Genomic DNA, 55,188 nt, shown 5'->3' with positions numbered 1-55,188 from the left:
TCCAACGCCTATGTCTGGAACATGTGCAATTTTGGCGTCCGCGAGCGGATGGGATGGTCACATACAATCGCCACGAAAGATTTTGACGGGTTCCGGTCCGAATTGGGCACCGAACCGGTCGGACTTGGGCTGCGTCATCTTGTGGGGCAGGGCAACACCGGGGTGAGTGAACGCTTCAACGCGGTCAGTGGATACCGGGCGGGGAGCCTGCGGTTCGGCTGCGTCATAGATGTGGCCTTTTCCGTCGTCGAACGCGCCGACTATACCGTTTCGGCCTGTGTGACGGCGGTGGGTGACGCGACGGTTCCCCAAAGGATTGTCTGCGACAATCCCAATGACCGGGTTGTGATCGGTACATCGCTTGCCGGGTTCGCCCCCGACGTCGCGCTGGACGATCTGGATGTCGCGGCTGCCGAGATGCGTCAAAGCGGTATGCCGTCCCGCTGAGCGCGGGCGTGTGCCTGAGCCATGGGGCCGGGTGCTGGCGGCAATCTTTCTATTGTCAATCGGGCCGGGGGGCCCTATAGCACGCCCTCCAACCGCGCGTCCGGCCTCAAGAGGCATGCCGAGTCGCGCTAAAAAACGGAGATCGAAATGCCCAAGATGAAGACGAAATCGAGCGCCAAAAAGCGCTTTAAGGTGACAGCCACCGGCAAGGTGCTGACGGCGCAGGCCGGCAAGCGCCACGGTATGATCAAGCGCACCAAGAAATTCATCCGCGACGCCCGCGGCACCACAACCATGAGCAAGCCTGACGCCAAGATCGTCAAGCAGTTCATGCCCTACGACCGCTGAGAGGAGACTGAGAGATGCCCCGTACCAAAGGCGGAACCGTCACCCACGCGCGTCACAAGAAGGTCATTGACCAGGCGAAAGGCTATTACGGTCGCCGCAAGAACACCTTCAAGGTGGCAGCGCAGGCCGTCGACAAGGCCAACCAGTACAAGACCCGCGACCGCAAGAACCGCAAGCGCAACTTCCGCGCCCTGTGGATCCAGCGGATCAACGCCGCTGTGCGTGCTCATGACGAATCGCTGACATACTCGCGCTTTATCAACGGTCTGACGCTGGCCGGGATCGAAGTGGACCGCAAGGTTCTGGCCGATCTGGCCGTGCACGAACCCGCAGCCTTTGCCGCGATCGTGGATCAGGCGAAAGGTGCTCTGCCGGCATAAGCCGCAGAGACCCGACACACAGTTTGAAGGCCCGGACGTCAGCGTCCGGGCCTTTTTTGTTTCGTGTCGGGCAGAGACCGGCGGACCCGGCAAGCGGATGCCGGATGTCGAACAGGGCGTCGATCTGATTGGTGCTGTCGACGTGGGGCCGGGGGTGTCCGGGTTTGGCCGGTCATCTGGGGGCGCTCTCCCGGCGACGGGGCCGATGCATCGGCCCGCGTGACCGTCCTCGCCCGGCTGGCGGGCTATGATCCCGCCCCCGAACTCATCAAACCTTGCGGGACTGGACAACAAGTTTAGCGCCGGGGGTCCTTTGGGTGTACCCTTGCCCATCTGCCATTTCAGATCCCGCTTCGGCGGACTTTTTCATACATACCTTGCAAGGAGACCACGCCATGACGATCGTCTATCAATCATCAAATGCCTCCAGCCTCGTGACCGTGACCAACGGCGACGACCTTGTTGTACGGTCCCCCTTTGATATCTACGTCTCCGGCACCGCCGTGACCCTGGCCAGCGGCTCTTCCCGTACGGGTCTGATCAACCAGGGCGACATCTTTGGCATTCTTGCGCTGAACGTAAATTCCGACGGGGCGCGGATCGTAAACGAGGGGTCCATTCATGGCGTGACCGAAGACGCCATTGACCTTGGTGGCGGCACCGGGCGGGTCGAGATCACCAATCTTGGCACGATCACCGCAGACGCACATCTGATCGACACGTCCGAAGCCAGCGGGGATATCACGCTTCATTTTGTCAATCACGGCACCGCCAGCGCCGACTACGACATCATCAACACGGGGTTCTTTTCCACCGACCCGGTCAACCTGCGCGTCGCCTATGTCGAGAACACCGGACTGATGCGGGGCGCGGCGCTGGACCTGGACGCGACCTTTAATTCCGTCCTGCGCAACACCGGCACCATCCAGACCCGGCAGATCGATCTCCGGACGACATTTACGTCCAGCATCTACAACTCGGGCGTCATCACCTCGATGGACTCGCCAAATGTCATCCTGCTGGCGGGTGCCAGAAATACCGACATCCGGGGCGGCGATGCCGGCGTGGTCTTTGCGAACTCGGGACAGGTCTTCGGCAGATTCAACGGCGGCTCGGGCGCGGACAGATACGAGGGGATCGGCGCGGGCTTTGTGAACGAGGGGGTCCATGGCAATGTAGGCAACGATACCTTCTCTGGCGGCAGCCTCGCCGATCTTCTGGACGGCGGCGACGATCAGGACATTCTGGTGGGGCGTGGCGGTGACGACACCCTGCTGGGCGGGGCCGGTTTCGACACCCTGATCGGCGGCGACGGCAACGATTCCATCGACGGTGGCAACAACAACGACAAGCTTTTGGGCAACGATGGTGACGACACCATGCTGGGCGGTTTCGGAAACGACGTATTGGTCGGACATGCCGGAGCGGACTCGCTCGACGGGGGCGCGGGCAACGATACCCTGGACGGCGGCGCGGGCAATGACATCCTTGAAGGGGGCGACGACAATGATGTCCTGCGCGGCGGCGACGGCGCTGATGAGCTTTCCGGGGGGCTGGGGCTCGATTTCTATACCGGAGGCGCGGATGACGACATTTTCATTTTCCGCACCACTGCCCATGCCGGGATCGGCGCGACGCGGGATCAGATTCTGGATTTCGAACAGAACGTCGATCTGATCAACGTGGTCGCGATGGTTCCGGGCGTGTTCGAGTTCCGTGGCACCGCCGGCTTTGCGCCGTCGGGCAATCCCGAACTGCGCCTGCTGGAGACCGCGACCGGATCGACCATCGTACAGTTCGATACCAATGGCGACGGGGTGGCGGACGCCGAGATCCGGGTGGCGGGTGTCGTCGGTCTGACGGCGGATGATTTCGCATTGTGACCACAGGCAAGCCGCTTTCCATTTGTGGCCCGACCTGTTCTGATTGGCGGGTCTCACACAGGGAAGCGTGCCTTGACCAACGACGACCCGTTCCGCCATCACCCGAACCTGCGCCCGCTGATCACCCCGCGCGCGCAGTCGTTCTTTGCGGATTTCCACGCCGAAAAGGTGCGCGCCATGCTGCGCGAGCGGGGGCTGGATGCCGACTGGATCAGCCCCGATGCCGAACGTGAGGCGGACCGCGCCCGCGTCATGGCGGGGCGCATGGACCGCGATCTGTGGGTCTTTGGCTACGGCTCCTTGATGTGGGACCCGGCGGTGCGCTTTGCCGAGGTGCGCCGTGCCTGGGCCCCCGATGTCGCCCGGCGGTTCATCCTCTGCGACACCAAGGGTGGGCGCGGAACGGTAGACATGCCGGGCCTGATGGCGGCACTGGACGCGGGGGATGGCTGTCACGGGCTGGTCTTTCGGCTGGCCGCCGAGGATCTGGAGGCGGAGACCTACAGTCTTTGGGCGCGCGAACGTATCGGTCAGGCCTATCACGCGGAATTCCTGCGCGCCGAGACCGCGTTTGGCGAGGTGGAGGCGCTGGCGTTCATGGCCAACCATGCCGCCGACAATATCCAGCCGGATCTGACCCATGAACAGCAGGTGACGATGCTGGCCAAGGGAACTGGCTTTCTGGGCAGCAGTCTGGCCTATGTCGAAAACCTTGCCGAACATCTGGACACGCTGCGGATCGAGGATGCCGAGGTGATGTGCCTGCTGACAGAGGCACGGGCCCGCGCCAACACCTGACACCGCCTGCGCGGCATTCAAACGGTTGCAAAGCGGGCGGGGCAGGGCTAACCCCACGCGGGCAAGCCTGAGGGACGTGACATGGACGATCTGCGCGAAAAATACATCACCCTGATTGCCGAAGCGGGCGACGAAAGCGCGCTGGAGGACCTGCGCGTTACCGCCGTGGGCAAGAAGGGCGAGATCAGCCTCAAGATGCGCGAACTGGGCAAGATGAGCCCGGAAGAACGGCAAGTGGCCGGTCCCGCGCTGAACAAGCTCAAGGATGAGATCAACTCGGCTCTGGCGGCCAAGAAGGCGGCGCTCGCCGATGTGGCGCTGGAAGAGCGGCTGCGCACCGAATGGCTGGACGTGACCCTGCCGGTTCGGGCGCAGCGTCGCGGCACGATCCACCCGGTCAGTCAGGTCATGGATGAAGTCTCTGCCATCTTTGCCGACATGGGCTTTGCCGTCGCCGAAGGGCCGCAGATCGACAGCGACTGGTACAACTTCGACGCGCTGAACATCCCGTCGCATCACCCCGCGCGGGCCGAGATGGACACGTTTTACATGCACCGCGCCGAGGGCGACAATCGCCCGCCGCACGTGCTGCGCACCCATACTTCACCGGTGCAGATCCGGCATATGGAAAAACACGGCGCGCCCTGCCGGATCATCGCGCCGGGCCGCGTCTATCGCGCCGACTATGACCAGACCCATACCCCGATGTTCCATCAGGTCGAGGGACTGGCCATCGACAAACATATCTCGATGGCGAACCTGAAATGGGTTCTGGAAGAGTTCTTTTCCGCGTTCTTTGAGATCGACGGCATCAAGACCCGTTTCCGCGCCTCGCATTTTCCCTTCACCGAACCGTCGGCGGAGGTCGATATTCAGTGCTCGTGGGACAACGGCCAGTTGAAGATCGGCGAAGGCGACGGCTGGCTAGAGGTTCTGGGCTCTGGCATGGTCCACCCCAAGGTGCTGTCGGCGGCGGGTGTGGACCCGAATGAATGGCAGGGCTTTGCCTTTGGCATGGGGATCGACCGGATCGCGATGCTGAAATACGGCATCCCCGATCTGCGCGCGTTCTTTGACTCAGACTTACGCTGGCTGCGGCACTACGGGTTTGCATCGCTGGATGTGCCGACGCTGCATGGTGGGTTGAGCAGGTAAGGAACGGAAAGCGCGGGGAAACTCGCGCTTTGACGGGTCGCAATCCATTTTTGGGTGTCAGACCCGAGCGCGCGCGCGAGGCGGGCCTTGCCCGTGTACAGGTCGTAAATTCCGTTCTGTCCACACATCCCAATCCATGCCACTCTCCGCCTAACATCAACCCACGGAGATCTGCCATGTTCCGCGCCCTGACCCTTGCTGCCCTGCTTGCCACCCCCGCCCTTGCCGATGAGGTCTGGGACAGCGACATCGGGGCCTTTGTCTATGAGGCGGAAACCGACGGCGCGGCGGTGTTCTCCTTCCGCAACTTCGACGGCTATCAGGCCACACTGGTGATTCCCGGCCTTGCGGGGAACTTTGACAATCGCGGCGTGCATGAGGCGTTCTGGATCGGCAAGGGGCCGGGGTATTGCCTTGGCTCCATGTCCTACAATGCGCAGTCCGGCAACCAGTGGGGGCGGGCGCTGTTGCAGTTCGACAAACCCAACTACCCGACCTCTTTCACGCTATTGATGGGCGATTGTTTTGACCCGCTCAGCTATTCGGTCCGCGCCATCATCCGCTGAACCGGACGACAGACAAAGCGAGGTTCCGAACATGCCGCTGTTTTCCCACGAGAACCGCGAGCGCAGCGCAGAGTCGCGCCGCGTCTTCGCGGCTTTCGAGATCGCCTATACCATCGTCGATTTCATCGCCGCCTTCTGCTTTCTGATCGGGTCGGTCCTGTTCTTCTGGCCGGTGTGGGAAACGGTGGCGATTTGGTTCTTTGTCGTCGGGTCGGCCTGTTTCGCGCTCAAGCCCACCCTGCGTCTGGTGCGTGAATTGAAACTCGCAGCCATGGGCGACACCAAGGACCTGGCAGAGCGGTTTCGCGACTGAGCGCGCGCGCCTCTTTTCACCCACGGGCCGATCCGCTAAGCACGCGCCAACAGACGCATAGGCGGGGCACGATCCGATGAAATTCACCTTCTCCTGGCTCAAAGAGCACCTCGACACCACAGCCTCGGTTGATGAGATCGCCGAGGCATTGACCGATCTGGGGCTTGAGGTCGAAGAGGTCGTGGACCCGGCCAAGGCGCTATCCGCTTTTACACTGGCCAAGGTGCAAGAGGCCGAACAACATCCCGACGCCGACCGCCTGCGCGTCTGCAAGGTCGAGACCGATGAGGGCATGAAACAGATCGTCTGCGGCGCGCCCAATGCGCGGGCGGGCATCACCGTGGTTCTGGCCAAACCGGGCGACTATGTCCCCGGTCTGGATGCGACCCTGTCGGTGGGCAACATCCGCGGGGTCGAGAGCCACGGCATGATGGCCTCTATGCGCGAGCTGGAGCTGGGTGAGGATCACGACGGCATCATCGAACTGGCCTCGGGCGAGGTGGGGCAAAAATTCACCGACTGGCTGGCGCAGAACGATCCCTCCAAGGTCGATCCGGTGATCGAGATTGCCATCACGCCCAACCGTCAGGATGCGCTGGGCATCCACGGTATCGCGCGCGATCTGGCGGCGCGGGGGCTGGGCACGCTGAAACCGTTGAAGGTCGAGCAGGTCAAGGGTAGCTTTCCTTGTCCGATTTCTGTCACCATCGACGCCGACACGGCGGGTGAGGGCGGCTGTCACGTCTTCGCCGGGCGGCTGATCAAGGGCGTCAAGAACGGGCCAAGCCCGCAGTGGTTGCAGGACCGACTGCGCGCCATCGGGTTGCGCCCCATTTCGGCGCTGGTGGATGTGACCAACTTCTTCACCTTTGACCGCAACCGCCCCTTGCACGTCTTTGACGCGGACAAGGTCAAGGGCGGCGCGCTGCGCATTCACCGCGCCAAGGGTGGTCAGACGCTGGTCGGGCTGGATGAGAAGGAATACGCCTTCTCCGACGGGCAGGTTGTGATCTCGGACGCGGAGGGCATCGAATCCATCGGGGGCATCATGGGGGGACTGGCGACCGGCTGTACCGAGGAGACGGTCAACGTCTTCCTTGAGGCCGCCGTCTGGGACCGCATCCAGATCGCCCACACGGGCCGCGCGCTCAAGATCAATTCGGACGCGCGCTATCGCAACGAACGCGGCATCGACCCGGCCTACAACATGCAGGCGATGGAAGACGCGGCGCAGATGATCCTCGATCTCTGCGGCGGTGAGGTCTCCGAGGTTGTCGTCGCGGGCGAAGTGCCGGACACGGACCGCGCCTACAAGCTGGACACGGACCGCGTTGTGTCGCTGGTCGGCATGGAGATCCCCGCCGCAATCCAGCGCGCCACGCTGGAGGCGCTGGGCTTTCGCATGGAGGGCGACTTGGCGCATGTGCCGTCGTGGCGTCCCGACGTGATGGGAGAGGCCGATCTGGTCGAAGAGGTGGCGCGCATCGCCTCACTGACCAAGTTGAAGGGCACGCCGCTGCCGCGCCTGTCCGAAGGGGTGGTGCGTCCCGTTCTGTCGCCCTCGCAGGTGCGAGAGCGCAACGCGCGCCGCACCGTGGCGGCGCTGGGCTACAACGAATGCGTCACCTACAGCTTTGTCGATCAGGCCGCAGCGGCGCTGTTCGGGGGGGGCGACGATGCGCACATGCTCGCCAACCCGATCAGCTCGGAGATGAGCCATATGCGGCCCTCGCTGTTGCCGGGATTGTTGCAGGCGGCGGCGCGCAATCAGGCGCGCGGCTTTGCCGATGTGGCGCTGTTCGAGGTCGGCCACGTGTTCGACGGCGGTGAGCCGGGGGAACAGCACGTGCAGGTTGCCGGTGTGCTGGTGGGCCGGACCGGGCCGAAGGACGTACACGGTGCCGCGCGCGCCGTGGATCTGTTCGATGCCAAGGCGGATGCCGAAGCGGTTCTGGCGGCCATCGGCGCGCCCGCCAAGATGCAGATCCTGCGCGGCGGTGAAGGCTGGTGGCATCCGGGACGGCATGGCCGGTTCTGTCTTGGCCCCAAGAAAACGCTGGGCGTCTTTGGCGAATTGCACCCCAAGGTGCTGGACGCACTGGACATCAAGGGGCCGGCCGTGGGCTTTGTGATCTGGCCGGAACAGGTGCCGATGCCGCGTAAATCCGGCGCGACACGGGCGGCGCTGGTGCTGAACGACCTTCAGGCGGTCGAGCGTGACTTTGCCTTTGTGGTGGACGCAGAGGTCGAAGCACTGACGCTGGTCAACGCGGCGGCTGGGGCGGACAAGGCCCTGATCGACGATGTGCGTGTGTTCGATGAGTTCATCGGCGGCAGTCTGGGCGAGGGCAAGAAATCCCTTGCCATCACCGTGCGCCTGCAACCGACCGACAAGACCCTGAAGGAAAAGGACATCGAGGCGATCTCTGCCAAGATTGTCGATAAGGTGAGCAAGGCCACCGGCGGCACTCTGCGCGGGTGATCCTTGCAGGGCGGTGGCCGTCCTGCGCCTTGGTGTCGGGGTGGCGGGGTAAACCCCGCCCTACACCCGAATCAGGCGTTCACGTTGCCCATCCCCACGCCCCAGTCCGGGGCTTTGCGTCTGTTGGTTTGACCGGGTTTGGTCAGGCTGAAGTTGCGTCCAGGGCGGCCCGCGCCTTGGTGCCTGCGACCCGTTTCCCGTAAGATCAAAAAACGGGGCACAAAATGGTCAGGGCCCCGCCGGATGGCGAGGCCCTGTCAGATGCTTGTGCCGGGGCGTCTCAGGCCAGCAGGCGGCGCGCGATGACCTGCGCCTGAATTTCGGCCGCGCCCTCAAAGATGTTCAGGATGCGCGCGTCGCAGAGAATGCGGCTGATGCTGTATTCCAGCGCAAAACCGTTGCCGCCGTGGATCTGCAAGGCGTTGTCCGCATTGGCCCATGCGACGCGGGCCCCCAGCAGCTTGGCCATGCCAGCCTCAAGGTCGCAGCGGCGGCCTTCGTCCTTTTCGCGGGCCGAAAAGTAGGTCAGCTGGCGCGCAATCATGATTTCCACCGCCATCATCGCCAGCTTGCCCGACACGCGGGGAAAGGCGATCAGCGATTTGCCAAACTGCTTGCGGTCGAGGGCGTATTGCATGCCCACGTCCAGCGCCGATTGCGCCACGCCGATGGCGCGGGCGGCGGTCTGGATGCGGGCGCTCTCGAACGTTTCCATCAACTGCTTGAAACCGTTGCCTTCTTCGCCGCCCAGCAGGTTCTCTCCCTTGACCTTGAAGTTGTCGAAGCCGAGTTCGTATTCCTTCATGCCGCGATAACCCAGCACCTCGATCTCACCACCGGTCATGCCTTCGGTCGGGAACGGGTCCGCGTCCGTGCCGGGGGTCTTTTCCGCGATGAACATCGACAGACCCTTGTAGTTGTCGGTCGAGGTGTCGGTGCGCGCCAGCAGCGTCATGATGTGGGTGCGGGCGGCATGGGTGATCCAGGTCTTGTTGCCGGTGACGCGGTAATCGCCGTTCTCGTCCTTGACCGCGCGGGTCCGCAGGCTGCCAAGGTCCGATCCGGTGTTCGGCTCGGTAAAGACGGCCGTCGGCAGGGTTTCACCGCTGGCCAGACGGGGCAGCCATTTTTCCTTTTGCGCCTGCGTGCCGCCCGCGATCACCAGTTCGGCGGCGATTTCGGACCGGGTGCCCAGCGAGCCCACGCCGATATAACCGCGCGACAGTTCCTCGGAGACAACGCACATTGACGCCTTGGACAGGCCCAGACCGCCGAATTCCTCCGGGATGGTCAGGCCGAAGACCCCCATTTCGGACAGTTCCTCGATGATTTCCATCGGGATCAACTCGTCCTTGAGGTGCCATTCGTGGGCAAACGGCTCGACCTTTTCGACCGCGTAGCGGCGGAACTGGTCGCGGATCATCTCCAGCTCTTCGTCCAGACCGGTGCGCCCGACAGTCACCTCGGCGCGACGCTCCTCCATCAACTCGACAAGGCGGGCGCGGGCACCGGGGTTGTTGCCCTCCTGCATGAGATGCTCGACCTCGGCGGTCAGCATGAGCCGTCGTTCGTCCTGATTGAGACCCATGTCGGCAAGGCGCACGATCTCGCCCTGGTTCATCTGGATGCCGCCGTGGATCTGCGACAGGTATTCGCCAAAGGCGATCTGGTGCAGCAGTTGTTCGACCTCGCCGAAGGTGCCTTCGCTGTCCAGCGTCGTGGCCCAATGCTGCATCTGCCGCAGCGATTCGACATACGTGGCCAGCCACGCCAGCCCGTGCGCGGCGAACTGATGCTGTTCGACCAGCGCGCCGGACACGCGGCCGTCGACCACCACCATTTCACGCACATGGCCGCGCGCGGTTTCAAGGATCGCCTCGACCGGGGCCACAGACGCGCCGGTAAGTGTCAGAAGATCGGGCAGAATTACCCCGTCCAAAGTCAGATCTTGGCCATCATGCGCCATGAAATCAGGTCCTCTCGTGTTGCGCTGGCCCTGTCGGGGTGGTCCGGGCATGGCCAACGCGCATCTCTTTTTTCCGTGCGGCATATCCGGGGAGCCCCCCAAGTCCGCTGTCCCGTTGGTCCTAGCTACTTTGCAGGTGCAGCGCAACAAAAATACGTTGAACGCATCAACGGTGATCATTTATTGCGCAACTCAGATTCAGCGTGCAGCCGTTGGGTCACGTGCTATGACGTAAAACATGCCCGGAATCCTTGCTGATCTTACCCCTTTTGTCCTGCTCTGCGCCGTTGGAATTGCGGCACTGTCCGGTGTTATCAAGGGGCTTGTCGGATTTGCCATGCCGATGGTCCTTATCTCGGGGTTGGGCAGCCTGATCGCGCCCGAGCTGGCGCTGGCGGGACTGATCCTGCCGACGCTTGTCTCCAACGGCGTGCAGGCCCTAGCGCAGGGACCGCAGGCAGCGATGCAGTCCGTGCGGCGGTTCCGGCTGTTTCTGAGCGTCGCCTTTGTCATGTTGCTGTTGTCCGCGCAAATGGTGGCGATTGTGCCGACGCAGGTTCTGCTGCTGATGATCGGCGGGCCGATCACCTTTTTCGCGCTGCTGCAACTGGCGGGCTGGCAGCCTCGGGTGGCCGATGGCGGCCATCGGGGGCTGGAGTTCGGGATTGGCGCATTTGCGGGGTTCATCGGCGGTTTTTCCGGTGTCTGGGGGCCGCCGACAGTGGCCTACCTGACCGCACTGGGCACCGAAAAGCGCGAGCAGATGCGGGTGCAGGGGGTGATCTACGGGCTGGGCGCCGTGGCGCTGACACTGGCGCATATCGGGTCGGGCGTGCTGAATGCAAAGACGGTCTGGCTGTCGGTGATGTTGTTGCCGCCGGCACTGCTGGGCATGTGGATCGGACGCAAGGCGCAGGACCGGATCGACCAAAAGGCCTTTCGACGGGCCACGCTGCTGGTGCTGCTGGTTGCAGGCTTGAACCTTGTGCGCCGCGCCTTACTCTGAACCGCATGGCAGATGACGATCTTTCGGCCCATGTCACGCGGCTGGTGGACGGTGAACTGGCGGGCTTTGCGGTGCGTGGCCGTGGCGACCGCCTGTTGCTGGAGGATTTCGCCCGCCTGCGGGTCCGGCGGCCCCGGCCAATCACGGTGACATTCAGCGGCGGCCTGACCCAGACCTGCTACAGCGTGACCCGCTCGGACGGGGACTATTCGGTCCTGTTCATGCCGAAAGCGGGGTATTTCAGCCTTTGCGTGGACAGCGTATTCGGGCCGCTGGACATTGGCGTGCATGGCCCCGCGCTGGGCTGTTTCGCCTCGGTCTGACGGGGGGGCATATCTCAGGTCCGGGCATCGGGCCGCGTCATGTCGGCATGCAGCCAGACCATGCGGTCCAGAAACCAAAGCTTGCCGCCCATCGTCAGCGCCAGACCGGCCAGCACAAGGCCCGGATCATAGCGCCAAAGGCCAAGCGCCAGCGGTATGATACCGATCCCGGCCACGACGTTCAGGATCATGGCCGCGCGGGCGTGATGGGCTGGAATCGGTGTCTGCCCGCGGGCCAGCCAGACACGCTCTCCCAGTACGCCGCGGGACATCCAACTGGTCAGCGTGGCGGGTTCCGGGAACAGGCGCGGGTTGAGCCATGTCCAGAGCACCAGCAGGGCAAGTGCGGCCCAGATCCAGAGGCCAAGCGCACCGCGCAGCCACAGCGCCAGCGCAAGCAGCGGCAGGATGACAACCCGTGACCAGCCGCTGAGGGGATTGGCATGGCGCGCCCAGGTCCGGTCATCCATACCCATCAGGCGTTCCGTCAGGCGGCCGATGTCCATGCTCTAACGGTCCGTCAGCGACAGTTCGATGCGGCGGTTGCGGGCGCGGGCGGTGGCAGAATTCGCAGGGTCAAGCGGCTGGAACTCTCCGAACCCGTTGGCAGAAAGCCGGTGCGCGGGAAATCCGCCCTCGACCAAAGCGCGCAGGACCGACAGGGCGCGTGCCTGACTGAGGTCCCAGTTGTCCGCGAAATCCCCGCCGGAGCGGATCGGGATATTGTCGGTATGGCCGTCCACGCGCAGGATCCAGTCGACGTCCGTCGGGATTCGGTTTGCGACCTCGGCCAGCACCGCCGCAAGCTTTGCAAGCTCCCGTTGCCCAGCCGCAGAGAGATCGGCAGAGCCGGGACGGAACAGCATTTGGTTCGGCAGGACAAAGCGGTCTCCGGCGAACTCTACCCCTTTTTGTCCGGCCAACGCGTCGCGCAGTCGGCCCTTCACCTCCGAGCGGTACAGGCTCAGGGTCTTTGCCTCGGATTCCAGACGCGCGGTCATGGCTTCGGCCTGTTTGCGCCGGGCTTCTTCCGCAAGACGCCGCCGACGCTCTTCCTGCGCGGCGCGGGCGAGGGCGGCGTTGAGTTCGGAACCCAGCTTCTGAAGGCGCACGGCCGCCACGGCATCCCGCGCGTTGGCATCGTCCAGCGCCGCCTGCAAGTCGCGCAGTTGCAGGCGCAATGTGGCGACGTTCTGGTTCAGCGCCTCGACATGCGCATCGGCCTGCGCGGCGCGATCTGCGGTCAAGGCCAGCTTTTCACGGGCGTCGCGCGCCTTGGCCTCGGTTGCCAGTCTTGCGGCCAGCGCCGCCGCCAGTTGATCCTCAAGAGCGCGCAGCTTGTCGGGGGTGTCAGAGCGGCCCGCCTCACTTTCTGCCAGTGCGGCCCGCAGGCTTTCGACCTCTTTCTGAACGCGGGCGGCGCGGTCTTGCGCTTTGTGCAATTCGTCGGTGAGTTGGGCGGCTTTCGCATCTGCGGCCGCCAAGCCTGTCTTTGCCGCCTCCAGTTCGGCAAGCAGCCGCGCAAGGTCTTGCTGCGCTTTCTCCCGCGACTCGCGCTCTTTGCCGAGGCGAAAGCCCATGGATGCAACTTCGTCCAGCAATTTGCTCATGTCACGCGAGGGCGGGGCCACCGGGGCCGTGTTCACGGGCGGCGAGTCTGCGACAACAGGCGCGGCCTTCAGGATGTCGGACCGGGCAAGGATCAGTCCCATGGGCACGGCAAAATTCACCGAATCGCGGTCGGACCCCGCATGATGCAGCGCCACAACCGCCTGCAACGCGGCGTCGATCACCGGAGAGCCGGAATTGCCCGGCAGCGTATCACAGGTGTGCAGCAGCCGGTTGTCCGTCAGGGCCGGGGTGTTGGCGCGGCATTTCTCGCGGCTGATACGCTGCGCCTCGCCCATCGGATGGCCGATGATCCAGAACGGATCGCCGTCGTCGGGCGCATGGGTCGACAGGTCGAGCATGCCAAAGTCCTCTGACGGGTCGCCGATCACCCGCAGCACCGCATAATCCAGATCGCGGTTCCGTTCGATCGGCTCGACGCTGACAAAATAGCGCCGGGTTCCGGTCTCGACCCCTTGCCGGGTGTATCCGGCGACAAACTGGATTGCCTCGATCCGGGTGGCGCCGGTCTTGGGATTGTCGAGGATACCGGGCACGCAATGAAAATTGGTCAACAAGGTGGCCTTGCCGACGATGAACGCCGTGCAGGGAAAGACGCCGCTGTCGGTGAGGATGTCCAGCCGCCCGACCGCGCGTCCCATGCGCGCAAAGACCGATTTCGGCGAATAGGTGGCGATGGGTTCGTTGTTGTAGGCGCCTAGCGCCACCTCTGGCACCGGGCTGCCGAAACTCTGCTTGCGGGTCAGGACGGTGCGCCCGAACTGTGTGGCATCAAAACCCAAGAGATCCTGCGCCCCAAGCGGGGCCGCCGGGATCAGGGAGAGACAGGCAATAAGCAGCGGGCGGATCATGTGGCCCCCGGATGCGGTTGAAACAGGGCAAGGATACCGTCAATTCGCCCGCCTGTGAACGGTGCTTTGCCGGGCGACGCTGCCCGGAGACCCGCCGGAGCTCCTGAACATGTGGGTTTGCGCCCCGCGGACGAGATCCGCGTTCGCGCCGATTTACACGGGGCCGATACCGCTTGGCGTCGGCGCGCAGCGTCCTCTGGTGTGGCTGTGACGCAAAACGGGCCACCGTGTCGGGCCAGCCTCTTTCGCTGTCGCCGAAGCAGGGCCGCGCCGCCGAACCGGCCAGCGCGACCTGCACCGTCGTTCGCATGTCGCAAGTGGATTGCGCCCAACAAAAGGCACCAGTCCGGGCAGCGGTCGCCCTGACCCAATGCCCTGAAATGCAGAGGGCTTCTTCACTTTCAAGGGGGTGGGAGGGAATGGTGGAGCCTAGGGGGATCGAACCCCTGACCTCTACAATGCCATTGTAGCGCTCTCCCAGCTGAGCTAAGGCCCCGTTCCCTGGGCGACGCCACCGGCGTCGTGCCGGGGTGATTACGCAATGCCGCCGACGGGATCAAGCGGAAAATCGCGGCGGGTGAAGAATTTCGCGGCCGCATCTGGCGGATCGGGCCAAGGCCGTCCCCACAACGAAAAACGCCGGGCGGAAAACCGACCGGCGTCTTTGTGCATACCCCGAAAAGGCCTGCGTCAGGAGTCGTCGTCGTCGCTTGCCACGTCGGCGATTTCGTCCAGCGACACATCATCGTCGTCGTCTTCGTCCTCAAGGACATCGTCGTCCTCAAGCTCGACGCCGACATCATCGTCATCGACCAGTTCGGCCTCTTCTTCGTCCTTCTTCGTCTTCGGATTGGCCGCATCGGCGGAGTCCGCCGCGATCATGCTGCGCTTACCGGTTTCGAGGTTGACCACCTCGCCGGTATAGGGGCTGATGATCGGGCTGCGGTTCAGGTCGTAGAACCGTTTCCCGGTGGTGGGGCAGACACGCTTGGTGCCCCATTCTTCCTTGGGCATGGGTGATCCCCTTCAACTCTTGTGTCTGTCGACAATCTATGCCCCCTGCCATATCAGTTGGCGGATGTCAAAAGTTTTGACCTCAGGGAGCGAGGCTAGGGGCATATGGGGCAGATTACCTTGGCTGGCAACCCATTGATCGCGGTTCAGCTGCGCCGGTCGGCGCGCGCCCGCCGTCTGAGCCTGCGGGTCTCGCGGCTGGATGGGCGGGTGACCCTGACCCTGCCCAACGCGGTGCCAGAGGCAGAAGGCGTCGCCTTTCTGCGCGCCAAGGAGGACTGGCTGCGCGGCCAGCTGGCGGATGTGTCCGGCCCGGTGAGGGTGGGGCCGGGCGCGCGGCTGCCGGTCGAGGGCGTGCCGCATGAAATCCGCAGCGGTTCGGGGCGCACGGTGCGGCAAGAGGCGGGAGTGTTGCTGGTGCCCGGCCCGGAACAACAGGCGGCGGCACGGCTGAAAGGCTGGCTGCGGACGCGCGCGCGCGACCGGCTGTCCGAGGCGTCAGACCGCTACGCGGCGCGGCTGGGACGGGGCTATAGCCGCCTCACACTGCGGGACACGCGGTCGCGCTGGGGATCTTGTACCCATGACGGCGGCTTGATGTATTCGTGGCGGCTGATTCTGGGCCACCCCGAGGTTCTGGATTACGTGGCGGCGCATGAGGTCGCGCATCTGGCCCACATGAACCACTCGGCGGCCTTCTGGCGGCAGGTGGAGGCGCTGTATGGCGATTGGCGCGCGCCCCGCAAGTGGCTGAAGGATCATGGCACGGAACTGCACCGCTATCGGTTCGACTAGGCGTCGCGTCTCATGACCGCCTCTGCGGCGTGGTCGCAGATCTTCTGCACTTCCCTGTATTTGCGCCGCGCGTGGTCGACCAGCAGGTTGCCAACCTCCCGCAAGACGGGAACGGGTGTGGCTTGACGGTCCGGGGTGCCGGAGGGGCCAGCGTCGCGGCACGCGCTTGCCCGGCTGGCGGATCTTGCCCGCCGCGCGCGCAGGGCGTCCTCTTGCCGGGCGCGCTCTTCGCGGGCCTCCTGTCGGCGCTTGTCCTCGCGCGCCTTGTGGATGCGCAGCTTTTCCGGGTTGTGCCAGCGCAACGAGTCGTAGGCGTCGTTGATCCGCGACAGCCGCCGGGTCGCGGTTTCGATGTCGCCGCCAAGGGCGTCGGGATGGTTTTCCTTGACCAGCCGCACCCAGGCCTTTCGGATCGTGGCGAAATCGTCCAATGGCGTCACGCCAAGAACGGCGTAGGCCTGCTGCGAAGCGATGCGGGTCATGGCGATACCTCTGGGGCGGTGCTGTGTGACGGGCCTCGCCGGTGCTTTCCGGCAATTCGGACGAAGCCTCTTAAAATGTATATAAATTCGCGGCGAATGATTTTCAGCTTGTTTCTGAACAGAAGGTTAAGACGCGGTCGGGCGACCCGTCCGCATGGCATTGACCCGCGCGTGAAACGTGATCACAAAAGAAACCATGCAGGGAACACTCAGATCAGATGTCGCCGCTTCGGCCCATGACCGCGTTTATCGCGGGTTGCGCACGCGGATCATGCACGGCCAGATCGCGCCCGGTCAGGCGCTGACCCTGCGCGGGCTGGGCCGCGAATTCGGCGTTTCGATGACGCCCGCGCGTGAGGCGGTGAACCGGCTGGTCGCCGAGGGGGCGCTGCAAATGTCGTCCTCGGGGCGGGTCTCGACACCTGAACTGTCGAACGAGCGGATCGAGGAACTGGCAGCCCTGCGGGCGCTGATCGAGGTGGAACTGGCCTCCCGCGCGCTGCCACGGGCGCATATCGCGCTGATAGAGCGGCTTCAGACCATCAACGCCAGCATCGCCGACGTGGTGTCGAACCGCGATTCGGTGGGCTATATCCGCACCAATCTGGAATTTCACCGCACGCTGTACCTGCGCGCCCAGGCCCCGGCGATGCTGGCCATGGCGGAAACCGTCTGGCTGCAACTGGGGCCGACGATGCGCGCGCTCTACGGGCGGCTGCGGCGGTCAGAGCCGCCGCAATATCACCGGTTGATCATTGCGGCGCTCAATGCCGGGGATGAACCCGGACTGCGGCTGGCGGTGCGCTCGGACGTCACGCAGGGGTTGCGGATGCTGGCGGGTTGACCGCACCGGTCGCACCCCCGCCGGGGGCCGCCCCGCCGATCTCGGCGGCGGCGGCGCGCGCCCTCAGGCCATCGCGGCCCCCAGGGCGGTGTCCATCAGCCCCTTGATCGACGCGCGTGAGGTCTGGGCGACGATGCGGCCCAACTCTTGCTCGCCTTTCAGCACCACCAGCGTTGACCGGCGCGGAATGCGCAACGACCTTGCCAGTTCGGATTTGCCGTAGGCGTCCCAATCGACGTCGATAAAGGTAATGTGCTGCTCGTAGGCGGCGTTCTTGTCCTTGAGCGCCTTGATCACCCGGTCCTGCGCGGCGCAGGTCGAACACCAGCTTGCCTTGAAGTCCAGGAACACCGTCTCTCCCATGCCCAGACGGCTTGTCACCAGTCCGGGAGTATAGCCCAGCGGGGCGGCGGCGGCGGCAAGGGGCAGGACAAGGGCGCTGCCTGCGGTGAGGGTCAGAAATTTGCGACGGTCCATGGATCTGTCTCCTTGTGAGGGTCAAAGGGCAACCGAGAGGTCGATCAGCCAGGCGGGCAAGACGCCGACCAGCCACCCCTCGATCGGATGGTGCAGGTTGAAAAACAGCGCGAGTCCGACGGCCACGAACATTGCGCCAAGGATCGGGCGGGCGCGGATCGCCAGCGCGCGCATCTGTGCGGTGTGGCGGCCAATCGCGCCGCGGGTGCCATAGGCCAGCCCAAGGATCAGCGTTGACACCCCCAGCGCAAAGAAGACCATGATCAGCGCCGCCCAGCCCAGGCTCTGTCCCTGACTGGCAAGCGAGATCGCGCCACCCAGCGTCGGGCCGATACAGGGGCTCCAGACCGCGCCCAGCAGCATCCCGCCAAGGAACTGCCCGCGCAGCCCGCTGCGGTCCACATGGTCCATCTGCGCATCGGCGCGGGCCGACAGACCGGCGGTGGCGGTTGCCATCAGCGCCGCCCCCTGCGGCAGCAACAGCGCCAGTCCGAACAGCACCATCAGCACCGCCCCCGCCTTGGCGACCGTGTCGATGTCCAAGCCAAGCAAATGGCCAAAGGCGGTGATCCCCAGCCCCAGCACGACAAACGACAGGCTCAGCCCGGCGGCCATCGCCAGCGGCCCGAGGCGGCTGGCTTGAAATGCGGTGGCGATGACAATCGGCAGCACCGGCACCACGCAGGGGTTGATCAGCGTCAGCAGGCCCGCGCCATATGCGAATATCAATTCCATGGCTGCGATATTGCCAGAGTCCCGCGCCCTGTCACCCTACGATGCCCTGACGGGGCATCACTCTAGCGTGGGGAAATATTACGGCTCAGCGCCGCAACAGCCGCGCAAGCGCGCCGGGCCGGGTGGCGTATTGCGCAAGGCCGGGGGCGGTGTCGGGCAGCCCGCAGCGGCGCATCAGGCTGGCGAAGGCGTCGTTGCGCGTCTCGCCGTCAGTCCAGTCGGCAAACGCGGCGATGGCCTGCAAGGCCTGCCGGTCAAGGTCCGTCAACAGGGACCGGCGGCGGCCCCGGAACAGCCCCTCGATCGGGGCGCCCGCCGCAAGGGTGGCCAGCAAGGCGCGGATCAGCCCGGTGCTTGTGGCGCCCGCCGTCCGCGCCTGCGGCAGGGCGGCCATGATTGCCGTTGCCGTCCGGGTGCGGTGGGCCGCGTCTCCGCGCCAACGCGAGAGGCAGGCCGCGACCCTGTCCACCGTCCAGCCGGGGCGCGGAAACACGTCGCGGTCCGTCCTGTCCGATTGGTATATCTCTCCGGCGCGGTGCAGGGCCTCCAGCAGAACCGCGCCACGGGCGGTTTCCTGTACGGTCATCGACAGACCCGCCTCGGCCCGCAGCGACAACATCGGCCCCGGCGCAAGCCAGCACCGCAGCAGCGGGTCGGCGGGGCCCGCCTCGACCGAGCGGGCAAGGCGGCCCAGCGCCGCCAGGCCCGCGCGTTGCACCGCAGGCACGCCGGTCCGGTCGATGGCGGCGGCGATGCGCGGCGCGCTGTCGGTCCACGCCGCCGGAGCCTCGGCCAACAGCATCAGCAGCGCCGCCACCTGCGCCGGGGTATCACTGGTCAACAGCGGCACAAGGTCGGGCAACGCCTTGGCGACACCCGCGTGGCACTCTGCCTCGATCCGGGGGGAGAGGCCCAGGGCGGCGTTGCGGACCCGCTCGGCCTTTGATTGCGCGGCGTCTGCCTTGACCGCCTCGGCGTAGCGGTCGCCGGTGGTCTGTTCCTGCGTCAGCATCCGCGTACAGGCCGGTTCGGCGATGGCGCGCAGCAGGTGCAGCAGGCCGGGCACATTTGGGCCGGGGCGCTGCGCCAGTTCCGCCAGAAACGGGATCGCCGCGACGGTGCCGGTGTACAGGCGGCCCTGAGGGCACAGCGTGGCGTTCAGCATCGCCAGCGCGCGGGCGGCCTGCGATGCCCCGCCCAGCGCCAGCGCCCGCAGGGCGGCGGGGACATCGGTGGCCGGTCCGTGACCGTGGTTCAGGCGGGTCCAGTCCACCCGGTCCAGCCCGACAAGCATCGGATCAGGCCGCCAGTCCCTTGGAGCCCATGTTCAGGAACTTGTCCCGCCGCGCGCGGATCAGATCCGCTCGGCTCATGCCCTCAAGATCGTTCAGCAGGCCGTTCAGCGCGGTGCGGACCGCATTGATCGCGGTCTCCGGTGCGCGGTGCGCGCCGCCCAGCGGTTCGGGGATGACCCGGTCGCAGACACCCAGTTGGTGCAGGTCCTGCGCGGTCAGGCGCAGCGCCTCGGCGGCCTCGCGCATCTTGTCGGCGTCTTTCCACAGGATCGAGGCGCAGCCCTCGGGCGAGATCACCGAGTAGACCGCGTGTTCCAGCATCGCCACGCGGTTGCCGGTGGCAAAGGCCACCGCCCCGCCAGAGCCGCCTTCGCCGATGATCACCGAGACCAGCGGCACGCCGATTTGCAGGCATTTCTCGGTCGCGCGGGCGATGGCCTCGGATTGGCCGCGCTCTTCGGCCCCCTTGCCGGGATAGGCGCCGGGCGTGTCGATCAAGGTGACCACCGGCAGGCCGAACCGGTCGGCCATGTCCATCAGCCGCAGTGCCTTGCGATAGCCCTCGGGCCGGGCCATGCCAAAGTTGCGGGTGATGCGCGACGTGGTGTCATGGCCTTTTTCGTGACCGATCACCATGACCGCGCGGTCATCCAGCCGCGCCAGACCGCCCATGACCGCGTCGTCCTCGGCAAAGTTGCGGTCGCCGGCCAGCGGCGTGAATTCGGTGAACAGCGCCTCGATGTAATCCTTGCAATGGGGGCGCTCGGGATGGCGCGCGACCTGACATTTGCGCCACGGGGTCAGCTTGCCATACAGGTCCTTGAGCAGCGTCTTGGCCTTGCCGTCCAGCGCCCTGGCCTCTGCCTCGACATCCATGTCCTCACTCTGCCGGGCCATGGCGCGCAGTTCTTCGGCCTTGCCTTCGATGTCGGCCAGCGGTTTTTCGAAGTCGAGGTAATGGGTCATCGGCGTCTCCTTGCACGGCGCTATATGACCTCGCCGCGTTCGGGATGCAATAAAACAAGATAGGTCGACCGGGTCCGCGTCATGCAAAGGGCGGACCGCGACGCAGCGTGGAAGAGGGGTATTTGAACAGAGAAGAAACCGAAGAAGCGGCAGTCCTTTGTGGATCGGCTGCGCCCCGATCCGCTGTCCCCGACGCCCTGACGGGGCGATCCGCATGTGTATGCCCCTGAAATCCCGGACTGCACGGCGCGGCGGATGGCGACCCTGCCGATGGGGCGGCGCCCGACATGCGCAGCCGCGCCGGGGCGGTGGCGGCGGCGGCCAAAGCGGGCCGGTTTCGAGGTGTCGGTCGGTCTGGGGCCGGTCTTGATCGAGACCCCGGCGCGGGTGTCTCAGCCCAGCACCACCGGCACCATCGCGGCCAAAAGCAGCGCCGCCATGGTCCAGTTGAAGACGCGCAGGCGGCGCGGGTCCGCCAGCCAGCGCCGCAATCCGGTGCCAAGGATGGTCCAGGTGGCCGCAGAGACCGTGCCGATCACCGCGTAGGTGGCCGAGACCCATGCCACAGCAACCAGATCGCGGCTGGCAGCATAGAGCGTGATCGCCCCCAGCGCCATCGACCACGCCTTTGGGTTGACCCATTGAAAGGCGGCGGCCTGCACAAAGCTGAGCGGGCGGGCATTTGCGCGGGCCTCTCCGGGGGCGGCCTGATGGGCGATTTTCCACGCCAGCCACAGCAGATAGACGACCGAGACCACCTTGAGACCCATCTGCGCCGCTGGCCAGATCTCGAACACCTGCATCACGCCCAGGCCCACCGGCAGGATCATCAGCGGAAAGCCATAGGCGACCCCCGCCAGATGCGGCAGCGACCGGCGCAGGCCGAAATTCGCCCCCGAGGTCATCAGCATCAGGTTGTTCGGCCCCGGCGAGAACACCGTGGCGGCGGCAAACAGCGCAAGCGCGAAGAGGAGATCAGGTGTCATGGCACAACAGTTGCCCTTTTTCTGCGGCATGAAATTGCGATTTGCAGCGCCATTGGCTTAAACTCACACTTAATGACCGATCTGGATACCATAGACCGCAAGATATTGCGTGCACTTGCTGCCGATGGGCGGTTGAGCAATCTGGCGCTGGCCGAGCGCGTGGGGCTGTCCCCCTCGGCCTGTCTGCGCCGCACGGCGGTGTTGGAAAAGACGGGTGTGATCCGTGGCTATCGCGCGGTCCTGAGCGCCGAGAAAACCGGCATCGGCTTTACCGCCTACATCACCGTGGGGCTGAACCAGCACACCAAACCCGCGCAGGAGGCGTTTGAGCGGGCCATGGCGGCGGCCCCGCAGGTGCGCGAGTGCCACAATGTCACCGGGCCGGTGGAATACCTGCTGCGGGTCGAGGTGGCCGACCTGATCGCCTACAAACATTTTCACACAGAGATCCTCGGGGCGCTGCCGCAGGTGCATATGCTGACATCCTATGTCGTGATGGGCTCTCCGAAGGATGAAAGGGCCTGACGCACATCAAGGCCGCGTTTTGTGGCTGGGGTAGTCTGGCGGGGAACACCAGACGCAACCGTCAAAACCGGAGGTCCCGATGGACGATGTGGAACGCCTGCTTAAAGGCACCGTCGAAGAGCTTGAAAAACTGTTGAATGCCAAGAACGTGCTGGGGGATCCGATCGAGCGTGATGGCGCGACCGTGATCCCCATTGTCAGCTACGGATTCGGATTCGGATTCGGGGCAGGGGGCGGCACGGGCACGGACTCTGGCAAGGGGTCGGGGGCCGGCACCGGCGCGGGCGGCGGCATCAAGCCGCTGGGCGCAATCATCATCGATCAGAACGGCGCGCGGGTCGAGGCGGTCAAGGGTGCGGCCAACAGCCTTGCCGCCGCAGTCACCGAGGTCGCCGGAAAGGTGATTGCCGCAGTCGACCGGGACAGGGGCAATCGGGACAGGGGCGATAAAGACACAGAGGCGTGAGCTGGGTTCCGCCAGTGCTATGGGCCGTTCTGGCTCTGGTCACTGTGCTCTTTCTGCTGGGCGTCCTGCTGCTGGCCCTGCCGGTGCAGGTCCAGTTCCTTGCCGAATACGAGGGGCGCGCGCGGATGCGACTCCGGCTGGTGCTGCTGGACGGCCATGCGCCCGGTATTGCGCTGGTCGATAGCTGGCGACTGCCCGGGCCAAAGCGGAAAGCGGCGCAGAAAAAGCAGGGTACACCATCGGAGTCGCGGCCTCCGGCAGGGGCCATCCTGAAGCTGATCATGGAGGTTCTGGGATGTATCCGCATCCGTCGGTTGCGGGTGCAGGGCATTGTCGGGCTGGCCGATCCGGCGGACACGGGCCACCTGTTCGGGGCGCTGTGCCCGTTGAGGTATGGGCTCCCCGCCGGGGTCGCCGCGATAGACGTGGTGCCAGAGTTCTCGGGTCCGCATCTCGAAGGGCGCGCAGAGGGGGTGCTGAGCGTCACGCCGCTGGCGCTAGTGCCGCCGCTGATGCGCTTTGGCTGGACGATCTGGAGGAAAGCGCCATGAGCCATGCTCTGGAAGGCCCGCGCCGCGTGGGCGACGTCTGGATCTGCGCGGTGGTCGCGAGTGGGGTGCAAATGGTGGCGCGGAACGGCGGCTGTCGTGGTGCCGGTGTCAAAACGCCGGTGGCGGTGGCGGTTTTCGACGGAAAGAGGCTGTTGGCCTTCGAAGGCGACGGCACGCCGATCTCCGAGGCCGCCCTTGAGGGGCTCTGTCCCGGCAGTCCCGCCCGGCTGCGCGCCGCAGCGGGGGGTCGCGTGTGATGTCATTGGGGGCGGGCGCCGCCCCGCAAGGTGTGGCGCCCGCTGGCCAACTCACTGACTGGCGATCATCTCGGACTGGCGCACGATTACCTCGGCCTGCTTGATGCTGGCGATATCGACCAGCCGCCCTTTGTAGACGGTGGCCCCTTCGCCCTTGGCCTTGGCCTCTTCCATCGCGGCAAGGATCTCGCGCGCCTCGTTCACCGCTGCCTCTGACGGGGTGAAGACCTCATTCGCCAGGGCCACCTGTTTCGGGTGGATCGCCCATTTGCCGACCATGCCCAGCGTCGCCGACCGCAACGCCTGCGCGCGGAACCCTTCGTCGTCGGAGAAATCGCCAAACGGCCCGTCGACCGGCAGCACACCATGGGTGCGGCAGGCGGCGACAATCGCGGCCTGCGCCCAGTGCCACGGGTCGGACCAATGTTTCTGGCCGTCGCGATACATGTAATAGTTTTCCTGCGTGCCGCCGATGCCGGTGGTCGCCATCCCCATCGAGGCGGCAAAGTCGGCGGCGCCAAGGCTCATCGCCTCCAGCCGGGGCGAGGCGGCGGCGATTTCCTCGACATGGGCGATGCCCGCGGCGCTTTCGATGATGACCTCGAATTTCAGCGCTTTTTCGCGGCCCTTGGCGCGTTCAATGGCAGTCACCAGCGCGTCGACGGCATAGAGATCCCCGGCGCAGCCGACCTTGGGGATCATGATCCGGTCCAGCCGGTCGCTGCCCTGTTCCAGCAGGTCCACCACGTCGCGATACCAATAGGGCGTGTCCAGCCCGTTGATGCGCACCGACAGGGTCTTTTTGCCCCAGTCGATGTCCGCCAGCGCCTTGATGACATTGGCGCGCGCGCTGTCCTTGTCCGAGGGGGCCACCGAATCCTCAAGGTCTAGGTTGATGACGTCGGCGGCGCTGGCGGCCATCTTTTCAAAGATCGCCGGGCGCGATCCGGGGCCGAACAACTGGCAGCGGTTCGGGCAGGCGGGGGCAGGGGGCTGGATGCGGAAGGACATTGCAGGGCCTCTCGGTCAGAAAATTGCGTATACCTTGGCCTACGAGTTATAAAACTGCGCGGCGGCCCGCAAGGTCTTTTTGCAGGTGCAGAAAGATGCGCCCGTGAGCCAAGCTCACAGGCGGTTGTCCGTCACGGTCAATCCATCACCGACGTGCCCCGCCAGGGCGGGACACATGACCGATCAATAGGCCCGCATGTCAAAGCAGAATGCATTGCCGGACCGGCTGTTGCGCAGGCACTGCATGTGGTCCGAAATGTCGTAGACACCCTCGATATAGGGCACAGTCGCGCTGTTGCCGTTGATCCGGGGGCCGGTACCGTCCATTTCGACCACTGTGCTGGCGCCGCTGGGCCAGGTGAATTCCACCGTGACCTGCATCGTGCCGTCCCCTGTGAACACGGCGGATTCCATCGCATCGCAGGGGTCATCGTCGGTCTTTTGATCGGCGGAATTATACACCAGACAGCGCGTCGTCAGGCTGCGGCGGTCGGTCCAGACCGTGGCGTCGGCGGGCAACGCGCCCGATCCATGCCGGGCGGCCAGCTCGGCGAAACGGGTCCACGGCGGATACAGGGCGGCCTGATCCAACGCCATGGCATCGCCGCGCAAAAAGGAGACGCTCAGCCGCCGTGTATTGCCGCGCATGGGGGTTTCCATCGGCCAGCGTCCGCCAAAACCCACCTCGCAATTCAACCCGTCCTCGGCCGGATCAGGGTCACTGACAAAACTGGCATCGCCGAAATCACCGGACCTGCCCAAAGCGATCTCTGCCTCTCCGCGTCCGTAGTGCCGCGACAGCAGGCTGCCCGAGTAATCCCCAAGCCGCCGCCCCGAGAAAAAATCGCGGCCCGCGCCATCGTGGCGAGTGGCGTAGATCTGATAATAGCCCGTGGAGGGCCGCAAACCGGGCTGCGCGTTCAGGCAGGCATTGACGAAATGGCCACGCGACACCTTGGCCGGATAGGGCAGCCCGGCGATGTCGATCATCCATTGCGACGCTTCGCCCACGGTTTGCAGCACATACATGTCCTGCGGCGGCGTGGCGACCATGCGGTTCATCAGCGTGGCCGGAAAGCGTATCTTGCCCTGACGGTCGCTCAGCTCTCCGATGGACCGCACGGCAATGGCAAAGGCGCGGTCGACCGCCTCGGCAGAGTAATTGCCATCTGCGATCGTCAAGCCGGGCGCGTGAAACCCCAGCAACCCCTGCGCATGCAGGACACGGTTGGGCAGCCGCCCGCCAGAGCTTTCGCTTTGCACGCCGCCGGCCATGAACAGGACCGCACAGGCGGAATAACAGGTGGCGTCGCGCGCGATTGCGGTGCCGATTCCGCTGTAGAGATAGCGGTTGTCTCCACCGGGATCGGCCAGCACATCCGCCATCTTGAGCGCCTCTGCCAAAGAGCCGCCGGGGCTGTCGAGGCAAATGCGCGGCACGGCAAGCCCGCCCACCTGATCCCAGCGATCAAGGAAATCGCTTTCCCCGGCATAGGGATCGCCGACAACCCGGTCGAGCGCGGCCCGAAATCCATCGGCATCCCCGGATCGGATCGGGCCCTGAACGGTCAGGATGCAGCCCAGATCGGCATCGCCGCCATCCAGAAACTGGGCAGCAGAGGCAGGCGCGGCCAAGGCAAGGGCAAGCCCGGCGGCGGTCAGCAACCCTGCTGCAAATCGGGGGAAATGGCTGTTCGACATATTCAACCTTCTGATGTTTCAATGACAATTGGGCAAGGAGGCTAAAAGAGAACGGCCATTCGCACAACCGGACGGGCAAGGGGGTGCCTGCACAGTTCTTCGGCAAAATCGCCGGTTTGCGGATGAATCTTCGAGAATGCCGCCTGCAATTCGGTGGAAAACAAGCGCGTTGCAGGGCGACTCGTGCAAACTCGTCAAAAATGGGGACATGGAGACCGGAATGATCAAGACACCCTATCTGCTTTTTCTGGGCGATGCGCCCGATCCGCTGGCGGCCAAGGTGGCGCAGGGCATCCGCGACTGGCGGCCCGAGAACTGTGTCGGTCAGTTCCGGATGGAGGGCTGCAAGGCCGATCTGGGCCTGCCCGACATGACCTTGGAAGAGGCCAAGGCGGCAGGGGCCAAGACGCTGGTGATCGGCGTGGCCAATCGCGGCGGCAAGATCAGCAAGGCGTGGAAAAAGGTCTTGGTGGCGGCGCTGGAAGAGGGGCTGGACCTTGCCTCTGGCCTGCACAACCTGTTGCGCGCCGAGGCGGACCTGAAAGCCGTGGCAGAGGCGACAGGCCGCGCCCTGCATGACGTGCGCGTGCCAGAGGTCGACTATCCGATTGCCGACGGCACCAAGCGCACCGGCAAGCGCGTGCTGGCGGTGGGCACCGACTGTTCGGTGGGCAAGATGTACACGACACTGGCGCTGGACAAGGCGATGCGCGCGCGCGGCATGAACAGCACGTTTCGGGCGACGGGCCAGACCGGCATCCTGATCACCGGCGACGGCGTGCCGCTGGACGCGGTGGTGGCGGATTTCATGGCCGGGTCGATCGAATACCTGACGCCGGACAACGACGCCGACCACTGGGATGTGATCGAGGGGCAGGGCAGCCTGTTCCACGTCAGTTTTTCCGGGGTGACACTGGCGCTGATCCACGGCGGCCAGCCCGACGCGCTGATCCTGTGCCATGAGCCGACGCGCACCCATATGCGCGGTCTGCCCGGCTATGCCCTGCCCTCGCTCGAAGAGGTGCGCGACCTGTCGCTGGCCTTGTCGAAGGTGGCCAATCCCGGCTGTCAGGTTGTCGGCGTGTCGATCAACACCCAGCACATGGGCGCGGATGAGGCGGTCAGCTATTGCGCCGAGGTCGAGGCGCGGCTGGGTCTGCCGACGGTCGACCCCTTCCGCCACGGTGCCGAACGTCTGGCCGAGGCGCTGGCCGCGCTCTAGCGGGATGGCGGGCGGGCCGGCCTTTGGCCGGACGCTCGTCGCCTGCGGCAACATCGCCCCACCCACCATCCCGCAGGGCGCGTCGTGTCGGGCGGGGGCGCGTGTTGACGGGGGCGGCATTAGGGTATTTTTGACAGAGAAGAAACAGGAGCCGCAGAGATGACCATCAGCGTATCGCGAGACGTGTTCAAACTGGCCGAGGCCTTTACCATCTCGCGCGGCAGCCGGACCGAGGCGCATGTGCTGACGGTGCGGGTGACGCGGGGCGGTGTGTCTGGCTGGGGCGAATGCGTGCCCTATGCGCGCTATGGCGAAACGCTGGACAGCGTGACGGCAGAGATCGTTGGCTTGCCCGAGGCGATTTCCCGCGCCGATCTGCAAGAGGCGCTGCCCGCCGGGGCGGCGCGCAACGCGGTGGATTGCGCGCTGTGGGATCTGGAGGCCAAGGCGGCGGGTGTCCGGGTCTGGGATCTGGCCGGGCTGCCCGCGCCGGGGCCGGAACGGACCGCCTATACCCTGTCGCTGGACACACCTGATAACATGGAGGCGGCGGCGCGGCGCCATGCGGCGCGCCCCTTGCTGAAGATCAAGCTGGGCACCCCCGATGACATGCCCCGGCTGGAAGCGGTGCGGCGCGGCGCGCCCCGATCGCGGATCATCGTCGACGCCAATGAGGGCTGGAGCGCCGCCGTCTACGCCGATCTGGCCCCGCATCTGCTGCGGCTGGGGGTGGCGCTGGTGGAACAGCCTTTGCCCGCCGGTGAGGACGCCGCGCTGGTCGGGATGGACCGCCCGGTGCCGGTCTGCGCCGACGAAAGCTGTCATGACCGCGCCTCCCTATCGGCGCTGAAGGGCAAATATGACGTGGTCAACATCAAGCTGGACAAGACCGGCGGGCTGACAGAGGCGCTGGCCCTGCGCACGGCCGCGCTGGCCGAGGGCTATGACCTCATGGTGGGTTGCATGGTGGGGTCATCGCTGGCGATGGCCCCGGCGGTGATGCTGGCACAGGGCGCGATGGTGACCGATCTGGACGGCCCATTGCTGTTGGCCCAGGACCGCGACACACCGCTGCGCTACGACGCCGACGGCGTCCACCCGCCGGAACCGGCGCTGTGGGGCTGACAGGGGCCGCGGCCAAGGCTTGCGGCGGGTCCGGTGCCTGCCTACAACACAAAAAACGCATTGCCCGAGGACCCCGCCCATGACCCGCACCGTTTACGTCAACGGAGACTACCTGCCCGAGCATGAGGCCAAGGTCTCGATCTTTGACCGCGCCTTTCTGATGGGCGACGGCGTCTATGAGGTCACCTCTGTCCTTGACGGCAAGCTGATCGATTTCGGCGGCCACGCCACCCGCCTGCAACGGTCCTTGTCTGAGCTGGACATGCGCGCGCCGGTCACCATGGACGAATTGCTGGAGATCCACCGCGAACTGGTGGACGTCAATGAGATCACCGATGGCCTGATCTACCTTCAGATCACCCGTGGCGCGCCGGATGACCGCGACTTTGCCTTTCCCGACCCGGACGTCACCCCGTCCACCATCGTTCTGTTCACCCAGAACAAGCCGGGCCTTGCCGACAGTCCGGCTGCGCAAAAGGGCATCAAGGTGATCTCGATCGAGGATCAGCGCTGGGGCCGCCGCGACATCAAGACGGTGCAACTGCTGTATCCCTCGATGGGCAAGATGATGGCCAAGAAGGCCGGTGTCGACGATGCATGGCTGGTCGAGGACGGCTTTGTCACCGAGGGCACCAGCAACAACGCCTATTTCATCAAGGGCAATAAGATCGTCACCCGCGCCCTGTCCAACGACATTCTGCACGGGATCACCCGCGCCGCCGTGCTGCGTTTTGCCCAAGAGGCCCAGATGGAGGTCGAAGAGCGCAATTTCACCATCGCAGAGGCGCAAGGCGCGGATGAGGCATTCATCACCTCCGCCTCGACCTTTGTGATGCCGGTGGTCGAGATCGACGGCGTTGCGCTGGGCGCTGGTACGCCGGGGCCGCGCGCGTTGCGCCTGCGCGAAATCTATCTGGACGAAAGCCGCAAAGCCGCGATCTGACCCGATGACCGCCAAGGCGCTTGTCGAGGCCATAGCCGCGCTGGTGATCTTTCTGACACTGGCGGGGCTTGGCCTGTTTCAGGTGCCCAGCGAGGACGCCACGATAGAGGCCGGGGTGCAGGCGCAGGCCACCGCCTTGCTGGCCGACCTGCCCAATCCGCCGGTCCTGACCGTCAAAGGCCGCGACATCACCGTCGCGGGCCGGGTTGAAAGCCATGCGGTCCGGCGGCAGATCGAATCCGGGTTGCGCGGGATCGACGGCGTCAGAGAGGTAACAGCCCGCCTTTCGGTGCTGCCAGAGGTCGCAGAATTCGCCTTTTCGATGCGCAAGGGGACCGACGGCGTGGTGCTGGCGGGTCATGTCCGCCGTGCCGATACCGTCGATTTTTTGACCGAACTGGCCGGCGGGCCGCTGCCAGAGGTCACTCTGGCCAGCGGCGGGGCCTTTGACGGCTGGGACGGGGCTGTGCTGACACTGACACAGGCGGTTGCCCAATTGGACGAGGCCGACATCGAGCTGACGGGCGACGCGGTGCAAATCCGCGGCGTGGCGTTGTGGCCTGCGGATCTGGCCGCAATCGACCGTGTGCTTGCAGAGTTGCCCCCGGACATCGCCATCACAAAGGATCTGACTGCGCGCGATGACGGTCGGCCCTTTTTCCTGATCGCGGAAAAGCAACCGGGCCTTGGAGTTAGCCTGCGTGGCAAGCTGCCGCTCGCCCTATCGGCCCGTGACCTGTCAGAGGTGTTCACGCGGGGCGTCCAAGCCGAAACCCTGTCGGTTGGTCCGGTCGATCCGGGGTATCCCGCGCTTGCCGCAAGTATGTTGGCCGCCGCGCGTGTTCTGGATGTTGCGGATGAGGGGGTCGTCACCGTCACCCCCGGCACCCTGATCCTGTCGGCTTTGCGCGGCGGCGACGAGTTGGATCAGGCGCTGGACACCCTGCGGGCCGATCTGCCAAGCGAAACCCTGCTTGCGGTGTCGCGGCTTCCTCTGACCGATCCGGAACCTTTTTGGCTGGCGCTTGAACGGCGTGCTGGCAAGGTCACGGCCCTAGGCGTTGTGCCGGTCGATCTGGCGCAACAGACCCTCGATGCGGCGTTTGAGGGGGCGGATGTCTCGGGCCTGCGACACGCGCTATACCCGGATATCACGGGCTGGTCGGGTGGATTGGACGCTGTCAGCACCGTCTTTGACGAGATTGTCGAAGGGCGGCTGCTGTTCGAAGCGGGGGCCGTCACATTGGACGCGCTGTTGCCCGATCCGGTCAGTGCCGGTCGGGTCGATGCTCTTTTGACGGCGCTCCCACAGGGGCAGGACTATCGGCGCACCGTCGAATTGGTCGATGACGGGCTGATTCTGAACGCGACCCTTACGTATACGCCGCAAAACGGCGCGCGGGTTGAGGGCACCTTGCCCGGCAACCTGACGGCGCAGGACCTGCCGACCCTGTTGGGCCTGCCCGCCGTTGCGGGCGGTGCAGGCAGCGATACGGACATGCCGTTGCCGCGCGCAAAGGCGGTCCTGCTGGCCGTGGAACGCTGGTTGGGCGAGGCCGAAGAATTGACCCTCAGCCTGACGCCAGAGGCGATCACTCTGGAGGCCGTGCTGTCGCCGGGGGTGGACAGGGCGCAGATTGACGCGGCGATGCGTGCGGTTCTTGACCCAAAGGACAAGCTGCGCTTGCGCCCTTTGGCCAACGCGCCCCCCGCAGGCACAAAGCGGCGCAATGTGGCGCTGGGTTTGGATCAGGTCTTTGTGGCGGGCCACTGGCTGCCGGTGCTGGATTTCGCGCCGTCGGTGGCGGAATGCGCGCGGCAAAGCCTCTTGGCCGACGGCGCGGACCCGGTGCGGTTCCTCTCCGGGTCATCGCGGCTGGACGCCAGATCGGTGCGCGGAGTCAATGCGCTGGCCGCCGTGGCGCGGGTGTGCGTGTTGAATGGCGGGCTAGAGGTGCAGATCGAAGGCCACACCGATGCGCTGGGCGATGGCGTGGCGAACAGGATCATCAGCCGAGACCGCGCGGTTGTCGTGGCGGTTGAGATCACCAAACGCGGCGTCCGCTCCGGGGCGATGAACGTGATGGGATACGGGTCGGCGCGGCCCGTGGTGGGCTCTGACAGCGACGAGGGACGCGCGCTCAACCGCCGTATTTCGCTGTCATGGCGGGATCCGGGACAGGCGGTGCAGTGAGCGCAAAGGTTAAGAGTTTGTAAATTCGTCTCTGTAAGGCATTGATTTTGTTGGGGCGTTAACCTTGTCCACTGTGGCGCCCCTCTTGCTGGCCTGCCATCCACGCGGCCGCATGACGCCCCGCCCACAGGCCCGTGGCAAGGCAGGCGGTCAGCAGATACCCCCCTGTCGGAGCCTCCCAGTCCAGCATCTCTCCGGCACAAAAACAGCCCGGTCGGTCCCGCAGCATCAGCCCCTCATCCAGCGCCGCAAAGGGCACGCCCCCGGCGGTCGAAATCGCCTCATCCATCGGCCTCAGCCCCGCATGAGCGATGGGCAGCGCCTTGATCCGCGCCGCCAGACCGGCGGCGTCTTCGGGCAGGGGGCGGGCAAATTCCATCAGCACCGCCTGCGCCGCCGGGGCCAGCCGCAGTGCCTTGCGGATCGCATTGGCGCGGCTTTGTTTGCCGCGGGGCCGTGACAGCCGCGCGACCAGCGCATCCTCCGAAATATCCGGCAACAGATCGACCGTCAGGGCATGGCTCGCGCGCAGGGCGGGGGTCAGCGGATAGATCCCGCCGCCCTCCAGCCCGCGCGCCGAAATCACCGCCTCGCCCCGGTTTTCCAATGAGCCGGCCCGAAAGGTCACGTTCTTCAAGGGCGCGCCGAAATGGCGGGCCATATGCGGCGACCAATCGACCAGAACCCCGGCATTCGACGGCGCAAAAGGGGCCAACGGCAGGCCCGCCGCCCGGAAAGGCTCTGCCCAGACCCCGTCCGACCCCAGCCGCGCCCAACTGGCACCGCCAAGGGCAAAGACCGTGACCGCCGGATGCTGAACAACCAGCCCCTCCGGCGTGTCAAGGCGTAACCCGCCATCCTCTGCCCAGCCAAGCCAGCGCCAGCCGGTGCGTCGCTGCAACCCCATGCCGTCCAGTCGGGCCAGCCATGCCCGCAGCAGCGGCGAGGCCTTCATGGCCTTGGGAAACAACCGCCCGCTGGAGCCGGTGAAGGTGGGCTGCCCCAACCCCTCGGCCCATGCCCGCACCTCATCCGGCCCGAAGGTGTCCAGCATTTTGGCCAGATCCCGCGCGGCCTCCGCATAGGCGGCACGAAAGCGGGCGTGGTCCTCCATCTTGGTCAGGTTCAGCCCCGACTTCCCGGCCATCAACAGCTTGCGCCCGACCGAGGGTTTCGCCTCTGCCAGCACCACGCGATGCCCTGCCGACAGCAGCGCCTCCGCCGCCATCAACCCCGCCGGGCCGCCGCCGATCACCAGCGCATGACTCATGGCGCGGTGGACCCGGACGCCTGATGCAACTCCACGACGCGATGGGGGTAGGGGATCTCTATCCCGTGGTCCTTCAGCGCGTTCCAGATCAGGAACAGCACGTCAGAGGTGTATTTGTTGGGACCGTCGTCGATGCCGTTGACCCAGAACTCTACCGCGAAATCCACGCCCGAGTCGCCAAAGCCGCGCAGCTCGCAGTCGGGCGGATAGGGCTTATCCAGCACGCCGGGGTGCCGCGCCACGGCCTCTTCGACGATGGCGGGCACCATGTTGATGTCGGTCTTGTAGCTGACCGAGAAATCCGCCTCATAGCGGTTGGCGCTGCCTTGGTCAGAGTAGTTGATGACGCGGGTGGTGATGAAATCCTCGTTCGGGACCACGATCCAGCGGCCATCGTAGGTCTCAAGGATCATCGCCCGCGCGGTGGTCTTGACGATGGTGCCGGACTCGCCGTTGTCGAGTTCGACATAGTCGCCCACGGTGGCCTGCCCTTCGAGCAGCAGGATGATGCCGGAAATATAGTTCGCGGCGATCTTTTGCAGACCAAACCCAAGACCGACACCAATGGCGCCGCCCAGCACGGCAAGCGAAGTCAGCGGGATGCCGACGATGTTCATCAGCAGCAGGAAGGCAAGGCCGAAGATCGCGAACTCCGCCGCCTTGGCGGCCAGCTGGCGGGTCGCCGGAGGCAGTTCATCCTGCTTTTGGATATAGGACCCGGTCTGATCGTTGGACCAGCGCCCCAGCCAGAACAGGATCGACCCGGCGATCAGGCCCCGGATCACCGCCATGACGGTGAATTCGATATTGCCAAGGCTGACAGTCAGGTCGTTCAGTCGATCGGTGGCGACATCCAGCAGACCCAAGGTGTACAGCGCCATGACCGGCAAAAGGATGACGCGCCCCAACATCTTGAGGAAGCCGTCCTTGATGATCTCGCGGACAAGGACGCGGGCGGCGAGCAGCAGGAAAAAGCGTTTGCCAAAGGCGATTACAGCGCCAGAGCCGAATATTGCGCGGGTCAATCCCTCACCGATGCCGGTGAAGGCAAAGGCCAGCAGCGGCAGCAACAATGGCACGAAGATCAACAGGAACCGCCGGATCGTGGCCAGGATCGAGATCCGGCCGTCCGGCGGTGTCAGGAGACGTTCCAGCCAAGGCCGCAGCTTGCGCGTCAGCAGCCATGCGATGACGAAGGCGGCAACCAGCAGGCCGAACTGTGACCATGCGGCGGGCGATTCCAGCCATGCGCGCGCGATGTCCCATCCCTGCAAGGCGTACCCGACGGCCTGCTGTACGATCCCGGGCTGGGCGGCGAGGTCGAAGTTCATATGGCGTGATCCCTGGCGTCGACGTGACATCCTCTTGCCCAAAGAGTGCGCTGGGGACAAGGGGAGCGATATGGTCGACACGGCGGACCCCACACGGCTGTTGTGCCGGTGCCCGATCCTGCGGATTGCTTGCCGTACGCGGTTCGCGCGCCTAGGGTCGCCCGGCCAGAGAGGAGCCCGCCGATGCACCGTTTCCAGATCCGCGTCTATTACGAAGACACCGACATGGCGGGGATCGTCTACCACGCCAATTATCTGAAATTCATCGAACGGGCGCGGTCCGACTGGGTCAAGGAGCAGGGGCTGGACCAGAACGCCATGCGTGAACAGGACGGGATTGTCTTTGTGGTGCGCCGGATCGAGGCGGATTACCTGATGACCGCGAAATACGACGACGCGCTGGAGGTGCGCACAACTGTGCGCAACATGACCGGCGTGCGGCTGATCATGGGGCAGGAGGTTGTCCGGGGCGAAGAGGTGATCTTTCGTGCCGAGGTGACGGCGGTCTGCGTGACCCGCGACGGCCATCCCGCCCGTCTGCCGGCCCGCCTCCGGCAGCGGGTGCACTAGCCGATCCGCGCCGACAGCCGTCGCACCCTCCTGCGGAATGCCGCCTATTCAGTAGCGTTCCCCCTGCAAATCGGGTAAGGAACGCGGTAATCAGAGCCCCGGTCACAGGGGCCGACAGGAAATGAGCAGGTCTATGGAAGCAGGAACGCTTGCACTCGCGTCGGAGATCGACTTCTCCTTCTGGGGTCTTTTCATGCGCGCAACGCTGACGGTGAAACTCGTCATGATGTTGCTGATGGTGGCCTCGGTCTGGGCCTGGGCAATCATCATCGAGAAATTCGTCAGCTACCGCAAGGCGCGGCGCGAGGCGACACGGTTTGACCGCGCCTTCTGGTCGGGTGAGCCGCTGGATGAATTGTTCGAGCAACTGGGGCCAGAGCCCAAGGGCCGCTCTGAACGGGTGTTCGCGGCGGGCATGATGGAATGGCGTCGCAGCCACCGTGAGGACGGCGGCCTGATCGCCAACGCGCAAAGCCGGATCGACAGGTCGATGGACGTGGCGATCCAGAAAGAGGCCGATGTGTTGCAGCGCGGCCTGCCGGTGCTGGCGACGGTCGGCTCTACCGCGCCCTTTATCGGGCTGTTCGGGACGGTTTTCGGGATCATGAACGCCTTTATCGAGATTGCCGCGCAGCAGAACACCTCTTTGGTTGTCGTGGCCCCCGGCATCGCCGAGGCGCTGCTGGCCACGGGTCTGGGCCTGCTGGCGGCTATTCCGGCGGTGATTTTCTACAACAAGTTTTCGGCGGATGCGGACCGGATCGTCGGCAACTATGAGGCGTTTGCCGACGAATTCGCCACCATCCTGTCGCGCCAGCTGGATTCCTGAGCCATGGGAGCAGGGGTCGTCAAATCCGGTGGGGGCAAGCGGCGGCGCGGATCGCGCCGCAGCCGCGCCCAGCCGATGGCGGAAATCAACGTCACACCCTTTGTGGACGTCATGCTGGTGCTGCTGATCATCTTTATGGTCGCGGCCCCGCTGTTGACGGTGGGCGTGCCGGTGGAACTGCCCAAAACCGCGGCGCAGGCGCTGCCCGCTGAAACCGAAGAGCCGTTGACGGTGACGCTGTCGGCGGATGGTCAGGTGCTTATCCAGAGCACGGTCGTCGCGCGCGACGAACTGGTCGGTCGGTTGCGGGCGATTGCGGCGGAACGGTCGGATGACCGGGTCTACCTGCGGGCCGACGGGTCGGTGCCCTACGAGCAAGTGGCCCAGATCATGGGCGCGCTGAATGCGGGTGGATTTTCTTCGATTGGTCTGGTGACGGATGTCGGTGGTCCGGCACTTGACGGGCCGGACGGCGGCTGAGGCGCGGATGAACCGCTATCTGTACATATCAGGCGGGGCGCATGCCCTGCTGTTCGCTTGGCTGCTGCTGGGCAATGTCTTTGCGGCGGATCCTCCGCAGATGCAGGTGGCGGACGTGACGATCCTGAGCGAGGCGGATTTCGCGGCCCTGACCGCGCCGCCAACCCCCGAACCCGTGGCAGAGGCGGTGACGCCGGTGGTCACGCCCGAACCTGTGCCCGAGCCGGAACCCGAACCGGAACCTGTCCCGACACCAGAGCCGACACCCGCGCCGGAACCCACGCCAGAGCCGACACCGGCGCCCGTGCCGGACCCTGCTCCCGTGCCGCAGCCGCTGCCCGAGCCAGACCCGGCGCCGGTTCCTGCGCCGTTGCCCGATCCCGAACCGATTCCCGTGCCTGTGGCCCCGCTGCCGTCGCCGCCGCCCGCGCCGCGCGCGCCCAACGCATCGTTGCGGCCCAAGGCGCGCCCGGCGGATCGGGTGGCCAACACACCCGTCGCGCCGCCGGACCCGAACACCGAACGCGCCGAAGAGCGGGTCGAGGCTGCGGACCCGGACGCGGTCAGCCCGGACGTGGCAGAGGAACGGCGCGAGGCGACCGCGCCGCCCGAAACCACGACCGAAATCGTGACCGAGGCGGACGAACGTTTCGCGCCGTCCGAGTCGATCCGCCCGCAGGCCCGCCCGCAGCGTGCGGCGCAGGCCGCCCGGCCCGATCCCGCGCCGCAACCCGAGACCGCGCGGCCCGATCCGGTCAGCGGCGCGGATGATGCCATCACCTCGGCGCTGGCAGAGGCGCTGTCAGCGGCCCCCGCGCCCGCTGCCCCCGCAGGCCCACCGATGACACGCGGCGAACGCGAGGCGCTGCGGCTGGCGGTACAGGCCTGTTGGGTGGTGGACGTCGGCTCTGAGGCGTCGGGCATCACCGTCACCGTTGCCTTTGAGATGGAACCGGATGGCCGCGTCATTTCGAACAGTCTCAAGATGGTGGACGCCTCGCAAGGCAGCGCCGCCGCGGTCCAGACCGCCTTTCAGGTGGCGCGGCGCGCGGTGCTGCGGTGTCAGGGTCCCGAAGGGTATGCCCTGCCCGCCGACAAGTTCGACCAATGGCGCGAGATTGAGATGACCTTTAACCCCGAAACGATGCGGCAGCGGTGACGGCTGTGGAACCGTGAGCCGTCGAAGGACGTTCAACTCTGAAGGAAACCGCCAGAAATGAGCGGCTTCCTGCGCAAATTCCCCCTTGCGTCACATGTATTGCCTGTTTTGCGGCAGGCCAAATCAGGATAGGTTAACGCAGGGCGGGCACAGACCCGCCGCATCCGGTCCGAGCAGCGCCCGAAGGAAGGTCCCCGAGATGATCGCACGCCTCGCCGCCCTGGTTTTTGTCTGTGCCACGGCGCTTTTGCCAGTGCAGGCCATGGCCCAGTCCGGCCCGCTTCGCATTGAGATCACCGAAGGTGTGATCGAACCCTTGCCGTTCGCGGTGCCGGATTTCGTCGCCGAAAGCGCGGCGGCCGAACAGTTTGCCGCCGACATAAGCCGGGTGATCGCCGCTGACCTGACAGGCACCGGCCTGTTTCGCGAGATACCGCGCGACGCCCATATTTCCCGCGTCAGCAGCTTTGGCGCGCCGGTCCAGTTCGCCGACTGGAAGGCGATCAACGCGCAGGCGCTGATCACCGGGTCGGTCGCGGCGGATTCCTCTGGCCGGGTGGTGGTCAAATTCCGCGTCTGGGACGTCTTTGCCGGGCAGGAACTGGGGCAGGGGATGCAGTTTGTCTCGGACGCCAACGGCTGGCGTCGACTGGCGCACAAGGTTGCCGATCAGGTCTATAGCAGGCTCACCGGCGAAACCCCCTATTTCGACAGCCGGGTGGTCTTTGTCTCGGAAACAGGGCCCAAGGACGCGCGCCAGAAACGGCTGGCGATCATGGACTACGACGGCGCGAGCGTGCAGTTCCTGACCGACGATTCCTCGCTGGTTCTGGCGCCGCGCTTTTCGCCGAATGGCGAGCGGGTGCTGTATACCAGCTACGCCACCGGATTTCCGCGTATTCATGTGCTGACGGTCGGCGACGTCAACAGCCGCATCCTTCAGGTGGGGGAAGGCGTGATGAGCTTTGCCCCCCGCTTTTCCCCGGATGGGCGCATGGTGGTGTATTCGCTGACCCAAGGCTCCAACACCGATATCTTTGCCATGGACCTTGCTTCTGGCGCGACGCGTCGGCTGACCTCTACCCCCTCGATCGAAACCGCGCCCAGCTTTTCGCCCGACGGCAGCCGTATCGTGTTCGAATCCGACCGGTCCGGCAGCCAGCAGCTGTACATCATGCCCGCCATGGGCGGTGAGGCGCAGCGGATCAGTTTTGGCGAGGGGCGCTATGGCACGCCGGTCTGGTCGCCGCGCGGCGACCGCATCGCCTTTACCAAGCAGAACGCCGGACGGTTCCACATCGGTGTGATGCGCACGGATGGTGCCGAGGAACGTCTGCTGACCGCCTCTTTCCTTGATGAGGGGCCGACATGGGCACCCAACGGCCGTGTCATCATGTTCGCCCGCGAGACTCAGGGCGCGCAGGGCTCTTCGGCGCTGTATTCGGTTGATATCTCGGGGCGTAACCTGAAACGGGTGCGCACCCCCGCCGGTGCCTCGGACCCCAGCTGGGGCCCCTTGCAATAACGTCATTTCCCATATGTTGCGTGCTGTGGTAAAACAGACGCAACAACCAGAGCAGGACCGCAAGAAAATGAAACATACGACAAAGGCTATTCTGATGGTTGCGGCGCTGGCCACCGCGGCCTGTACGAACCCCGGACGCTTTGGCGGTCCGGACGCCAGCCGTGGCGCGGGTGGCCCGGATACCTCGACGATTGTGCCGGGCAGCGTGGATGATCCCAGGTCGCCGGCCTATTTCTCGGCCCGTGTCGGGGATCGCGTGCTGTTCGCCGTCGACCAGTCGTCGCTGAGCCCGGAGGCGCGTGTGGTGCTGGACGGTCAGGCAAGCTGGCTGCAAACCAACCCGGATTACCTTGCGATCATCGAGGGCCACGCCGATGAACAGGGCACACGGGAATACAACCTCGCACTGGGCGCGCGCCGCGCCAATGCGGTGATGGAATACCTTGTCGCCAAAGGAATCTCGCAGAGCCGTCTGAAGTTTGTCAGCTACGGCAAGGAGCGTCCGCTGGAAATCTGCTCGGAAGAGGCCTGTTATGCCAAGAACCGACGCGCCGTGACGGTGATCTCGGCCACCGGCCTGACGGGATAAGCCATGCTGCGGGGGATGGTGTTCGGGGCCTGTCTGTTGGCAGGCGGCATGACAGGCGGTCTGGCCGTGGCGCAACAGGGGCAGACGCTGGCCGACATAAAGCAGGACCTTGCGGTGCTGACGGTGGAATTGCGCAAGCTGCGCAGTGAACTGAACACCACCGGGTCTCCCGCGCTGGCGGTTGGCGGGTCGGCACTGGACCGCATCAACACCATCGAAAGCGAATTGCAGCGCGTCACCGCCAAGGCGGAGGAACTGGAGTTTCGGCTTGGCCGCGTGGTGCAGGATGGCACCAACCGGATCGGAGACCTGAAGTTCCGCATTTGCGAGCTGGAGCCGGGCTGCGACATCGGCAAGCTGGGTGAGACCGATCCTTTGGGCGGCGATGCGGTGCCAACCGCCCCGGTCGCGCAACCCGCGTCACCGCCCGCCACCGATGCCCTTCCGTTCGATGGCGAACTGGCGATCAGCGAAGAGGCGGATTTCCGGTCTGCCCTGGACGCCCTGGATCAGGGCGACTTTTCCGGTGCCGAACTGCTGTTTGCGCAATTCCGCGAGACCTATCCGATGGGGCCGCTGGAGGCTGCGGCGCTGGTCGGTGAAGGCCGCGCGCTGGAGGGATTGGGCGACACCCGTGAGGCCGCCCGGCGCTATCTGTCGGCCTATTCCGGGTTCCCGGATGCGACGATCGCGCCAGAGGCGCTGTGGCGTCTGGGGGACGCCATTGCCGCGCTTGGGTCGATTGACGATGCCTGTATCACGCTGGGAGAGGTTGCCGCCCGCTATCCCGGATCGGACGCCGTGGCCAAGGCCGCAGCCAGCCGCCAGCAGCTTGGGTGCCAATAAGCGGGTGCCTGCTTCGGTGAGTCTGGACCAAAGGTTTGCCGAGGCGATGGGCCAGCTTTTGGGCCCGGATTTCCCCTCTGACATTGCGCTGGCCGTCTCTGGCGGCGGCGACAGCATGGCGATGCTGACCCTTGCGCACAACTGGAGCCATGTCTGGGGCGTGCGGCTGTGGGTGGTCACGGTGGATCACGGGTTGCGGCCTGAAAGCGCGGATGAGGCGGCGATGGTGGCGGCTGAGTGCCGCCTGCTGGGCTGGCCCCATGCGACGCTGCGCTGGCACTGGGACGGCACGGGCAACAAGATGGATGCGGCCCGTCGGGCGCGTCTGGACCTGATTGACCAATGGCGTGGCGGTGTAAGCCACGTCCTGATGGCGCACACGCGGGACGATCTGGCCGAGACCTTTCTGATGCGCCTGAAACGCGGGTCCGGCGTGGAGGGACTGGCGGCGATGACACCCCGACGCTTTGTGACGCCTTCCGGGGGCTCCAAAGGCACAGTCGACGGCGCAGGCCCTCCGGAAGATGGGCGGCGCGCTGGTTTCGAGGTGATCCGCCCCTGTCTGGACATGACCCGCGCAGAGTTGCGCCACTACCTGCGCGTGCTCAAAAGGCGCTGGGTCGAAGACCCCTCAAACGCCGACCCCGCCTATGACCGGGCGCGCCTGCGCCGCCTCTTGCCCCTTCTGGCCGAAGAGGGCCTGGACCCCGAGATCCTCGCCGCCACGGCAGAGCGGCTGCGGGAAGAGGCAACAGCCCTGCGGCTGCGCGCGGCCGAGGTCTGGGACGCGGTGGGCGCGCCGCTGTTGACGGCGGATGGCGCGGATACTGGCATCCTCAATCTGGACCCGGACTGGACCCGTCACGGCGACCCGGCCACGCAACGGCGTCTGCTTTCGGCGATGATCCGCTATGTTTCTGGCGCGGATTACGCCCCCCGTGCCGAGGCGCTGGAGGGATTACGTGACCGGATGGCCAGTGGCGGGGGCGGCACGCTGCACGGCTGCGAGGTCATCCACCACAGGGGACGTATCCTGATCTTTCGGGAATTTGCGGCGGTGGCGGAACCGACACAGGCGGCATCCCTTGTTTGGGATAGACGTTGGCAAATCTCGCCCACGGTGCCCGCAGGCCACAGCGTCCGAGCCTTGGGCGAAGACGGCTGGCAACAGGCGCGGGACCGGTCCGACGGCACGCCACCGTTCCGTGCCGCGCTGTCGCTGCCCTCGATCTGGCAGGGCGAACGGCTGCTGGCCTGCGACGGTCTGGGCATCGGTCCCGGCCAGACCGTGCGCCTGTGTCGCGCGGACGGGGTCCGTGGCTTTGTCCTGTCGCATTGAACCCGCCCCCGTGATGTCTATGTTACACACCAAATCGCTGTGCTATGACGCACCAAAGTTTTCAAAGGAGTTCCCCCTTGGGTAACGCGAGAAACATCGCCTTCTGGGTCGTCCTCTTCCTGCTGATCCTGGCGCTCTTCAACCTGTTCTCGGGTGGCGGTACAACGTTGCAAAGCCGCGAGGTCAGCTATTCTGACTTTGTGCGCGCCGTTGAATCGCAGAACGTCAGTTCGGCCACGGTGGATGGCGAACAGGTGCGCTATCGGTCCAATGACGGGCAGGACTATGTGACGATCAAGCCGCAGGACGCGGAACTGACCAACCTGCTGCTGGACAACAACGTCCCGCTGAAGGCCGAGGCGCAGGAGCAATCCGGCTTTCAGTCGTTCCTGTTGTCACTGTTGCCCTTCCTGCTGCTGATCGGTGTTTGGATCTATTTCATGAACCGGATGCAGGGCGGCGGCAAAGGCGGGGCGATGGGCTTTGGCAAGTCCAAGGCCAAGCTCTTGACCGAAAAGCATGGCCGCGTGACCTTTGACGACGTGGCGGGCATCGACGAGGCCAAGGAAGAACTGGAAGAAATCGTTGAATTCCTGCGCAACCCGCAGAAATTCAGCCGTCTTGGTGGCAAGATCCCCAAGGGTGCATTGCTGGTCGGCCCTCCGGGCACCGGTAAAACGTTGCTGGCGCGTGCCATCGCGGGTGAGGCGGGTGTGCCGTTTTTCACCATCTCCGGTTCCGATTTCGTTGAAATGTTCGTGGGTGTGGGTGCCTCCCGTGTCCGTGACATGTTCGAACAGGCCAAGAAGAACGCGCCTTGCATCGTCTTCATCGACGAGATCGACGCCGTGGGCCGCGCCCGTGGTCAAGGTTACGGCGGCGGCAACGACGAACGTGAGCAGACGTTGAACCAGCTGCTGGTCGAGATGGACGGCTTTGAGGCGAACGAAGGTGTGATCATCGTCGCCGCCACCAACCGCCGCGACGTGCTGGACCCGGCGCTGCTGCGTCCGGGCCGTTTCGACCGTCAGGTGACGGTGCCGAATCCCGACATCAAGGGCCGCGAAAAGATCCTTGGCGTGCATGCCCGCAAGACCCCTCTGGGCCCCGACGTCGACCTGCGCATCATCGCGCGCGGCACCCCCGGCTTTTCCGGTGCCGATCTGGCCAACCTTGTGAACGAGGCGGCGCTGATGGCGGCGCGCATCGGACGCCGGTTTGTCACGATGGAGGATTTCGAGCAGGCCAAGGACAAGGTCATGATGGGCGCAGAGCGCCGCAGCATGGTTCTGACCGACGAGCAGAAGGAAAAGACGGCGTACCATGAGGCCGGTCACGCCGTTGTGGGTCTGGCCCTGCCGCAGTGCGATCCGGTCTACAAGGCAACGATCATTCCGCGCGGCGGCGCGCTGGGCATGGTTGTGTCTCTGCCAGAGATCGACCGTCTGAACTGGCACAAGTCAGAGTGCGAGGAAAAGATGGCGATGACCATGGCGGGCAAGGCCGCCGAGATCATCAAGTACGGCGAAGAGAATGTCTCGAACGGACCGGCGGGTGACATCCAGCAGGCCAGCGCGCTGGCGCGGGCCATGGTGCTGCGCTGGGGCATGTCGGACAAGATCGGCAACATCGACTACGCCGAGGCGCATGAGGGCTATCAGGGCAACACCGCCGGTTTGTCGGTGTCGGCCCACACCAAGGAGATGATCGAGGAAGAAGTGCGGCGCTTCATTCAAGAAGCCTATGAGCGCGCCTTCCAGATCCTGACCGAGCGTCACGACGAATGGGAGCGTCTGGCACAGGGCCTGCTGGAGTTCGAAACCCTCACCGGCGACGAGATCAAGCGGGTGATGCGTGGCGAGGACCCGCATTCGGGCGATGACGACGACGGGTTGGGCGTTGCCGATGACAAACCCTCGTTGACGGCGATCCCCAAGACCAAGCCCAAGGCAAAGCCGTCGGACGATGGCGGGATGGAACCCGAGCCCACCGCATGAACGGCCAGACGCAGCACGACTGGGACCCCGGAACCTATCACAGGTTCCGGGGTCAGCGTTTGCGTCCCGCACTTGACCTGCTGTCGCGCGTCGGGCCGTTGCCCAAAGGCTGCGTCGTGGACCTTGGCTGTGGCGCAGGGGATGTCGGATCGGCCCTGCGCACCCGTTTTGGCACCTCGCAGGCGGGCGCGCTGATCGGCGTGGACCGTTCACCGGCGATGCTGGAACAGGCCAGAGCGCAGGCGATCTACGACCGGGTAATCGAGGCAGACATTGCCGACTGGACCCCGGACGCGCCCGCTGCGCTGATTTTTTCCAACGCGTCCCTGCACTGGACCGGCGATCATCAGACCCTGTTGCCCCGGCTTGTCGCGACGCTGGTGCCGGGCGGCACCCTTGCGGTGCAGGTTCCGCACCAGAACAATGCGCCGTCACACCGCCTGTGGCGGACACTGGCGGATGAACTGTGCCCTGGCCGATTGGCAGAGGTCGCGCTGCCGTCCGTCCTGGTGCCGGCGCAGTATTTTCATTTGCTCGAAACCCTGGGCGAGGTCCGCCTGTGGGAGACGGAATATTTTCAGAAACTGCCGCCGTCCGACGAGGGCCACCCGGTGCGTCGTTTCACCGAGGCAACCTATGCGCGCCCGATCCTGCAATCCATGCCGGACAGGGAACGCGACCGTCTTGTGCGGGCCTATGACGAGTTGATTCCCAAGGCCTATCCGATGTCGGCGGATGGCAGCGCGCTGTTCCCCTTCCGGCGTCTGTTCTTTACCTTGGTGCGCGCAGGGTACGATGCGCCTGCGCTCTAGAAGGGGCCGTTGATGCCTGCCTTGAAACCGACCGACTTTACCGCAACCGTGACATGGCTGGGCGTTGTGACCGGCGACGATCGCACCGAACTGCTGGCTGAGCCGCACGAGGCGCTGGACCTGACCTTTGAAGGCATAGCCGGGTCGGTGCATGGCGGCGCGACACGGGAATCGTGTTCGCGGGTACGCAACCAGTACGCGCGCGGCACGACGATCCGCAATGAGCGCCAGTTGAGCCTCATCAGCGCCGAGGAACTGGCTGAGATTGCCGCCAAGATGGGCCTTGAGACCATCGACCCGGCGCGATTGGGCGCGTCCATGGTCCTCAGCGGCTTGCCGGACTTCAGTTTTGTGCCGCCCTCGTCGCGGTTGCAGGCCCCGTCCGGGGCGACGCTGACGGTGGATATGCAGAACCGCCCCTGTCAGTTCCCCGCCAAGAGCATCGACAAGATTGCCCCCGGAAAAGGCAAGGGATTCAAACCTGCCGCCGAGGGCCGCCGCGGTGTGACCGCCTCTGTCGCCCGCGAGGGCCGCGTGGCGCTGGGTGACGTGTTGCGTCTGCACATCCCCGATCAGCGCGGTTGGCAACCGGAGTAGACGCCGCTTTCCGGTCGCCCCGACTGACCGCTGCGCGGCCAGCGGCCCGCCCTCCAAGCCGCGCCCGAAAGACCCGGAGGTTTCCGATGGGCGGCGATTTGCAGGCTGCGGGAACCGTCCGCGCCGCAACATCGCCCGAATATGTCGGATTCGCTTTCGCAGCGGGGCGGGCGTCTCTGTATGCCTTGTGTCGAGAGTTCACCGCCCCATCCGCCCCCAACAGGAAGCGCAGCAGCATGGCATTCAAGTCCGACATCGAAATCGCCCGCGAGGCCAACAAGAAACCGATTCAGGAAATCGGCGATCGCCTTGGCATCCCGACCGAACATCTGCTGCCCTATGGTCATGACAAAGCGAAGATCAGCCAACCCTTCATCGACAGCGTTCAGGACCGCAAGGATGGCAAGCTGATCCTTGTGACCGCGATCAACCCGACACCCGCCGGTGAGGGCAAGACCACCACCACCGTGGGTCTGGGCGACGGCCTGAACAAGATCGGCAAGAACGCGATGATCTGTATTCGCGAAGCCTCGCTTGGGCCGAACTTTGGCATGAAGGGCGGGGCCGCGGGCGGCGGCAAGGCACAGGTTGTGCCGATGGAGGAGATGAACCTGCATTTCACCGGGGATTTCCACGCGATCACCAGCGCGCACTCCCTGCTGTCGGCGATGATCGACAACCACATCTACTGGGGCAACGAATGTGACATCGACCTGCGCCGCGTGGCGTGGCGTCGGGTTGTCGACATGAACGACCGCGCCCTGCGCAACGTGACGCTGAGCCTTGGCGGCGTGGCCAACGGTTTCCCGCGCGAAGGTGGCTTTGATATCACCGTGGCGTCCGAGGTGATGGCGATCCTCTGCCTTGCCAAGAACCTCAAGGATCTGGAACAGCGTCTGGGCGACATGATCGTGGCCTATCGCCGCGACAAGAGCCCGGTGTTCTGCCGCGACATCAAGGCCGAAGGCGCGATGACCGTCCTGCTCAAGGACGCGATGCAGCCGAACCTTGTGCAGACGCTGGAAAACAACCCGGCCTTCGTGCATGGCGGTCCGTTTGCCAACATCGCGCATGGCTGTAACTCTGTCATCGCCACCTCCACCGCGTTGAAGCTGGCGGACTACGTTGTGACAGAGGCGGGCTTTGGCGCCGATCTGGGCGCCGAGAAATTCATGGATATCAAGTGCCGCAAGGCCGGTCTGCGCCCCGATGCGGTGGTGATCGTGGCCACGGTGCGCGCGATGAAGATGAACGGCGGCGTGGCCAAGGCCGACCTTGGCGCGGAGAACGTGCAGGCCGTCAAGGATGGTTGCCCGAACCTTGGCCGTCACATCGAGAACATGAAGAAGTTCGGCGTGCCGGCGGTGGTGGGCATCAACCACTTTGTCACCGACACCGACGCCGAGGTGCAGGCGGTCATGGATTTCTGCGCGTCGCTGGGCGTCGAGGCGATCCTGAACAAACATTGGGAATTCGGCGGCGAGGGCATCACCGAAACCGCCAGGAAGGTGGTCGAACTGTGTGAGGCCGGTGAGGCGGACTATCACCCGCTTTATGGCGATGACCTGTCTCTGGCGGACAAGATCGAAACCGTCTGCAAGGAGATCTACCGCGCCGACAGTGTGGTGATGGACAACAAGATCCGCGCGCAGCTGAAGGAGTGGGAAGATCAGGGGTACGGTCATCTGCCGGTCTGTCTTGCCAAGACGCAGTACTCTTTCACCACCGATCCTACCATGCGCGGCGCGCCGACAGGCTTTGACATTCCGGTGCGGGAAGTGCGCATTTCCGCCGGGGCCGGGTTCATCGTTGTGGTCTGCGGTGAGATCATGACCATGCCGGGCCTGCCGCGCACACCTGCGGCGGAAACGATCCGCCTGAACGAAGCGGGTCTGATCGAAGGGTTGTTCTAAAAGTTTCGCCCTCTCCGGACCATCGGGGAGGGCGGCGCGTTGCATGCCGGGTGCGTTTTCGGCTACGGCGGGCAGGACCAGACGGCGAAGAGGAATAGTCATGGCGCGTCCTGCCCCCGACAGCATCGAAACCATGGCAGACCTGCGGGTTTGCATCGACGAAATCGACAGCGCGCTGGTGGCGCTGCTGGCCGAGCGGGAGCGTTATACCGACCGCGCCCCGGACCTGAAGGCGCGAGAGGGCATCGCCGCGCGGGCACCGCGCCGGGTTGATGCGGTCCTGGGGAACGTACGGAACAAGGCGCAGGTACACGGGTTGGACCCGGACTTGGCCGAGGAAATGTGGCGGATCATGATCGAGACGGTGATCGCGCGCGAAGAGCGGGTGATCGGCAAGGAAGGGATAGACGGATGAGCGCGACGGTGATTGACGGCAAGGCCTTTGCGGCCACGGTGCGGGACAAGGTGGCGGTCCACGTCGCGCGTTTGAAAGAGGCGCATGGCGTCACGCCGGGGCTGGCCGTGGTGCTGGTGGGCGAGGACCCGGCGAGCCAGGTCTATGTGCGGTCCAAGGGCAAGATGACCGTCGAGGTCGGCATGAACTCTTATGAGCACAAGCTGGACATCGACACCTCCGAGGCGGATCTGCTGGCGCTGATCGACAGGCTGAACAACGACCCGGCGGTGCATGGCATTCTGGTGCAGTTGCCGCTGCCCAAGCATCTGGATGAGGATCTGGTGATCAACGCCATCGACCCGGCCAAGGATGTGGACGGGTTCCATATCTCGAACGTGGGCCTGTTGGGGACCGGGCAGAAGTCGATGGTGCCCTGCACGCCACTGGGGTGCCTGATGATGCTGCGGGATCATCACGGGAGCCTGTCGGGCATGGATGCGGTGGTGATCGGGCGGTCCAACATCGTGGGCAAGCCGATGGCGCAGCTTTTGCTCGGCGACAGCTGTACCGTGACCATCGCGCATTCGCGGACAAAAGACCTGCCCGAAGTGGTGCGCCGCGCGGATATTGTGGTCGCTGCCGTGGGGCGGCCCGAGATGGTGCCGGGCGATTGGATCAAGCCGGGGGCGACGGTGATCGACGTGGGGATCAACCGCATTGATGCGCCCGAAAAGGGTGAGGGCAAGACCCGGCTGGTGGGGGACGCCCACTATGAAAGCTGCGCCGCGGTGGCCGGGGCGATCACGCCGGTGCCGGGCGGGGTGGGGCCGATGACAATTGCCTGCCTGCTGGCCAATACGGTGACGGCCTGCTGTCGGGCCAATGGGTTGGAAGAGCCTGAAGGATTGACCGCCTGATCAGGGTGTCCACGCGTGGACAGACTTTGGCCCTAGAAAAATCAATGAGTTACAGAGGCGTTTTTACGTTTGGGTAACGTTTGAGCGCCTCTGGATGACGCCCGCCCGGCGCTCAGACCAACAGATCGTCGCCGACAAGGGAGGCGGCGAATTCGGCCTTGGGCCGCAGGCGAAACGGGGTGCCGGTGCCTGTGGCCGCCAAGAGCCTGTCGCAGCGAAAGGTGCGTGGCTCCTGCCGCAAATGGTCAAACGCGACGACGTACCAAACCGGGTACTTCAGCAAGAGATAATGCGGGTCGATGCTGCGCCGGGATGTCTGGCCATCCTCGCGCCGATAGGTGATGTCCAGCCTCTCTTGATCGACAAAAGCGCGGTGCAGCGTCTGGACAACCCGTGCGGGCGGCGATGCGACGCTGGCCTGAACGTAGGTCGAGGCGGTGACGCCGATCAGGATGCGGGAGTTCAGCCGGTTCACCCGATTGCGTTTCTCAGGTGAAAACGAGGCAACCAACTGCCGCCTGACCGATCCGAGGTTCGCCAGAAAAATCGGCGAGTTCATCCGCTCGGCCACCGCGATGCTGATCAGCAGGTCGACCGCCTCTGAATAGGACAGGTTCATCCGGCCGACGCCCCAGTTGCTGTCCAGCCGCACGCCGCCGCCGCGTCCGCGATCAGTGTCTATCGACATGCCCTGATCCCGCATCAGCGACAGATCGCGTGCAATGGTGCGGGCGCTGACACCGAACTGCGCCGCCAGACCCGAGATCGTGCAATGCGCCTCTTGCTGTAGCTGAACGGCCAGCAATTCCATCCGTCGCAGCCTGCCGTTCGCGTTGGTCCGTGCCATGCAAGAAACAGGACATAAACTGTCATATTTATCAATATCAGGATGATGTCCTGCCACCTTTTCCAAGCCAACCGTCAGGGGCGCCGGTCGAAACGGCAGGACATCGGCGCAACGGAGATTTGAACATGAAGATGAACTATAGTGTCGTCGGCACCAACGACATGGCCGCCGCCAAGACATTCTATGACGGCCTGTTCGCGCCGTTGGGCGTCAGCGGGTTTTCCCCCACGGACAGAATGACCTACTGGCTGGTCGAGGAGTTTGCCTTTGCCACGGCGATCCCGTTTGACGGACAGCCCGCGACCCACGGCAACGGAACGATGGTTGGCTTTTGTGTCGGAGCCTCTGACGACGTGAAAAGGTTTCATGCGCTCGCCATTGATCTGGGCGGCACCTGTGAGGGCGCGCCGGGCCAGCGCGGGCCACGGTTCTCCGCCTATGTGCGGGATCTTGACGGCAACAAGCTGTGTTTCTCTGACTAGAGGCTGAATTGATCAACCTGAGAAATTCGGCTGCCAGAGTGGTTGGAGCAAGCATCGCCGACCCTTGATTCCATGTGTTGTCCTTTGCGAAATAGACACCAAAGTCGCATGGACCTTGGTCGGATTGGTGTATTCCAGACTCCGATTAAAGTCTCTCCGGGCCAGTCAGGTGCCAATCAGGTATGAGGACTGCCGTTTGTCTTGGGAGGGACGCAACTTGAATATCATCACAGCACTCGCAATTTCTATCGGAGCTCTTGCCGCCGTGGCGACCTATCTTTGCCTTGGGACAACCTTTGGGCTGCAAGTTTGGGCGCTCTTTATTGGCTGGGGCAGTTTCTATCACACGGGCGGCGGAACGGATGCGTTGACCAAATCCTCTATCAACCACGTCTGGGGTGCTGCCGTCGCCGCAGTTACGCTGTTTGTTGTCGGAACAGTTGGAGGCACAACTGCTGTCACGTCGATCATTGTCGGGATCTCTGTGGTTGTGTTGGTTCTTGGCGCACATTCGAGCATGCTCAACACCATTCCGGCTGGCGTTTACGGCTATGCATCGACGGCGGCATTCAGCCTCTTGTCCGGGGTTGCGATTGGCGATGTGGCAGCGATGGGCAATGCGGCCGCTATTGTCCTGATTTCACTGATCCTTGGGAATATATTCGGCTTCGTATCGGAAAAGATTGCCGGTGCGATGTCGGCCAAGGTTGCCTGAATTGCCGGGCCCCGGTTTCTGACCGGGGCCCGTCCGGAATTGGCGGGTGATTTCCATTGGCCGATTGGCCAATACCTTTGTCACGCCCAAATCCCTATCCGGCTGTTTCCGGTGCGCCGCGAAACGAAAGGCTGATTTTCAGACCGCTTGAGAATGCAGTTTCCAGAACGCCCTGCGCCGCACGGGTCCGCCCATAGGTGCGCGCCTGCTGGTCTTTCCCGGATCGGCGCGGCATGGTGCGCGTCAAAAGGGGGAGGGTTTTGACCATGCGCATTCTGTTTACCGGGGGATCGGGCAAGGCGGGGCGGCATGTGGTGGCCTATCTGCTGGAGCAGGGGCACCGGGTGCTGAACGTGGACCAAGTGCCGCTGGATCTACCGGGGGTCGACAACCGCATTGCCGACATCACCGACGCGGGCCAGATGTATGACGTCATGAGCAGCCTTGCGGGGCTTGATGAGTTGGAGCCGGGCACGGGTGTGCCGACATTCGACGCCGTTGTGCATTTTGCCGCCGTGCCGCGCATCCTGATCACCCCGGACAACGAGTGTTTCCGGGTGAATACGCAGGGCACCTACAACGTGATCGACGCGGCGGTGAAATTTGGCATTCGCAAGATCGTCTTCGCCTCGTCCGAGACCACCTATGGCGTCTGTTTCGCCGATGGTGCGCGCAAGCCGGCGTATCTGCCGATTGACGAGGACCACCCGACGGTGCCCGAGGACAGCTATGCCATGTCCAAGGTCTGTAACGAGGTGACGGCGCGCAGTTTTCAGGCCCGGTCGGGGGTCGATATCTACGGGCTGCGGATCAACAACGTGATCGAGCCGCATGAATACGCGCAGAACTTTCCGGCCTATATGGACAATCCGGACCTGCGGCGGCGCAATATCTTTGCCTATATCGACGCGCGCGATCTGGGGCAGATGGTGGAGTGCTGTCTGCACACCGACGGGCTGGGCTATGAGGTGTTCAACGTCGCGAACGACGATCATTCGGTGGCCTTGAGTTCTGCCGAACTGATTGTGCGGTATTATCAGGGCGTCCCGGTGAAGGGCGAGATTGGCGAGAGCGAGACGTTTTACGCCAACGCCAAGGCCAAGCGGATGCTGGGTTATCAGCCCGCGCATAGCTGGCGCGACGTGCTGGGCTAGGGGCGCATGGCGGGGACGCGGACCATCGTGCCGGTCAGCCGGGCGATGTGGCGTTCCTTGCCCTCATCCTCGGCGTAGACATCGGCCTGTGTGACCAGCATCCGTTTGCCCGGTTTGATGACTGACCCGCGCGCGATCAGGCGCTGGCCGCTGCCGGGGGCAAGGTAATGGATCGCCATTTCCGAGGTGACAACCTCGCTGTCGGCATCCAGCAGCGACAGGGCGGAATAGCCCGCCGCGCTGTCGCCCACCGCAAAGGCCAGCCCGCCGTGGGCAAAGCCCTGCTGTTGGGACACCTGCGGCCCGATCGGCACGGCGATTTCGACCGCGCCGGGGGTGACGCGGAGCAGGGTTGCGCCAAGGGTGACAAGCATGCCCTGACGGTCAAAGCTGTCGCGGATGCGGGTTTCCAGATCGTCCATGCGCTGAGCGTTGCCCATCTTGCGCGGTGCATGCAAGGGCCTCTTGCGCAGACGTGGCGGCATACCGATATCCGCTGTCGTCCCGATACCATGCCGCCGGAGGGCGGCGGCGCGTCTCGGGGGCATGCATCGTATGGAACACCGGGTTATGCATATACTTGAGGGGGTTGCCGCGCTGTTGGCGGCGATTGGCCTGTATGTCTGGGCCTCTGCCCTGCACCACAGTGCGCGCGCGCCGCGCTGGGCGCGCGGGCAGCTGTTTGCCAGTGGCGTGGGGCTGTTGCTGGTCTGCATCGCGCCCGCGGCGGCGGGGCTGGTCACCTATGGGCTGGGCGAGCCGATGACCACGGCGTCCTGGGTTGGCGTCGTCGGTCTGGGTCTGGCGCCGCTGGCGCTGTGGGCGGGGACGCGCGGCTAGGTCAGGCGTGGTTGATTCAGGCGCGGTGCGTCGCGCGGCGCGGCATCGGGATGGCGACGGGGCGCGCGCCGGTCAGAATGGCCTGCGCGTCCTTGCCCATGAGGTCCGACAGGACCGGGCTGTCACAGAATAGCCCGCCGGTATAGGCGCCATAGGCGGGCAGGATCAGCCGATCCGCGTCGAACAGGAAACAGGGCCGGGTCAAGCTGCGCCCGCGCGCGGAGAGGCGCGCCTTGGGGTGGTAGTGGCCTGAGATTTCGCCACGGGCCTCCGGCGTGGTGATGTGGCGAAAGATCAGCGGGCCATCGCGATGTTCGGCCCGGTGCGCGCCGGTCAGCGTGACCGGGGCGGGATCGTGGTTGCCCGCGATCCATGTCCAGTCGCGCCCCGCCTGAAGCCGCGCAATCCACAGCAGATCGTCCTCTGGCAGATGCGCGTCAATGCCCGGCGCGTCAAAGCTGTCGCCAAGGCAGATCACGCGCGCCGCGCCAGTGGCGGCCAGATCGGCGTCCAGCCGTTGCAGGGTCTCGCGGGTCTCATAGGGGGGCAGTTGCGCGCCGCCCACCGCCGACAGCCGGGCGGATTTGCCCAGATGCAGGTCCGACACCACCAGCAGCCCAGCCTCCGGCCAGAACAGCGCGCCCGAGGGCAACGCGCTGAGATGGGTGCCGTGAAAGGTGAAGCGGTGGGTGTTCATGACCTGTTCTTGCCATGCCGTTCGGGAGGCCGCAAGGGCGGTCAGGGTGTCAGGCGGCCAGACGCAGGGCCGCCACGTCCTGTTCGGGGTGCGGCTCTGTCGCGGCGTCACGCTCCCACCGGTCGATCAGCGATGTTTCGGCGCGGGCGTCCTCTGTCCAGAGGGCGATGGTGGCAGGCTGAGGGCTGCGGCGGTCCGTGGCCCGGCGGTCGTGTTGCGGTACGCGCTGCGAGGCGACAGGCAGCAGGATGGTGATCACCACGGCCAAGGCAATCGCCGCCACCGCGCCGCCCAGCACGCCCACCACCAGCGCCCAGCCCCAGCCCATCCCCGACACACGGGCACCCAGAGTGAGCCCGGCAAAACACAAGGTGTTCAGGGCGGACATCGTGAGGATGTTGAGAACGCGGGGCGAGTCATCGTCTTGGGTGACAGTATCAATGTCGAGGCGAACGGTCATTTGACTGACTTTCAAATTGGCGAATTGGCGATGTTTCATGCGCCTTGACCCTGTGATCCGGGGCCGCCGTTCTGGCCTTGGAAAGGGTATAGGCGCTCCGGTTCCGCAAAGCGCGTGCCCGGTGGGATCAGGCGGGGCGCGAACGGCGAGGAGCCCTATCCGAAAGGATGGGGCAATGGATCATTCAGGCTCGCAAAAAGACCGAAGATTAATGGGTTGCGACTCTTTCCGGGTCGCTGCCGCAGCCGTACCCGTCATGGTCTGCATCCAGCCCGTAGGTGTCCACCCCGATCACCTTGACACGTTGGTCAATGTAGTCTGGGCCGTTCCCGCCGCCCCGACAGTCTACATCGGTAGAAATCGGGACACAGCCCTCGGCGTAATTCGGGTGGCAATCTCCGGCGCGGGAGGCGGCGTTGACACGTGCTGAAACCGCACCGATTGGCGGGGTCCAGCCCTTTGGCTCACAGCCAAAGCCGTTGTGGTCACCGTCGAGATGGTAGACGTCCAGACCGATGACGCGCAGCGGACCTTTTATGTAAGCCGGTCCATTGCCCTGACCGGGTCGGCAATCGACATCGCTGGCCATGGGAACACAGACCCAGTCATAGTTCGGGTCACAAGGGTCGGCTGCGAGGGATGCGCCGTACGCGACAAATCCGACTACTATGAGCCCAATCCGCATGATCTCCTCCGTTAACCTTAGTTAACGTGGGGGCAGCCTCAGGAATAACAAGAGATCAATCTGTTTTTGGCTCATCACGGCACGCGCCTTGGCTGTTGCGTCTCGACCTGCGCCAGACCGGATTCATTGAGCAGGCGGGTGACCTCTTCTTCCATCAGCCGTTCGTCCGCCGAGCCACTCACCGGCACGCGTCCCGCCTCAAGGAACAGCGGCGCGGCCAGCGGGGTGACGCGGCTGAGGCGCAGATGGTCGATGCGGTCGCCGACACGGGCGCTCATCTCGCGGATGCGGGCGAAATCGACCAGCCCGCGCATCGCCTCTTCGCGGGTGATCTGCATCAGCAGGTGGTCGGGGTCGTATTTCAGCAGCGTGTCGTAGAGGATGTCCGACGACATGGTGGCCTGCCGCCCAGTCTTGCGCTGCCCGCCGACCTGCCGTTCGATCAGCCCCGCGATGGTGGCGCTGGCGCGAAAGGTGCGTTTCATCACGGCGTTGCCCGCGAGCCAGCCATCGAGGCCGTTTTCCAGCGCCTCCATATCGAACAGCGGCGCGGGGTCCGTGACCGCATCCAGCCCCCAGATCAGCGTGGCGTAATCGGTGGCGACAAAGCCCATCGGGGCCAGCCCCATCTCCTCCATCCGCTTGGTCAGCAATAGGCCCAGCGTCTGCTGCGCGTTGCGGCCCGCAAAGCCGTAGACCACCAGTTGCTGGCGTCCGTCGTGCGGAAAGCTTTCGATCAGCAGGCGGCCCGGTTCCGGCAGGCGCGAGGCCTCTCTTTGCAGGTGCAGCCATTGGGCCGTGTGGGGCGGTAAGTTCGGCCAGTCGTCCTGCTGAAACAGCCGCAGGATGCGGTCGCTAAGCTGCGTGGAGGTGGAAAACTTGGTGCCCATGAAGGTGGCGATTTTCGGTTTGCGGCCGGGGTCGCGCGATACCTCGACCACCAGTTCGCGCAGGCCCTCGTAGCGGACGATCTGGCCGCCGATCAAAAAGGTATCGCCCTT

General features: G+C 64.9%; 58 protein-coding genes, 1 tRNA gene and 1 pseudogene (1 of these 60 only partly in view). 39 read left to right on the top strand and 21 right to left on the bottom strand.

All coding sequences use genetic code 11. The features are described 5' to 3' along the window. The 9 genes from ACN0S5_RS07300 to pheT form a co-directional block, all read left to right on the top strand. Positions 1-447 carry the final stretch of a hypothetical protein gene (locus tag ACN0S5_RS07300; protein WP_417207430.1) on the top strand. 636 nt of this gene lie to the left of the window's left edge, so only the last 447 of its 1,083 coding nucleotides appear in the window; its start codon lies off the left edge, out of view; it ends in the stop codon at positions 445-447. Positions 448-594: 147 nt separating this feature from the next. Continuing rightward, the gene (gene rpmI, locus ACN0S5_RS07295; protein WP_089279946.1) at positions 595-795 is read left to right on the top strand and encodes a 50S ribosomal protein L35; all 201 of its coding nucleotides are present in this window, start codon (positions 595-597) and stop codon (positions 793-795) included. Between the two features lie 14 nt (positions 796-809). Further along, positions 810-1,175 (top strand): 50S ribosomal protein L20, encoded by a 366-nt coding sequence (gene rplT, locus ACN0S5_RS07290; RefSeq protein WP_089279945.1) that lies wholly within the window; start codon positions 810-812, stop codon positions 1,173-1,175. Between the two features lie 395 nt (positions 1,176-1,570). After that, positions 1,571-3,058 (top strand): calcium-binding protein, encoded by a 1,488-nt coding sequence (locus ACN0S5_RS07285; protein WP_417207428.1) that lies wholly within the window; start codon positions 1,571-1,573, stop codon positions 3,056-3,058. A 72-nt stretch (positions 3,059-3,130) separates the two neighbouring features. Next, positions 3,131-3,856, top strand: coding sequence for a gamma-glutamylcyclotransferase (locus ACN0S5_RS07280; RefSeq protein ID WP_417207426.1), 726 nt, complete (start codon positions 3,131-3,133; stop codon positions 3,854-3,856). 81 nt (positions 3,857-3,937) lie between these two features. Then, complete coding sequence (gene pheS, locus ACN0S5_RS07275; RefSeq protein WP_323769745.1) at positions 3,938-5,011, top strand: phenylalanine--tRNA ligase subunit alpha; 1,074 nt, start codon at positions 3,938-3,940, stop codon at positions 5,009-5,011. Positions 5,012-5,187: 176 nt separating this feature from the next. Further along, positions 5,188-5,577 (top strand): hypothetical protein, encoded by a 390-nt coding sequence (locus tag ACN0S5_RS07270; protein ID WP_323769746.1) that lies wholly within the window; start codon positions 5,188-5,190, stop codon positions 5,575-5,577. A gap of 31 nt (positions 5,578-5,608) precedes the next feature. After that, a complete protein-coding gene (locus tag ACN0S5_RS07265) occupies positions 5,609-5,890 on the top strand; it encodes a YrhK family protein (protein WP_417207423.1) in 282 nt (93 codons plus the stop codon). Positions 5,891-5,966: 76 nt separating this feature from the next. Next, positions 5,967-8,372, top strand: coding sequence for a phenylalanine--tRNA ligase subunit beta (pheT, locus tag ACN0S5_RS07260; protein ID WP_417207421.1), 2,406 nt, complete (start codon positions 5,967-5,969; stop codon positions 8,370-8,372). Between the two features lie 280 nt (positions 8,373-8,652). Here pheT and ACN0S5_RS07255 read toward each other — a convergent pair whose 3' ends face one another. Further along, complete coding sequence (locus tag ACN0S5_RS07255) at positions 8,653-10,338, bottom strand: acyl-CoA dehydrogenase family protein (RefSeq protein WP_417207419.1); 1,686 nt, start codon at positions 10,336-10,338, stop codon at positions 8,653-8,655. 238 nt (positions 10,339-10,576) lie between these two features. Here ACN0S5_RS07255 and ACN0S5_RS07250 point away from each other — a divergent pair, with 238 nt between their 5' ends. Then, positions 10,577-11,344 (top strand): sulfite exporter TauE/SafE family protein, encoded by a 768-nt coding sequence (locus ACN0S5_RS07250; protein ID WP_417207416.1) that lies wholly within the window; start codon positions 10,577-10,579, stop codon positions 11,342-11,344. A gap of 5 nt (positions 11,345-11,349) precedes the next feature. Then, positions 11,350-11,667, top strand: coding sequence for a hypothetical protein (locus ACN0S5_RS07245; RefSeq protein ID WP_417207414.1), 318 nt, complete (start codon positions 11,350-11,352; stop codon positions 11,665-11,667). A 14-nt stretch (positions 11,668-11,681) separates the two neighbouring features. Here the strand turns inward: ACN0S5_RS07245 and ACN0S5_RS07240 are convergent, their stop codons facing one another. From ACN0S5_RS07240 to ACN0S5_RS07225, 4 genes are all read right to left on the bottom strand, one after another. Next, positions 11,682-12,173, bottom strand: coding sequence for a DUF6653 family protein (locus ACN0S5_RS07240; RefSeq protein WP_417207411.1), 492 nt, complete (start codon positions 12,171-12,173; stop codon positions 11,682-11,684). Between the two features lie 3 nt (positions 12,174-12,176). Next, positions 12,177-14,147, bottom strand: a complete 1,971-nt coding sequence (locus ACN0S5_RS07235) for a trypsin-like peptidase domain-containing protein (RefSeq protein WP_417207409.1) — start codon at positions 14,145-14,147, stop codon at positions 12,177-12,179. Between the two features lie 420 nt (positions 14,148-14,567). Further along, a tRNA-Ala gene (locus ACN0S5_RS07230) sits at positions 14,568-14,643 on the bottom strand. Positions 14,644-14,837: 194 nt separating this feature from the next. After that, entirely contained in the window at positions 14,838-15,161 is a 324-nt protein-coding gene (locus ACN0S5_RS07225; RefSeq protein ID WP_417207407.1) for a TIGR02300 family protein, read from the bottom strand. A gap of 105 nt (positions 15,162-15,266) precedes the next feature. Between ACN0S5_RS07225 and ACN0S5_RS07220 the strand changes: the two genes are divergently transcribed. Further along, positions 15,267-15,956: a M48 family metallopeptidase gene (locus ACN0S5_RS07220; RefSeq protein ID WP_417207405.1), complete on the top strand. Its 690-nt coding sequence runs from the start codon at positions 15,267-15,269 to the stop codon at positions 15,954-15,956. Here the strand turns inward: ACN0S5_RS07220 and ACN0S5_RS07215 are convergent. Further along, positions 15,953-16,438, bottom strand: a complete 486-nt coding sequence (locus tag ACN0S5_RS07215; protein WP_417207402.1) for a J domain-containing protein — start codon at positions 16,436-16,438, stop codon at positions 15,953-15,955. The genes ACN0S5_RS07220 and ACN0S5_RS07215 overlap by 4 nt on opposite strands. Before the next feature lie 196 nt (positions 16,439-16,634). Between ACN0S5_RS07215 and ACN0S5_RS07210 the strand changes: the two genes are divergently transcribed. Then, positions 16,635-17,282, top strand: a complete 648-nt coding sequence (locus tag ACN0S5_RS07210; protein WP_417207400.1) for a GntR family transcriptional regulator — start codon at positions 16,635-16,637, stop codon at positions 17,280-17,282. 63 nt (positions 17,283-17,345) lie between these two features. On the opposite strand, the gene ACN0S5_RS07205 is transcribed toward ACN0S5_RS07210, so the two are convergent. The 5 genes from ACN0S5_RS07205 to ACN0S5_RS07185 form a co-directional block, all read right to left on the bottom strand. Continuing rightward, the gene (locus ACN0S5_RS07205; protein WP_417207398.1) at positions 17,346-17,759 is read right to left on the bottom strand and encodes a thioredoxin family protein; all 414 of its coding nucleotides are present in this window, start codon (positions 17,757-17,759) and stop codon (positions 17,346-17,348) included. A gap of 21 nt (positions 17,760-17,780) precedes the next feature. Continuing rightward, complete coding sequence (locus tag ACN0S5_RS07200; RefSeq protein WP_417207396.1) at positions 17,781-18,494, bottom strand: cytochrome c biogenesis CcdA family protein; 714 nt, start codon at positions 18,492-18,494, stop codon at positions 17,781-17,783. Positions 18,495-18,579: 85 nt separating this feature from the next. After that, complete coding sequence (locus tag ACN0S5_RS07195; protein WP_417207395.1) at positions 18,580-19,788, bottom strand: hypothetical protein; 1,209 nt, start codon at positions 19,786-19,788, stop codon at positions 18,580-18,582. Positions 19,789-19,792: 4 nt separating this feature from the next. After that, positions 19,793-20,755 (bottom strand): acetyl-CoA carboxylase carboxyltransferase subunit alpha, encoded by a 963-nt coding sequence (locus ACN0S5_RS07190; RefSeq protein WP_417207393.1) that lies wholly within the window; start codon positions 20,753-20,755, stop codon positions 19,793-19,795. 392 nt (positions 20,756-21,147) lie between these two features. Further along, the gene (locus ACN0S5_RS07185; protein ID WP_417207391.1) at positions 21,148-21,741 is read right to left on the bottom strand and encodes a LysE family translocator; all 594 of its coding nucleotides are present in this window, start codon (positions 21,739-21,741) and stop codon (positions 21,148-21,150) included. Positions 21,742-21,813: 72 nt separating this feature from the next. Between ACN0S5_RS07185 and ACN0S5_RS07180 the strand changes: the two genes are divergently transcribed. The 4 genes from ACN0S5_RS07180 to ACN0S5_RS07165 all read left to right on the top strand — a co-directional run bounded on the left by ACN0S5_RS07180 (position 21,814) and on the right by ACN0S5_RS07165 (position 23,540). After that, positions 21,814-22,266, top strand: a complete 453-nt coding sequence (locus ACN0S5_RS07180) for an Lrp/AsnC family transcriptional regulator (RefSeq protein WP_417207389.1) — start codon at positions 21,814-21,816, stop codon at positions 22,264-22,266. 79 nt (positions 22,267-22,345) lie between these two features. Next, positions 22,346-22,732 (top strand): GerW family sporulation protein, encoded by a 387-nt coding sequence (locus ACN0S5_RS07175; protein WP_417207386.1) that lies wholly within the window; start codon positions 22,346-22,348, stop codon positions 22,730-22,732. After that, positions 22,729-23,283: a hypothetical protein gene (locus ACN0S5_RS07170; protein WP_417207384.1), complete on the top strand. Its 555-nt coding sequence runs from the start codon at positions 22,729-22,731 to the stop codon at positions 23,281-23,283. Before ACN0S5_RS07175 ends, ACN0S5_RS07170 begins: the two co-directional genes overlap by 4 nt. After that, on the top strand, positions 23,280-23,540 hold the full coding sequence (locus ACN0S5_RS07165) for a hypothetical protein (RefSeq protein ID WP_417207381.1): 261 nt from the start codon (positions 23,280-23,282) through the stop codon (positions 23,538-23,540). Before ACN0S5_RS07170 ends, ACN0S5_RS07165 begins: the two co-directional genes overlap by 4 nt. A gap of 51 nt (positions 23,541-23,591) precedes the next feature. Here the strand turns inward: ACN0S5_RS07165 and ACN0S5_RS07160 are convergent, their stop codons facing one another. Then, a complete protein-coding gene (locus ACN0S5_RS07160; RefSeq protein WP_417207380.1) occupies positions 23,592-24,551 on the bottom strand; it encodes an L-malyl-CoA/beta-methylmalyl-CoA lyase in 960 nt (319 codons plus the stop codon). 183 nt (positions 24,552-24,734) lie between these two features. Further along, positions 24,735-26,252, bottom strand: a complete 1,518-nt coding sequence (locus tag ACN0S5_RS07155) for a hypothetical protein (protein WP_417207378.1) — start codon at positions 26,250-26,252, stop codon at positions 24,735-24,737. Positions 26,253-26,472: 220 nt separating this feature from the next. Between ACN0S5_RS07155 and dgcN the strand changes: the two genes are divergently transcribed. From dgcN to ACN0S5_RS07135, 4 genes are all read left to right on the top strand, one after another. Continuing rightward, positions 26,473-27,474: an N-acetyltransferase DgcN gene (dgcN, locus tag ACN0S5_RS07150; protein ID WP_417207375.1), complete on the top strand. Its 1,002-nt coding sequence runs from the start codon at positions 26,473-26,475 to the stop codon at positions 27,472-27,474. A gap of 159 nt (positions 27,475-27,633) precedes the next feature. Then, positions 27,634-28,599 (top strand): N-acetyl-D-Glu racemase DgcA, encoded by a 966-nt coding sequence (gene dgcA / locus ACN0S5_RS07145; protein WP_417207374.1) that lies wholly within the window; start codon positions 27,634-27,636, stop codon positions 28,597-28,599. 79 nt (positions 28,600-28,678) lie between these two features. Then, entirely contained in the window at positions 28,679-29,542 is an 864-nt protein-coding gene (locus ACN0S5_RS07140; RefSeq protein WP_417207373.1) for a D-amino-acid transaminase, read from the top strand. A gap of 4 nt (positions 29,543-29,546) precedes the next feature. Beyond that, complete coding sequence (locus ACN0S5_RS07135; RefSeq protein ID WP_417207370.1) at positions 29,547-31,736, top strand: OmpA family protein; 2,190 nt, start codon at positions 29,547-29,549, stop codon at positions 31,734-31,736. Between the two features lie 58 nt (positions 31,737-31,794). Here ACN0S5_RS07135 and ACN0S5_RS07130 read toward each other — a convergent pair whose 3' ends face one another. After that, positions 31,795-33,006, bottom strand: coding sequence for a TIGR03862 family flavoprotein (locus tag ACN0S5_RS07130; protein ID WP_417207368.1), 1,212 nt, complete (start codon positions 33,004-33,006; stop codon positions 31,795-31,797). Beyond that, positions 33,003-34,337, bottom strand: a complete 1,335-nt coding sequence (locus ACN0S5_RS07125; RefSeq protein ID WP_417207366.1) for a mechanosensitive ion channel family protein — start codon at positions 34,335-34,337, stop codon at positions 33,003-33,005. Before ACN0S5_RS07125 ends, ACN0S5_RS07130 begins: the two co-directional genes overlap by 4 nt. Before the next feature lie 183 nt (positions 34,338-34,520). On the opposite strand from ACN0S5_RS07125, the gene ybgC reads away from it, so the two are divergent. The 14 genes from ybgC to folD all read left to right on the top strand — a co-directional run bounded on the left by ybgC (position 34,521) and on the right by folD (position 48,307). Further along, positions 34,521-34,907 (top strand): tol-pal system-associated acyl-CoA thioesterase, encoded by a 387-nt coding sequence (gene ybgC / locus ACN0S5_RS07120; protein WP_417207363.1) that lies wholly within the window; start codon positions 34,521-34,523, stop codon positions 34,905-34,907. Positions 34,908-35,040: 133 nt separating this feature from the next. Continuing rightward, entirely contained in the window at positions 35,041-35,736 is a 696-nt protein-coding gene (gene tolQ / locus ACN0S5_RS07115; protein ID WP_417207361.1) for a protein TolQ, read from the top strand. 3 nt (positions 35,737-35,739) lie between these two features. Further along, positions 35,740-36,216 carry a protein TolR gene (gene tolR, locus ACN0S5_RS07110; RefSeq protein ID WP_417207359.1) on the top strand — a complete coding sequence of 159 codons (477 nt, stop codon included), beginning with the start codon at positions 35,740-35,742 and terminating at the stop codon, positions 36,214-36,216. A 7-nt stretch (positions 36,217-36,223) separates the two neighbouring features. Further along, positions 36,224-37,375 carry a cell envelope biogenesis protein TolA gene (locus ACN0S5_RS07105; RefSeq protein ID WP_417207357.1) on the top strand — a complete coding sequence of 384 codons (1,152 nt, stop codon included), beginning with the start codon at positions 36,224-36,226 and terminating at the stop codon, positions 37,373-37,375. A 199-nt stretch (positions 37,376-37,574) separates the two neighbouring features. Continuing rightward, positions 37,575-38,900, top strand: coding sequence for a Tol-Pal system beta propeller repeat protein TolB (tolB, locus tag ACN0S5_RS07100; RefSeq protein WP_417207355.1), 1,326 nt, complete (start codon positions 37,575-37,577; stop codon positions 38,898-38,900). 67 nt (positions 38,901-38,967) lie between these two features. Continuing rightward, a complete protein-coding gene (gene pal / locus ACN0S5_RS07095) occupies positions 38,968-39,489 on the top strand; it encodes a peptidoglycan-associated lipoprotein Pal (RefSeq protein ID WP_417207353.1) in 522 nt (173 codons plus the stop codon). A 3-nt stretch (positions 39,490-39,492) separates the two neighbouring features. Next, complete coding sequence (locus tag ACN0S5_RS07090) at positions 39,493-40,335, top strand: tetratricopeptide repeat protein (protein WP_417207351.1); 843 nt, start codon at positions 39,493-39,495, stop codon at positions 40,333-40,335. 16 nt (positions 40,336-40,351) lie between these two features. Then, positions 40,352-41,674 (top strand): tRNA lysidine(34) synthetase TilS, encoded by a 1,323-nt coding sequence (tilS, locus tag ACN0S5_RS07085; protein WP_417207349.1) that lies wholly within the window; start codon positions 40,352-40,354, stop codon positions 41,672-41,674. A gap of 77 nt (positions 41,675-41,751) precedes the next feature. Next, the gene (gene ftsH, locus ACN0S5_RS07080) at positions 41,752-43,671 is read left to right on the top strand and encodes an ATP-dependent zinc metalloprotease FtsH (protein ID WP_417207346.1); all 1,920 of its coding nucleotides are present in this window, start codon (positions 41,752-41,754) and stop codon (positions 43,669-43,671) included. Further along, complete coding sequence (locus ACN0S5_RS07075; RefSeq protein ID WP_417207344.1) at positions 43,668-44,483, top strand: methyltransferase domain-containing protein; 816 nt, start codon at positions 43,668-43,670, stop codon at positions 44,481-44,483. The genes ftsH and ACN0S5_RS07075 overlap by 4 nt, the downstream gene beginning before the upstream one ends. Positions 44,484-44,495: 12 nt before the next feature. After that, positions 44,496-45,080: an MOSC domain-containing protein gene (locus ACN0S5_RS07070; protein ID WP_417207342.1), complete on the top strand. Its 585-nt coding sequence runs from the start codon at positions 44,496-44,498 to the stop codon at positions 45,078-45,080. Between the two features lie 236 nt (positions 45,081-45,316). Continuing rightward, complete coding sequence (locus ACN0S5_RS07065) at positions 45,317-46,993, top strand: formate--tetrahydrofolate ligase (RefSeq protein ID WP_417207341.1); 1,677 nt, start codon at positions 45,317-45,319, stop codon at positions 46,991-46,993. 100 nt (positions 46,994-47,093) lie between these two features. Beyond that, complete coding sequence (locus ACN0S5_RS07060; protein ID WP_417207339.1) at positions 47,094-47,408, top strand: chorismate mutase; 315 nt, start codon at positions 47,094-47,096, stop codon at positions 47,406-47,408. Next, positions 47,405-48,307 (top strand): bifunctional methylenetetrahydrofolate dehydrogenase/methenyltetrahydrofolate cyclohydrolase FolD, encoded by a 903-nt coding sequence (folD, locus tag ACN0S5_RS07055; RefSeq protein WP_417207338.1) that lies wholly within the window; start codon positions 47,405-47,407, stop codon positions 48,305-48,307. The genes ACN0S5_RS07060 and folD overlap by 4 nt, the downstream gene beginning before the upstream one ends. Positions 48,308-48,419: 112 nt before the next feature. Here the strand turns inward: folD and ACN0S5_RS07050 are convergent, their stop codons facing one another. Beyond that, positions 48,420-49,154 (bottom strand): helix-turn-helix transcriptional regulator, encoded by a 735-nt coding sequence (locus tag ACN0S5_RS07050; RefSeq protein ID WP_417207336.1) that lies wholly within the window; start codon positions 49,152-49,154, stop codon positions 48,420-48,422. Between the two features lie 125 nt (positions 49,155-49,279). Between ACN0S5_RS07050 and ACN0S5_RS07045 the strand changes: the two genes are divergently transcribed. The 3 genes from ACN0S5_RS07045 (at position 49,280) to ACN0S5_RS07035 (ending at position 51,505) form a co-directional block, all read left to right on the top strand. Continuing rightward, entirely contained in the window at positions 49,280-49,636 is a 357-nt protein-coding gene (locus ACN0S5_RS07045) for a VOC family protein (RefSeq protein ID WP_417207334.1), read from the top strand. A gap of 217 nt (positions 49,637-49,853) precedes the next feature. Beyond that, a complete protein-coding gene (locus ACN0S5_RS07040; RefSeq protein ID WP_417207332.1) occupies positions 49,854-50,351 on the top strand; it encodes a DUF1097 domain-containing protein in 498 nt (165 codons plus the stop codon). Positions 50,352-50,617: 266 nt separating this feature from the next. Continuing rightward, complete coding sequence (locus tag ACN0S5_RS07035) at positions 50,618-51,505, top strand: NAD-dependent epimerase/dehydratase family protein (protein ID WP_417207330.1); 888 nt, start codon at positions 50,618-50,620, stop codon at positions 51,503-51,505. Here the strand turns inward: ACN0S5_RS07035 and ACN0S5_RS07030 are convergent. Continuing rightward, complete coding sequence (locus tag ACN0S5_RS07030) at positions 51,502-51,927, bottom strand: PaaI family thioesterase (protein WP_417207666.1); 426 nt, start codon at positions 51,925-51,927, stop codon at positions 51,502-51,504. The genes ACN0S5_RS07035 and ACN0S5_RS07030 overlap by 4 nt on opposite strands. Before the next feature lie 148 nt (positions 51,928-52,075). Here ACN0S5_RS07030 and ACN0S5_RS07025 point away from each other — a divergent pair, with 148 nt between their 5' ends. Next, positions 52,076-52,345, top strand: coding sequence for a hypothetical protein (locus tag ACN0S5_RS07025; protein WP_417207328.1), 270 nt, complete (start codon positions 52,076-52,078; stop codon positions 52,343-52,345). 16 nt (positions 52,346-52,361) lie between these two features. Here the strand turns inward: ACN0S5_RS07025 and pdeM are convergent, their stop codons facing one another. The 4 genes and pseudogenes from pdeM to ACN0S5_RS07005 form a co-directional block, all read right to left on the bottom strand. Next, complete coding sequence (pdeM, locus tag ACN0S5_RS07020; RefSeq protein WP_417207326.1) at positions 52,362-53,042, bottom strand: ligase-associated DNA damage response endonuclease PdeM; 681 nt, start codon at positions 53,040-53,042, stop codon at positions 52,362-52,364. A 49-nt stretch (positions 53,043-53,091) separates the two neighbouring features. Then, positions 53,092-53,502, bottom strand: coding sequence for a hypothetical protein (locus ACN0S5_RS07015; RefSeq protein ID WP_417207324.1), 411 nt, complete (start codon positions 53,500-53,502; stop codon positions 53,092-53,094). A gap of 208 nt (positions 53,503-53,710) precedes the next feature. Then, positions 53,711-54,187: a hypothetical protein gene (locus ACN0S5_RS07010; RefSeq protein WP_417207322.1), complete on the bottom strand. Its 477-nt coding sequence runs from the start codon at positions 54,185-54,187 to the stop codon at positions 53,711-53,713. A gap of 74 nt (positions 54,188-54,261) precedes the next feature. Beyond that, positions 54,262-55,188, bottom strand: a pseudogene (locus ACN0S5_RS07005) (DNA ligase-associated DEXH box helicase); the annotation flags it as partial.

Origin of the sequence: Antarctobacter sp., from assembly GCF_048262615.1 — a bacterium.
GTDB lineage: Bacteria > Pseudomonadota > Alphaproteobacteria > Rhodobacterales > Rhodobacteraceae > Antarctobacter.
Note: the sequence above shows the minus strand (reverse complement) of the source record. Positions and strands in the feature narration are given on the sequence as shown.

Coding starts and splice junctions, on each gene's coding strand:
- ACN0S5_RS07165 (WP_417207381.1), top strand. CDS start 23,280: ATGAGCCATGCTCTGGAAGGCCCGCGCCGCGTGGGCGACGTCTGGATC.
- ACN0S5_RS07190 (WP_417207393.1), bottom strand. CDS start 20,755: ATGACCCATTACCTCGACTTCGAAAAACCGCTGGCCGACATCGAAGGC.
- pheT (WP_417207421.1), top strand. CDS start 5,967: ATGAAATTCACCTTCTCCTGGCTCAAAGAGCACCTCGACACCACAGCC.
- dgcN (WP_417207375.1), top strand. CDS start 26,473: ATGATCAAGACACCCTATCTGCTTTTTCTGGGCGATGCGCCCGATCCG.
- ACN0S5_RS07175 (WP_417207386.1), top strand. CDS start 22,346: ATGGACGATGTGGAACGCCTGCTTAAAGGCACCGTCGAAGAGCTTGAA.
- ACN0S5_RS07155 (WP_417207378.1), bottom strand. CDS start 26,252: ATGTCGAACAGCCATTTCCCCCGATTTGCAGCAGGGTTGCTGACCGCC.
- rpmI (WP_089279946.1), top strand. CDS start 595: ATGCCCAAGATGAAGACGAAATCGAGCGCCAAAAAGCGCTTTAAGGTG.
- pdeM (WP_417207326.1), bottom strand. CDS start 53,042: ATGAACACCCACCGCTTCACCTTTCACGGCACCCATCTCAGCGCGTTG.
- ACN0S5_RS07065 (WP_417207341.1), top strand. CDS start 45,317: ATGGCATTCAAGTCCGACATCGAAATCGCCCGCGAGGCCAACAAGAAA.
- rplT (WP_089279945.1), top strand. CDS start 810: ATGCCCCGTACCAAAGGCGGAACCGTCACCCACGCGCGTCACAAGAAG.
- pal (WP_417207353.1), top strand. CDS start 38,968: ATGAAACATACGACAAAGGCTATTCTGATGGTTGCGGCGCTGGCCACC.
- folD (WP_417207338.1), top strand. CDS start 47,405: ATGAGCGCGACGGTGATTGACGGCAAGGCCTTTGCGGCCACGGTGCGG.
- ACN0S5_RS07105 (WP_417207357.1), top strand. CDS start 36,224: ATGAACCGCTATCTGTACATATCAGGCGGGGCGCATGCCCTGCTGTTC.
- ACN0S5_RS07010 (WP_417207322.1), bottom strand. CDS start 54,187: ATGCGGATTGGGCTCATAGTAGTCGGATTTGTCGCGTACGGCGCATCC.
- ACN0S5_RS07160 (WP_417207380.1), bottom strand. CDS start 24,551: ATGTCCTTCCGCATCCAGCCCCCTGCCCCCGCCTGCCCGAACCGCTGC.
- ACN0S5_RS07250 (WP_417207416.1), top strand. CDS start 10,577: ATGCCCGGAATCCTTGCTGATCTTACCCCTTTTGTCCTGCTCTGCGCC.
- tolQ (WP_417207361.1), top strand. CDS start 35,041: ATGGAAGCAGGAACGCTTGCACTCGCGTCGGAGATCGACTTCTCCTTC.
- ACN0S5_RS07225 (WP_417207407.1), bottom strand. CDS start 15,161: ATGCCCAAGGAAGAATGGGGCACCAAGCGTGTCTGCCCCACCACCGGG.
- ACN0S5_RS07215 (WP_417207402.1), bottom strand. CDS start 16,438: ATGACCCGCATCGCTTCGCAGCAGGCCTACGCCGTTCTTGGCGTGACG.
- ACN0S5_RS07210 (WP_417207400.1), top strand. CDS start 16,635: ATGCAGGGAACACTCAGATCAGATGTCGCCGCTTCGGCCCATGACCGC.
- ACN0S5_RS07180 (WP_417207389.1), top strand. CDS start 21,814: ATGACCGATCTGGATACCATAGACCGCAAGATATTGCGTGCACTTGCT.
- pheS (WP_323769745.1), top strand. CDS start 3,938: ATGGACGATCTGCGCGAAAAATACATCACCCTGATTGCCGAAGCGGGC.
- ACN0S5_RS07270 (WP_323769746.1), top strand. CDS start 5,188: ATGTTCCGCGCCCTGACCCTTGCTGCCCTGCTTGCCACCCCCGCCCTT.
- ACN0S5_RS07245 (WP_417207414.1), top strand. CDS start 11,350: ATGGCAGATGACGATCTTTCGGCCCATGTCACGCGGCTGGTGGACGGT.
- dgcA (WP_417207374.1), top strand. CDS start 27,634: ATGACCATCAGCGTATCGCGAGACGTGTTCAAACTGGCCGAGGCCTTT.
- ACN0S5_RS07075 (WP_417207344.1), top strand. CDS start 43,668: ATGAACGGCCAGACGCAGCACGACTGGGACCCCGGAACCTATCACAGG.
- ACN0S5_RS07200 (WP_417207396.1), bottom strand. CDS start 18,494: ATGGAATTGATATTCGCATATGGCGCGGGCCTGCTGACGCTGATCAAC.
- ACN0S5_RS07045 (WP_417207334.1), top strand. CDS start 49,280: ATGAAGATGAACTATAGTGTCGTCGGCACCAACGACATGGCCGCCGCC.
- ACN0S5_RS07070 (WP_417207342.1), top strand. CDS start 44,496: ATGCCTGCCTTGAAACCGACCGACTTTACCGCAACCGTGACATGGCTG.
- ACN0S5_RS07220 (WP_417207405.1), top strand. CDS start 15,267: ATGGGGCAGATTACCTTGGCTGGCAACCCATTGATCGCGGTTCAGCTG.
- ACN0S5_RS07130 (WP_417207368.1), bottom strand. CDS start 33,006: ATGAGTCATGCGCTGGTGATCGGCGGCGGCCCGGCGGGGTTGATGGCG.
- ACN0S5_RS07030 (WP_417207666.1), bottom strand. CDS start 51,927: ATGGACGATCTGGAAACCCGCATCCGCGACAGCTTTGACCGTCAGGGC.
- ACN0S5_RS07035 (WP_417207330.1), top strand. CDS start 50,618: ATGCGCATTCTGTTTACCGGGGGATCGGGCAAGGCGGGGCGGCATGTG.
- ACN0S5_RS07185 (WP_417207391.1), bottom strand. CDS start 21,741: ATGACACCTGATCTCCTCTTCGCGCTTGCGCTGTTTGCCGCCGCCACG.
- tolR (WP_417207359.1), top strand. CDS start 35,740: ATGGGAGCAGGGGTCGTCAAATCCGGTGGGGGCAAGCGGCGGCGCGGA.
- ACN0S5_RS07060 (WP_417207339.1), top strand. CDS start 47,094: ATGGCGCGTCCTGCCCCCGACAGCATCGAAACCATGGCAGACCTGCGG.
- ACN0S5_RS07015 (WP_417207324.1), bottom strand. CDS start 53,502: ATGACCGTTCGCCTCGACATTGATACTGTCACCCAAGACGATGACTCG.
- ACN0S5_RS07255 (WP_417207419.1), bottom strand. CDS start 10,338: ATGGCGCATGATGGCCAAGATCTGACTTTGGACGGGGTAATTCTGCCC.
- ACN0S5_RS07285 (WP_417207428.1), top strand. CDS start 1,571: ATGACGATCGTCTATCAATCATCAAATGCCTCCAGCCTCGTGACCGTG.
- ACN0S5_RS07240 (WP_417207411.1), bottom strand. CDS start 12,173: ATGGACATCGGCCGCCTGACGGAACGCCTGATGGGTATGGATGACCGG.
- ACN0S5_RS07125 (WP_417207366.1), bottom strand. CDS start 34,337: ATGAACTTCGACCTCGCCGCCCAGCCCGGGATCGTACAGCAGGCCGTC.
- ACN0S5_RS07050 (WP_417207336.1), bottom strand. CDS start 49,154: ATGGCACGGACCAACGCGAACGGCAGGCTGCGACGGATGGAATTGCTG.
- ACN0S5_RS07090 (WP_417207351.1), top strand. CDS start 39,493: ATGCTGCGGGGGATGGTGTTCGGGGCCTGTCTGTTGGCAGGCGGCATG.
- ACN0S5_RS07140 (WP_417207373.1), top strand. CDS start 28,679: ATGACCCGCACCGTTTACGTCAACGGAGACTACCTGCCCGAGCATGAG.
- ACN0S5_RS07205 (WP_417207398.1), bottom strand. CDS start 17,759: ATGGACCGTCGCAAATTTCTGACCCTCACCGCAGGCAGCGCCCTTGTC.
- ACN0S5_RS07195 (WP_417207395.1), bottom strand. CDS start 19,788: ATGCTTGTCGGGCTGGACCGGGTGGACTGGACCCGCCTGAACCACGGT.
- ACN0S5_RS07135 (WP_417207370.1), top strand. CDS start 29,547: ATGACCGCCAAGGCGCTTGTCGAGGCCATAGCCGCGCTGGTGATCTTT.
- ACN0S5_RS07235 (WP_417207409.1), bottom strand. CDS start 14,147: ATGATCCGCCCGCTGCTTATTGCCTGTCTCTCCCTGATCCCGGCGGCC.
- tolB (WP_417207355.1), top strand. CDS start 37,575: ATGATCGCACGCCTCGCCGCCCTGGTTTTTGTCTGTGCCACGGCGCTT.
- ACN0S5_RS07265 (WP_417207423.1), top strand. CDS start 5,609: ATGCCGCTGTTTTCCCACGAGAACCGCGAGCGCAGCGCAGAGTCGCGC.
- ACN0S5_RS07025 (WP_417207328.1), top strand. CDS start 52,076: ATGCATATACTTGAGGGGGTTGCCGCGCTGTTGGCGGCGATTGGCCTG.
- ybgC (WP_417207363.1), top strand. CDS start 34,521: ATGCACCGTTTCCAGATCCGCGTCTATTACGAAGACACCGACATGGCG.